46 protein-coding genes are annotated in these 42,444 nt (G+C 68.7%); 22 read left to right on the top strand and 24 right to left on the bottom strand.

The window, feature by feature from the left end; translation table 11 throughout:
- Positions 1-512 precede the first annotated feature (512 nt).
- Entirely contained in the window at positions 513-1,094 is a 582-nt protein-coding gene (locus ACWDNU_RS31545; RefSeq protein WP_449671558.1) for a TetR/AcrR family transcriptional regulator, read from the bottom strand.
- Between the two features lie 78 nt (positions 1,095-1,172).
- Between ACWDNU_RS31545 and ACWDNU_RS31540 the strand changes: the two genes are divergently transcribed.
- The 5 genes from ACWDNU_RS31540 (at position 1,173) to ACWDNU_RS31520 (ending at position 5,552) form a co-directional block, all read left to right on the top strand.
- Positions 1,173-2,567 carry a cytochrome P450 gene (locus tag ACWDNU_RS31540; protein WP_449671557.1) on the top strand — a complete coding sequence of 465 codons (1,395 nt, stop codon included), beginning with the start codon at positions 1,173-1,175 and terminating at the stop codon, positions 2,565-2,567.
- Between the two features lie 260 nt (positions 2,568-2,827).
- Positions 2,828-3,394, top strand: a complete 567-nt coding sequence (locus ACWDNU_RS31535; RefSeq protein ID WP_449671556.1) for a TetR/AcrR family transcriptional regulator — start codon at positions 2,828-2,830, stop codon at positions 3,392-3,394.
- A gap of 9 nt (positions 3,395-3,403) precedes the next feature.
- Complete coding sequence (locus tag ACWDNU_RS31530) at positions 3,404-4,603, top strand: FAD-dependent monooxygenase (protein WP_449671555.1); 1,200 nt, start codon at positions 3,404-3,406, stop codon at positions 4,601-4,603.
- Entirely contained in the window at positions 4,600-5,097 is a 498-nt protein-coding gene (locus tag ACWDNU_RS31525) for a nitroreductase family deazaflavin-dependent oxidoreductase (RefSeq protein WP_449671554.1), read from the top strand. The genes ACWDNU_RS31530 and ACWDNU_RS31525 overlap by 4 nt, the downstream gene beginning before the upstream one ends.
- Positions 5,097-5,552: an NUDIX hydrolase gene (locus ACWDNU_RS31520; RefSeq protein ID WP_449671553.1), complete on the top strand. Its 456-nt coding sequence runs from the start codon at positions 5,097-5,099 to the stop codon at positions 5,550-5,552. The genes ACWDNU_RS31525 and ACWDNU_RS31520 overlap by 1 nt, the downstream gene beginning before the upstream one ends.
- A gap of 479 nt (positions 5,553-6,031) precedes the next feature.
- Here ACWDNU_RS31520 and ACWDNU_RS31515 read toward each other — a convergent pair whose 3' ends face one another.
- Genes ACWDNU_RS31515 through ACWDNU_RS31505 form a run of 3 tightly spaced genes read right to left on the bottom strand, consistent with a single transcriptional unit; the run spans position 6,032 to position 7,932 of the window.
- Complete coding sequence (locus tag ACWDNU_RS31515) at positions 6,032-6,781, bottom strand: class I SAM-dependent methyltransferase (protein WP_449671552.1); 750 nt, start codon at positions 6,779-6,781, stop codon at positions 6,032-6,034.
- 20 nt (positions 6,782-6,801) lie between these two features.
- Positions 6,802-7,134, bottom strand: coding sequence for a VOC family protein (locus ACWDNU_RS31510; RefSeq protein WP_449671551.1), 333 nt, complete (start codon positions 7,132-7,134; stop codon positions 6,802-6,804).
- 24 nt (positions 7,135-7,158) lie between these two features.
- On the bottom strand, positions 7,159-7,932 hold the full coding sequence (locus ACWDNU_RS31505; protein ID WP_449671550.1) for an oxidoreductase: 774 nt from the start codon (positions 7,930-7,932) through the stop codon (positions 7,159-7,161).
- Positions 7,933-8,013: 81 nt separating this feature from the next.
- Between ACWDNU_RS31505 and ACWDNU_RS31500 the strand changes: the two genes are divergently transcribed.
- Positions 8,014-8,592, top strand: coding sequence for a TetR/AcrR family transcriptional regulator (locus tag ACWDNU_RS31500; protein ID WP_449671549.1), 579 nt, complete (start codon positions 8,014-8,016; stop codon positions 8,590-8,592).
- Positions 8,593-8,714: 122 nt separating this feature from the next.
- Here ACWDNU_RS31500 and ACWDNU_RS31495 read toward each other — a convergent pair whose 3' ends face one another.
- Positions 8,715-9,275: a GlcG/HbpS family heme-binding protein gene (locus ACWDNU_RS31495; RefSeq protein ID WP_370935056.1), complete on the bottom strand. Its 561-nt coding sequence runs from the start codon at positions 9,273-9,275 to the stop codon at positions 8,715-8,717.
- Positions 9,276-9,456: 181 nt separating this feature from the next.
- On the opposite strand from ACWDNU_RS31495, the gene ACWDNU_RS31490 reads away from it, so the two are divergent.
- Positions 9,457-10,575, top strand: a complete 1,119-nt coding sequence (locus ACWDNU_RS31490; protein WP_370935057.1) for a sensor histidine kinase — start codon at positions 9,457-9,459, stop codon at positions 10,573-10,575.
- Positions 10,568-11,203 (top strand): response regulator, encoded by a 636-nt coding sequence (locus tag ACWDNU_RS31485; RefSeq protein ID WP_370935058.1) that lies wholly within the window; start codon positions 10,568-10,570, stop codon positions 11,201-11,203. The genes ACWDNU_RS31490 and ACWDNU_RS31485 overlap by 8 nt, the downstream gene beginning before the upstream one ends.
- Here ACWDNU_RS31485 and ACWDNU_RS31480 read toward each other — a convergent pair.
- From ACWDNU_RS31480 to ACWDNU_RS31460, 5 genes are all read right to left on the bottom strand, one after another.
- The gene (locus ACWDNU_RS31480; RefSeq protein WP_449671548.1) at positions 11,198-12,556 is read right to left on the bottom strand and encodes a serine hydrolase domain-containing protein; all 1,359 of its coding nucleotides are present in this window, start codon (positions 12,554-12,556) and stop codon (positions 11,198-11,200) included. The genes ACWDNU_RS31485 and ACWDNU_RS31480 overlap by 6 nt on opposite strands.
- Before the next feature lie 76 nt (positions 12,557-12,632).
- The gene (locus tag ACWDNU_RS31475; RefSeq protein WP_370935060.1) at positions 12,633-13,106 is read right to left on the bottom strand and encodes a GbsR/MarR family transcriptional regulator; all 474 of its coding nucleotides are present in this window, start codon (positions 13,104-13,106) and stop codon (positions 12,633-12,635) included.
- A 48-nt stretch (positions 13,107-13,154) separates the two neighbouring features.
- Positions 13,155-14,042, bottom strand: coding sequence for an SAM-dependent methyltransferase (locus ACWDNU_RS31470; protein ID WP_370935061.1), 888 nt, complete (start codon positions 14,040-14,042; stop codon positions 13,155-13,157).
- 30 nt (positions 14,043-14,072) lie between these two features.
- The gene (locus tag ACWDNU_RS31465) at positions 14,073-14,975 is read right to left on the bottom strand and encodes a Scr1 family TA system antitoxin-like transcriptional regulator (protein WP_370935062.1); all 903 of its coding nucleotides are present in this window, start codon (positions 14,973-14,975) and stop codon (positions 14,073-14,075) included.
- A gap of 150 nt (positions 14,976-15,125) precedes the next feature.
- A complete protein-coding gene (locus ACWDNU_RS31460; protein WP_354750633.1) occupies positions 15,126-15,356 on the bottom strand; it encodes a DUF397 domain-containing protein in 231 nt (76 codons plus the stop codon).
- A gap of 946 nt (positions 15,357-16,302) precedes the next feature.
- Here ACWDNU_RS31460 and ACWDNU_RS31455 point away from each other — a divergent pair.
- Positions 16,303-16,701 (top strand): hypothetical protein, encoded by a 399-nt coding sequence (locus ACWDNU_RS31455; RefSeq protein ID WP_449671547.1) that lies wholly within the window; start codon positions 16,303-16,305, stop codon positions 16,699-16,701.
- Positions 16,702-17,382: 681 nt separating this feature from the next.
- Positions 17,383-18,957 carry a hypothetical protein gene (locus ACWDNU_RS31450; RefSeq protein ID WP_449671546.1) on the top strand — a complete coding sequence of 525 codons (1,575 nt, stop codon included), beginning with the start codon at positions 17,383-17,385 and terminating at the stop codon, positions 18,955-18,957.
- Here the strand turns inward: ACWDNU_RS31450 and ACWDNU_RS31445 are convergent.
- The gene (locus ACWDNU_RS31445; protein WP_449671545.1) at positions 18,884-19,795 is read right to left on the bottom strand and encodes a helix-turn-helix domain-containing protein; all 912 of its coding nucleotides are present in this window, start codon (positions 19,793-19,795) and stop codon (positions 18,884-18,886) included. The genes ACWDNU_RS31450 and ACWDNU_RS31445 overlap by 74 nt on opposite strands.
- Positions 19,796-19,897: 102 nt before the next feature.
- Between ACWDNU_RS31445 and ACWDNU_RS31440 the strand changes: the two genes are divergently transcribed.
- Both ACWDNU_RS31440 and ACWDNU_RS31435 read left to right on the top strand, forming a co-directional pair.
- Positions 19,898-20,803, top strand: a complete 906-nt coding sequence (locus ACWDNU_RS31440) for an MBL fold metallo-hydrolase (protein ID WP_449671544.1) — start codon at positions 19,898-19,900, stop codon at positions 20,801-20,803.
- A 14-nt stretch (positions 20,804-20,817) separates the two neighbouring features.
- Positions 20,818-22,137, top strand: a complete 1,320-nt coding sequence (locus tag ACWDNU_RS31435; RefSeq protein WP_449671559.1) for a carboxylesterase/lipase family protein — start codon at positions 20,818-20,820, stop codon at positions 22,135-22,137.
- Between the two features lie 3 nt (positions 22,138-22,140).
- On the opposite strand, the gene ACWDNU_RS31430 is transcribed toward ACWDNU_RS31435, so the two are convergent.
- Complete coding sequence (locus tag ACWDNU_RS31430; protein ID WP_449671543.1) at positions 22,141-22,911, bottom strand: AraC family transcriptional regulator; 771 nt, start codon at positions 22,909-22,911, stop codon at positions 22,141-22,143.
- Between the two features lie 137 nt (positions 22,912-23,048).
- Between ACWDNU_RS31430 and ACWDNU_RS31425 the strand changes: the two genes are divergently transcribed.
- Positions 23,049-23,639: a nuclear transport factor 2 family protein gene (locus ACWDNU_RS31425; RefSeq protein ID WP_449671542.1), complete on the top strand. Its 591-nt coding sequence runs from the start codon at positions 23,049-23,051 to the stop codon at positions 23,637-23,639.
- Positions 23,636-24,265 carry an O-methyltransferase gene (locus ACWDNU_RS31420; RefSeq protein ID WP_449671541.1) on the top strand — a complete coding sequence of 210 codons (630 nt, stop codon included), beginning with the start codon at positions 23,636-23,638 and terminating at the stop codon, positions 24,263-24,265. The genes ACWDNU_RS31425 and ACWDNU_RS31420 overlap by 4 nt, the downstream gene beginning before the upstream one ends.
- Here the strand turns inward: ACWDNU_RS31420 and ACWDNU_RS31415 are convergent.
- Entirely contained in the window at positions 24,262-24,843 is a 582-nt protein-coding gene (locus ACWDNU_RS31415; protein WP_449671540.1) for a hypothetical protein, read from the bottom strand. The genes ACWDNU_RS31420 and ACWDNU_RS31415 overlap by 4 nt on opposite strands.
- A 167-nt stretch (positions 24,844-25,010) precedes the next feature.
- Between ACWDNU_RS31415 and ACWDNU_RS31410 the strand changes: the two genes are divergently transcribed.
- Both ACWDNU_RS31410 and ACWDNU_RS31405 read left to right on the top strand, forming a co-directional pair.
- A complete protein-coding gene (locus ACWDNU_RS31410; RefSeq protein ID WP_449671539.1) occupies positions 25,011-26,255 on the top strand; it encodes an MFS transporter in 1,245 nt (414 codons plus the stop codon).
- Positions 26,252-26,944: a hypothetical protein gene (locus ACWDNU_RS31405; protein ID WP_449671538.1), complete on the top strand. Its 693-nt coding sequence runs from the start codon at positions 26,252-26,254 to the stop codon at positions 26,942-26,944. Before ACWDNU_RS31410 ends, ACWDNU_RS31405 begins: the two co-directional genes overlap by 4 nt.
- 10 nt (positions 26,945-26,954) lie before the next feature.
- Here the strand turns inward: ACWDNU_RS31405 and ACWDNU_RS31400 are convergent, their stop codons facing one another.
- Positions 26,955-27,347: a PaaI family thioesterase gene (locus tag ACWDNU_RS31400; RefSeq protein WP_449671537.1), complete on the bottom strand. Its 393-nt coding sequence runs from the start codon at positions 27,345-27,347 to the stop codon at positions 26,955-26,957.
- Between the two features lie 31 nt (positions 27,348-27,378).
- On the opposite strand from ACWDNU_RS31400, the gene ACWDNU_RS31395 reads away from it, so the two are divergent.
- Complete coding sequence (locus tag ACWDNU_RS31395; protein ID WP_449671536.1) at positions 27,379-27,960, top strand: TetR/AcrR family transcriptional regulator; 582 nt, start codon at positions 27,379-27,381, stop codon at positions 27,958-27,960.
- 4 nt (positions 27,961-27,964) lie between these two features.
- On the opposite strand, the gene ACWDNU_RS31390 is transcribed toward ACWDNU_RS31395, so the two are convergent.
- The 10 genes from ACWDNU_RS31390 to ACWDNU_RS31345 form a co-directional block, all read right to left on the bottom strand.
- On the bottom strand, positions 27,965-28,561 hold the full coding sequence (locus ACWDNU_RS31390; RefSeq protein ID WP_449671535.1) for a TetR/AcrR family transcriptional regulator: 597 nt from the start codon (positions 28,559-28,561) through the stop codon (positions 27,965-27,967).
- A gap of 620 nt (positions 28,562-29,181) precedes the next feature.
- On the bottom strand, positions 29,182-30,207 hold the full coding sequence (locus ACWDNU_RS31385; protein ID WP_449671534.1) for a LysR family transcriptional regulator: 1,026 nt from the start codon (positions 30,205-30,207) through the stop codon (positions 29,182-29,184).
- 54 nt (positions 30,208-30,261) lie between these two features.
- Entirely contained in the window at positions 30,262-31,332 is a 1,071-nt protein-coding gene (locus tag ACWDNU_RS31380; protein WP_370935080.1) for a zinc-binding metallopeptidase family protein, read from the bottom strand.
- A 36-nt stretch (positions 31,333-31,368) separates the two neighbouring features.
- A complete protein-coding gene (locus ACWDNU_RS31375) occupies positions 31,369-33,069 on the bottom strand; it encodes an ABC transporter substrate-binding protein (protein WP_449671533.1) in 1,701 nt (566 codons plus the stop codon).
- Entirely contained in the window at positions 33,066-34,010 is a 945-nt protein-coding gene (locus tag ACWDNU_RS31370) for a LysR family transcriptional regulator (protein ID WP_370935082.1), read from the bottom strand. The genes ACWDNU_RS31375 and ACWDNU_RS31370 overlap by 4 nt, the downstream gene beginning before the upstream one ends.
- Complete coding sequence (locus ACWDNU_RS31365) at positions 34,003-35,013, bottom strand: ABC transporter ATP-binding protein (protein ID WP_449671532.1); 1,011 nt, start codon at positions 35,011-35,013, stop codon at positions 34,003-34,005. The genes ACWDNU_RS31370 and ACWDNU_RS31365 overlap by 8 nt, the downstream gene beginning before the upstream one ends.
- Positions 35,013-36,020: an ABC transporter ATP-binding protein gene (locus ACWDNU_RS31360; protein WP_449671531.1), complete on the bottom strand. Its 1,008-nt coding sequence runs from the start codon at positions 36,018-36,020 to the stop codon at positions 35,013-35,015. The genes ACWDNU_RS31365 and ACWDNU_RS31360 overlap by 1 nt, the downstream gene beginning before the upstream one ends.
- On the bottom strand, positions 36,017-36,982 hold the full coding sequence (locus ACWDNU_RS31355) for an ABC transporter permease (protein ID WP_370935085.1): 966 nt from the start codon (positions 36,980-36,982) through the stop codon (positions 36,017-36,019). Before ACWDNU_RS31355 ends, ACWDNU_RS31360 begins: the two co-directional genes overlap by 4 nt.
- Entirely contained in the window at positions 36,979-38,019 is a 1,041-nt protein-coding gene (locus tag ACWDNU_RS31350) for an ABC transporter permease (RefSeq protein WP_449671530.1), read from the bottom strand. The genes ACWDNU_RS31355 and ACWDNU_RS31350 overlap by 4 nt, the downstream gene beginning before the upstream one ends.
- A 95-nt stretch (positions 38,020-38,114) precedes the next feature.
- Positions 38,115-39,074 carry a GlxA family transcriptional regulator gene (locus ACWDNU_RS31345; protein WP_449671529.1) on the bottom strand — a complete coding sequence of 320 codons (960 nt, stop codon included), beginning with the start codon at positions 39,072-39,074 and terminating at the stop codon, positions 38,115-38,117.
- 89 nt (positions 39,075-39,163) lie between these two features.
- On the opposite strand from ACWDNU_RS31345, the gene ACWDNU_RS31340 reads away from it, so the two are divergent.
- The 5 genes from ACWDNU_RS31340 to ACWDNU_RS31320 all read left to right on the top strand — a co-directional run.
- Positions 39,164-39,850, top strand: a complete 687-nt coding sequence (locus ACWDNU_RS31340) for a DJ-1/PfpI family protein (RefSeq protein WP_449671528.1) — start codon at positions 39,164-39,166, stop codon at positions 39,848-39,850.
- On the top strand, positions 39,847-40,296 hold the full coding sequence (locus ACWDNU_RS31335) for a hypothetical protein (protein WP_449671527.1): 450 nt from the start codon (positions 39,847-39,849) through the stop codon (positions 40,294-40,296). The genes ACWDNU_RS31340 and ACWDNU_RS31335 overlap by 4 nt, the downstream gene beginning before the upstream one ends.
- Entirely contained in the window at positions 40,293-40,544 is a 252-nt protein-coding gene (locus tag ACWDNU_RS31330) for a hypothetical protein (protein WP_449671526.1), read from the top strand. The genes ACWDNU_RS31335 and ACWDNU_RS31330 overlap by 4 nt, the downstream gene beginning before the upstream one ends.
- 104 nt (positions 40,545-40,648) lie before the next feature.
- Positions 40,649-41,893 (top strand): sensor histidine kinase, encoded by a 1,245-nt coding sequence (locus ACWDNU_RS31325; RefSeq protein WP_449671525.1) that lies wholly within the window; start codon positions 40,649-40,651, stop codon positions 41,891-41,893.
- A partial coding sequence (locus tag ACWDNU_RS31320; protein ID WP_449671524.1) for a response regulator occupies positions 41,881-42,444 on the top strand: 564 nt, incomplete at its 3' end. The genes ACWDNU_RS31325 and ACWDNU_RS31320, both read left to right, overlap by 13 nt.

Below are 42,444 nucleotides of genomic sequence, written 5' to 3'. Positions count from 1 at the left end.
GCTTGTCAAGGCGGGAAAGATGCCTTGACAAGCACCTCCGCGCCGTGTTTTTGGCTTCGTATCGGGGTGCGGGGGGTGTGGCTGCCTTGGGTGGGTGCATCGGCTGCAGTTGGTGAGTGGCGGGCGTTGGCGCCCCAATGTGGCATTGGGTGCGTCAGATGCACCGAATGCCGCGTTGGGTGCGTGGGATGTACCGAATGCCGCGTTGGGTGCGTGGGATGTACCGAATGCCGCGTTGGGGGCCTGGGATGTACCGAATGCCGCGTTGGGTGCGTGGGATGCACCCACCGCAGCGTTGGGCGCATCGCGACGGCGACGGCGACGAGCTCTTGCGCGCGGCGCGGGCGAAAGCACGCTCCACGTGCGAGACGGGTGGGGCCGTCCGTGAAGGGCTTCTTGAGGGAATCTAAGTACGTGAAGGGGCCTCTCAACGGACATCGGCGGGTCGTGAGGGGAACCCTGAGGGAATCAGAGTCAATGAGGGTTCCCCTCACGAACTCGGGCCCACCGCGTCAGATCGTCTCGGGATCCACGTCAACCGCAGCGAAAAGAGTTCGCGCGCAAAGATCCCGCAGCTCCTCCGTGCTGATCTTGGGCTCGTCCAGCCAGTCCAAAATCAACGTCGCCACAAACGAAAGCCACCCCCGAACCGCCAGCTGCGTAGTAGCGGTCACCGGCCGCAGCAACCTCACCGCTGCCAAAATCCGCTCGGCGTTCGCTGTCATCCCGGCCTCGCAGATCTCCCGGATTTCCCGATCTGCGTCGCCCGCGCTGCGGTGCACGATGCGGTAGCCGTCCGGATGGGTGCGGGCGAATTCCAGGTACACCTCCAGCCCGGCGCGCAGCTGCTCGGCCACCGGCAGGGCGGGGTCGGGTTCGCTCATCGCCAGCAGCTGGTCGCGCTGCCCGCGGACGATAGCGGCGAAGAAGTCCTTCTTCGTGGGGAAGTAGTGGTACAGCAAGCCGCGCGAGACGCCGGCGATTTCGGCTACTTCTTCGATCCACACCTCGTCGTACGGGCGGCCCGCGAACAGGCCTGCGCCGATGGTCAGCAGCTGTTCGCGCCGCTGTTCGGTGGTCAGGCGCGTCCGCATCGTCCCAGCTTACTTGACACCGGTTCAGTAGCGGGGGATGGTGACCCTATTGGATGTGGGTTCAGTAGGGAGCGAACTGTGGACACCACCGCGATTCCGCACCGGCCCGGCCGGTTGCCGGTGCTTGGGGACCTGGTCGGGACCAATGTGCGCACGCCGTTGCAGAGCACCATGCGCGCCGGCGCGGGGCTCGGGCCGATTTTCACCCGTAAGTTCTTCGGGCTCGAGATCGTGTTCGCCTGCGGGATCGACCTGGTCACCGAACTGAACGACGAGTCGAGGTTCGGCAAGCACGTGGGCCTCGGCGTCGAGCGGTTGCGCGGGGTCGTCGGCGACGGGTTGTTCACCGCGCACACGCGCGAGCCGAACTGGCGGCTCGCGCACGACATTCTGCAGCCGGCGTTTTCCGCCGAGGCCATGCGCCGGTACCACTCGATGATGCTCGAGGTCGCCCGCGAGCTGACCGCGTCTTGGGACCGCGCGACCGGGCCGGTCGACGTCGCGGCCGACATGACTCGGCTGACCCTCGAGACGATCGGTCTCGCCGGGTTCGGGTACCGGTTCGGGTCGTTCGAGCGGGCCGAACCGCATCCGTTCGTCACCGCGATGATCCGTGCGTTGCGGTTCGCGCAGCTGGACAACGTCAAGCTTCCGTTCGTGCGGCGCGCGCTGGCCGGGTCGGTCGCGCAGAATCAGGCTGACATCGCGACCATGACGAACCTGGTCGACGAGGTCATCGAGAGCCGTCGCCGGGAAGGCGGCGAAGCGCGTGACCTGCTCGGGTTGATGCTCACCGACGGGCACCCGATGACTGGGGAGAAGCTCGACCCGGTGAACATTCGCAACCAGGCCATCACTTTCGTGGTCGCGGGTCACGAGACGACGTCTGGCGCGCTGTCGTTCGCGCTGTATTACCTGACGCGGCATCCCGAGCTGCTGGCGAAGGCCCGCGCCGAGGTCGACGCGGTGTGGGGCGATCGCGAACCGGCCTTCGGCGACGTCGCGAAGCTGCGGTACGTCCGGCGCGTCCTCGACGAGGCGATGCGGCTGTGGCCGACCGCGCCCGGCTACTCCCGGGAAGCCCGCGAAGACCTTGTGCTGGGCGGAAAATACCGGATGCGCAAGGGCGATTCGATCATCGTTCCGCTGCCGATGCTCCACCGCGACCCGACGGTCTGGGGACCGGATCCGGAGAAATTCGACCCGGATCGCTTCGAACCGGCGGAGGTGCGGAAGCGTCCGGCCCAGGCGTACAAACCGTTCGGCACCGGGGAACGGGCGTGCATCGGACGCCAGTTCGCGTTGCACGAAGCGGTGCTGGCGTTGGGAATTATGCTGCAGCGCTACGACTTCGAGGCGGATCCGGCGTACGAGCTGAAGATCGTGGAATCGCTGACGCTGAAGCCGAGCGGGTTCACTGTCCGGCCGCGGATCCGGGAGCGGGCGGCGGAGCTGACCTCAGCTGGCCGCTAGCTCCCCGGAAAAGCGCTCCGGTCACGGCGTAACGCACGCTGCGCTGGCTCACGCACCGCGGTCACCTCGACTAGGTGAGCGCCAGACGCTAGAGGACGGACCGGACATCGCCGCCGCCTCCCGCCTTCAGGTGAGTCTTCGATCACCCGCTTTACCTGGGTCGACGGGCCGCGCTACGATCAGGGCAGTCGTACAGGACGATCGCCCTGTACGACCGACCTGGGCAGTTGGCCAGGGCGATCGACCTGGATGGGAGCGGGATGAGTTCTCCGGCGGCGGCACGCGGCCAAGAGGCACGGCAGCGGTTGCTGACAGCGGCGGCGGAGCTGGTGCCGGAACGCGGGTGGACCGCGGTGAGCACCCGCGTGCTGGCGGAGCGGGCCGGGGTGACGTCGAGCGTGGTGCACTACCACTTCCCGTCGCTGCAGGCGTTGCTGCGCGAGGCGGTCCTCGGCGCGATGCGCGAGGTGCTGGAGAGCGTCGGCCCGGCGCTGGCCGCGACGCAGAATCCGGCTGACCTGGTGACCGCGCTGTTCGGGTCGGTCGAGCCGTACACCGGGGTGGATCCGTTGTCGGTGCTGTTCGTCGAGGCGTACCTGGCGGCGCGGCGCGACGACGAGCTGCGGGACCAGATCGGGGGACTGCTCCTGGCGTTCCGCGCGCAGGTCAGCCGCTGGCTCGCCGAACGCGGCGTTCCCGAACCGGACGCGACCACGGAGGTGCTGGTGGCGGCCATCGACGGCTTGCTGCTGCACCGGGGCCTCGCCCCCGGCGGCGATCCGGCGGCGGTCACTGCCGTGCTGCGCGGGTTGGTCACCCAACCTTAATGGGATGCGATGAGAATCCTGGTCTGCGGCGCTGGCATCGCCGGGCTGGCCGCGGCGAACCGGCTGTCCGTGCTGGGCAACGAGGTGACGCTGGTCGAGCGGTCGCCCGGCCCGCGCCCGCAGGGATACATGATCGACTTCTTCGGCACCGGCTACGACGCGGCCGAGGCGATGGGAGTGCTGCCCGCGATCAAGGACGTCGCGTACCCGATTTCCGAAGCGGTTCTCGTTGACGCACAAGGGAAGCGTCGATCCGAGATTCAGTTCGCCCAGTTCGCGCGTACCGTCGGCAGCCGGTTGCTGAGCGTCCTGCGGCCGGATCTGGAACAGGCATTGCGCGCGACGCTGCCCGCTGAGGTCGAGTTTCGGTACGGCAGCGGGGTAGTCGCCGTAGCGGACGACGGCGACCGAGTCGCGGCCACTCTCGCGGATGGTTCGGTTCTGGAAGCCGATCTGCTGGTCGGTGCCGACGGAATCCATTCGACGGTCCGGCGGCTGGTGTTCGGCGCGGAATCGCAGTTCCTCCGCTACCTCGGCTTCCACACCGCGGCGTTCCTGTTCAAGTCGCCCGAGATCCAGGCGGCGGCCGCCGGACGGTTCTGCCTCACCGACACCGTCGGCAAGCAGATGGGTTTCTACGGTCTGCGCGCCGGAGCGGTCGCCGCTTTCGCCGTCCATCGCACGCCCGACCCCGCCATGCCCGCCGACATCCGGGCGTCGCTGCTGGACACCTACGGTTCGCTGAGCTGGCTGGTGCCGGAAGCGTTGACGCACTGTCCGCCGTCCGAGGAGATCTACTACGACCAGGTCGCCCAGATCGAGATGCCAACGTGGAGCAAAGGACGGGTCACGCTGGTCGGGGACGCGGCGTACGCGGTGTCGCTGCTGGCCGGACAGGGCGCGTCATTGGGCATCGGAGGCGCGTACGTGCTGGCAGATCAACTGAACCGAGCGTCGTCGATCACCGAAGGACTGGCGGAGTACGAACGGCTCTGGCGTCCCGTCGCGGCAGACAAACAGCAAGTCGCCCGCAACGGCGCACGATGGTTCCTCCCCGACAGCAAACCGCAGCTCCAGGTGCGGCGGCTCGCGCTGAAACTGGCCCGGTTGCCCGGAATTGACCGATTCGTGGCCGGGAGTTTGACCGGGAAATCCACCGCGCTCATCACGAACCTGCACCATTCGGCGAGGGAAGGAGTCCGACCGTGAACCCGATAGCGCGCACGGTCTTCAAGGCGCCGGCGAAGCTGTACGGCCGCGACCTGGGATGGTTGCTGGGCAAGCGTTTCCTGTGCCTGACCCACGTCGGCCGCAAATCCGGCCGGCAGTACCGGACTGTGCTGGAAGTGATCGGCCTCCGTCCTCAGGCCGGCGAAGTACTCGCCATCGCGGGGTTGGGCCCGTCGTCGGATTGGTACCGCAACATCCAAGCCGCCCCCGCTGCGGAGGTCGCGATCGGCCGCCGGAAGTTCGTCCCTGAGCACCGAATCCTCGACGAACCCGAAGCGGCCGACGCCATCGCCGACTACGAACGGCGAAACCTGCTGCTGCGCCCAGTCCTGCATCCGGTGCTGAGCAAACTGCTCGGCTGGCACTATGACGGCTCCGACGCGGCGCGGCACCGGATGGTCCAGCAACTGCCGATCGTCGCCTTCCGCCCGCGCGGCGGGACCGAAACCGACCAAGAAGGTACCGACCGCTGATGAACTACATCGCCGAGCTGCGCGAACTAGTCGGCACGCGCCCGCTGATCCTGCCCGGAACGTCGGTGCTGATCGCCGACGAGCGCGGCAGGCTGCTGCTGGTGTTCCGAGGGGAAAGCCAGGACTGGGGCCTGCCCGGCGGATTCCTCGACCCCGGAGAGTCCTATGAGGACGCTGGCCGCCGCGAGGTGCGCGAAGAAATCGGCCTGGTGGTAAGGGATCTCGAACTGCTGGGCGTCTACTCCGGACCGGAGTATTACTACCGGTACCCGCACGGCGACGAGGTCCACAACGTGACCGCCGCTTTCACCGCGACTGTCGAGAACACCGAGGTCGCGGTGGACGGCACGGAGATCACCGGGTACGAGTTCTTCGAGCTGGACCGATTGCCGGACACCATCATCGCCCCGGAACGGCCGATCGTCGAGGACTACGTGAAGCGATTCGGCGGCTAGGTCTTCGGCGTCAGACGGTTTTCGTCATCCCGCCGTCGACGACGAGATCCGCGCCGCTCATGTTCGCCACCTTCCCGGAGTCCAGGAACACCGCCAGCGCAGCGATCTCGTCCAGTTCGGCGCCCGCGCGCCGGGCGAGCTGATCCCCGGGTCTACCGGTCAGTCCACACCGGACCGGGCGAGACGGTGTTCACTCGCAGGCCCCGGCCGCTGAACTCCTCCGCCAACGCCTTGCCCAGATGCGTACCGCCGCCTGAGCGATCAGTCGTGGCTGTGGCACCTTCGCGTTCACCGAACTGATGTTGACCACGGTGCCTCGCCGTTCGAGCAGGCTGGGCAGCGCTGCTCGCGTGGCACCAAGTCCTTCAGCAAACCGGTGATGGTACGGATCGCGGCGACCACCGTGCACCCGTCGTTGACCAGTGCCGGACGATCACCAGCCCGATTCCCCGTCCGGCGCCCCTGCTGCGATGGCTGTTTCAGAGCCGCTGAGCGCGCAGTACACAAGTCGACATCGGCAGCGTGAACGTCCCGGACACGGTCTCCGGCCGCTCCGCGAGGAAAGCCCGGATCCGGTCAAGCGCCGCGGACCGCTCCGGTTCCGGCAGCATCAGCATCCCGGCCCGAGTGGACAGAGTCGCGACCAACGTCTCCGCGGTGCGGACCTGGCCGTGCGGGAACTCGGCGCGCTCCGGCGATGCGAATCTGGCCGGCGAACCGGCTTCCGGAAGATGCGCGGTCGCGGCACGCCAGCCCGACGGGGTGTCGCGCGGCCCGATCGCCGCGCTGCCGCTGACCCGCGCCAGTTCGGCCACCCAGTCCACCTGGTCGTCCACGACGTTCCACAACCCGGCCAAAATCCCGCCGCGCGAAAGGACTCGCGCGATCTCCGGTCCGGCGACGGCCATGTCGAACCAATGCATCGCGTTGCCGGACAGCACGGCGTCGACGGACCCGTCCGGCAGCGGGATCGCTTCGGCACTGCCTCGCTCGGCGCGGACGTCCGGCAGCGCGCGACGGAGTTCGCCGAGCATCGCCGGGTCCGGCTCGACCGCGATCACGTCGGCGCCCAGCGCGGCGGTGAGTTTCCCGGTGCCCGCGCCGAGGTCGAGCACCCGAGGCCCGGGTGCCGCGTCGAGTGCCCATCGCACCGCGGCCTCCGCGTAGTCCGGGCGATGCTCGGCATACGCCGACGCCGCCGCGCCGAACGACAAGGCGGGTTGACTCATCCGCCGAGCCTATCGGAGCTTCAAGCCTGCCGAAGGCAGAACGGATGCCCCGCGGGACTCGCATACACGTGGCCGGAAAGCCGACGCGCGCCTGCCTCCAGCGCCAGCTTTTCCGCGGCGGCAAGATCATCCGCGGTGACGTCCAGGTGCATCTGCTGCGACGTCCCGTCCGGCCATTCCGGCGGCACCTGTCCGGCGGCGTGCTGAATCACCAGCACCGGAAACCCTTCAGCCCGCAGGAAGTGGTGAGTGTCTGTCGTAGCAACCGAACCGCCGAGCAGGCGATGCCAGAACGCGCTCTCCTCCTCAAGCGACGCCGCATCGATGATCACCGCGCCAAGCTTCAAGTCCATCGGAAACTCCCTCCGCCGCTGCGGTCAGACTGCCGGGATGATCCCGCCGTCGACCCGGAATTCCGCTCCGGTCAACCATTTCGCCCGGCTGGACGCGAGAAACGCGATCATCTCCGCCACGTCCGACGGGTCGCCGGGCCGCCCCATCGGCACGTCCAGCCGGTCCACGATCTGCTGCTGAATCTCGTCCACCCCAACGCCTTCTCGCGACGCGATCTGCTGAAGATGCGCGGTCGCACCCTCGGTGACCACAAACCCCGGCAGCACGCACACGACCCGCACGCCCTGCGCGCTGACCTCCGTCGCCAGCGAACGGCTGTACACATTGAGCGCGGCCTTCGCCGCCGCGTAAGGGGCTTCGCCGCGCTGCGGCAGGTGACTCGCGATCGACGACACGTGCACGACGACGCCGGACCCGCGTTCGACCATCCCCGGCACCAGCGCGCGATCGAGGCGAACGGCGCTGAGCAGGTTCATCTCCAGATCGGCGAGCCAGGATTCGTCGGTCCGCTCGAGCGCCGGCGAGGGATCGGTCGCCGCTCCCGCGTTGTTGACCAGCACATCGACCCCGCCGACGCTCTCGGTCACCCGGCGGCCGAGTTCCGCCGCGCCAGCTTCGGTCGAGAGGTCTGCGGGGAGGAAGGTCGCGGGCAGATCGTCCGGCGGTGCGCTGCGCGAAGCCGTCAACACGGTCGCGCCCCCAGCGGCGAAGCGGCGGACCGTTGCGGCGCCTAGCCCACGGCTGCCGCCGGTGACCAGCACGCGGAAGCCCGCGAGACCCTCGTCCGGAACTGTCATGGCATCGCTCCCGCACTAAGGTGAGTCTGACTCCGGAAACGATACACTAAGCTGAACCGGACTCATCTTATGGAGGTGCTGGTGCCGTCCACCCGTCCGTTGCGCGCCGACGCGCGACGCAACCGCGATGCGCTCCTCGCTGCCGCGCGGGAAGCGTTCCTCGCCGGAGAGGCCGACGCGCATGTCGACGAAATCGCCAAGCGGGCCGGGGTAGCTGTCGGCACGCTCTACCGGCATTTCGAGACGCGCGAAGCCCTCGTCGAGGAGGTCTACCGGCAGGAAGTCGACCAGTTGTGCGCTCTGCCATCTCAACTGCTTGAGCAGTACGCGCCAGACGAGGCGTTGAGGTATTTCCTGCTGGGGTTGGTGGATCACGCGGCGGTCGGCAAGGGGATGGCGGTCGCGCTGGAGAGCATCATGGCGACGGATTCGCCGGTGTTCGAGGACGCCCGAGCGCAGATGGCTGGTGCGCTCGACGAGTTGCTCGACGCCGGTGCCGCGGCCGGCGCGCTCCGCGCTGACATCGGCGGACGCACTGTGCTGCGCGCGCTCGGCGGGATTTGCGGGATGCGCGTCGCGGAGGGCTGGAAGGACGAGGCGGTCCGGATCACCGAGGTCCTGCTGGACGGACTGCGATACGGCGCTGCACGGACCTCGTGAACGGCTCGGGAATCCAGCCAGGCCCGAACCGCCGGGCCCAAGCAAAGACCGGCCAGCGGGTCTCGCCGTCGCCGACGAGACCCGCCGAGCCAGAACCGGACCACCGGTCGTCCCCGCAGGTGTTACTTGCCGAGTGCGTCCACCCCGGCCTGCGCGAAGCTCTCGTCCTGCGCACCGGACGGCGCACCGGCCACGCCGACCGCCGCGATCGGGGCGTTGTTCGCGTCCACCGGGACCGCTCCGGCGAGGAACAGGGTGCCCTTGATGTCCTTCAGGGTCGGGGCCTGCTGCAGCCGGCCGGTCAGCTCGGAGGTCTTGGCGTTCCACGAAACCGCGGTGAACGCCTTCTCCTCGGCCGACGAGTACGACTGCGGACCGGCGCCGTCGCCGCGCAGCGTGACGATGGTGTTGCCGTCGCGGTCGACCACCGCGACCGACACGTGCTGGCCCGCCTTCTCGGCGGCGGTGAGCGCGGCCTGCGCGGCCTTCTGCGCGGCGGCGATCGACAGGTGAGTGGTCTGGACCAGACCCTTCGGCGCGGCCTGAGCCGGAGCGGCGGCGGGGGCGGCCGACGCGGCCGGGGTGGCGGCGTTGGCGGCCAGCGCGCCGGTGGTGGCGGCTCCGATCACGGCGAGGCCGCCGACGACGGTGGCGATGCGGGTCTTGGCGGTGAAGTTCTTCATCGGGTGCTCCTTGGCTTGTCCGGCTTGCTGCATTCATCGTGCGGCCAGGACCCCCTTCACCGGATCGGAGTCTCGGCTCGCCTCGCGGCGCGGAACGGCCGACACTCAGGTCATCCGATCGGCTGATGCCGGCCGGGTTCGCACAGGTCAGGCTCCACAGCGGACCGAAACGGAGGTGGCGATGACTGATCGGGACGCGCGGTGGCTGGCCGCGACCATGCACACGGCGTTCTTCCTGCTGCTGGTCGCGTCGATCGTGCGCTTCCTCGACCACCATCACGGAGAACCGGCCGCGCCCTGGGTCATCGCGCTGACCGGCTGCCTCGCCGCGGTCTACGCGGTCGGCCTGGTGCTGCGGGTGACCGGTCCGGAGCAGGTGACCGTGCCGTATCTGGCCTGGCTGACCGTCGTGACCGTGCTGTGGGTGGTGCTCGTGCTGCTCGCGCCGAGTTTCGCGTGGTGCGCGGTCCCGCTGTTCGTCACCGGCCTCCGCACCCTGCCCACCGGACCCGCGTTGGTGCTGGTGACGCTGGTGACCGCGCTGGTGGTGCTCTCCCAGAACCGGCTCGCGAGCGGCTTCGACCCGAACCTGACCATCGTGCCGGTCGCCGTCGCCGCCGTGACCGCCGCGGTGATCACGTACCTGCGGCGGCAGGCGGTGCGGCTGCGGGAAACCGAGCGCCGCGCGGGAATGCTGGACGAACGGCAACGGCTGTCCCGCGAGATCCACGACGCACTGGCGCAAGGTCTGTCCAGCCAAGCGATGCTGCTGCAAGCGGCCGACCGCGCGTGGGCCGACCCGGACCTGGCGCGCGAGCATTTGCATGCGGCACAACAGATCGGCACGCGAAACCTGGCCGAAGCCCGCGGTCTCGTGCAAGACCTGGCCCCGGCCGATCTCGACGGGCACTCGGTCGAGGAAGCGCTGCGCAACGTCGCCGAACGCGAACCGCGGCCGGTGCGGGTCCAGGTCGACGGGCCCGCGCGGCCGTTGCCGAGCCGGGTGCAGTCCACTTTGGTCCGGATCGCGCAGGGCGCGCTGGCCAACGCGCGCGAACACGCGGACGCGTCGGAAGTGGCGCTCACCCTCACCTACCTGGACGATGAGGTCGTGCTGGACATCACCGACGACGGCCGGGGTTTCGACCCGGCTGCCCCGAGCGCCGACGGCCGCGGCCACGGCCTGCCCGCCATGCGCGCGCGGGCGACGCAGCTCGGCGGCCGGTTGACCGTCGAATCCGCGCCCGGGCAGGGCACCGCCATCTCGGCCGCGATCCCGTTGGGACCCGACCATGTCTGACGATCAGCCCATCCGCGTCGTGCTCTGCGACGACCACGCCATGGTCCGGGCCGGGCTGCGCGCGTTGCTGGCCGGCGCGGGCGGGATCGAAGTCGTCGGCGAAGCGGCGACGGGGCAAGAGGCGCTCAACCTCGCCGCCGCGTTGCGGCCGGATGTGGTGCTGATGGATCTGCAACTGGGCGACGGAATGGATGGCGTCGAAGCGATCCGGCGGCTCCGCTCGACTCCGACGCCGCCGCGAGTGCTGGTGCTGACCACATATGACACCGACGCCGACATCACGCGGTCCATTGAGGCCGGTGCGACGGGATATTTGCTGAAGGCCGAGTCCGCCGACGAGCTGTACGCGGCGATCCGGTCGGCCGCGGCGGGACGCACAGCGTTGTCGCCGCCGGTGGCCGACCGGATGATGGCCCAGTTGCGTGCACCGCGGCCGACGCTCACCGACCGCGAGCGGGACATTCTCGAACAACTCGCGCAGGGATTGGGGAACCGGGAAATCGCGCGACGGCTGTTCATCAGCGAGGCGACGGTGAAGACGCATTTGGGGCGGATTTACGAGAAACTCGGCGTGGACACCCGGGCCGGTGCGGTCGCGGTGGCCAAGGAACAACGGTTGCTGTCATGAGGTTTTCGGCGTAGCGCGCATTCCAATGTAGACACACGGGCTCCCGTCGGCGAGTTTCGAGAAGACCACCGGCACCGGGTTCGCACCGAAGTTTTTCCCGCAAGCGGCGAATACCGTTTCGGTCACCGGCACCAGTTTCGCTTCCAACGGCGGCGAGAGGTCCTTCATCCCGTCCACGAACTCGTACCTGATCCGCGCTGTGCCGTCATCAGCCCGGCTGATTGTGGTGATCACGCCTTCCCGTACGTATGTCCCGACCAGCGGCGTGATGTCGACGGCGGGCGGGTTGATCGGCGGTGCGAACGGCGCTGGCATCTCAACGTCGGCCAGTTCGCGCAGCAGTTCGCTGAACAGCTCGTGGTACAGCCGGTCGAAGTCGCCGCCGTTGGTCAGCAGCACGACCGCCACTCCGGCGTGCGGCACCACTCGCAGGAACGAATGCTGCGCGACGGAACTGCCGTCATGTCCGAACCCGGCGACGCCGTTCCAGTCGTAGAGCGTCCATCCGAGGCCCCAGCCGTCGGCGGAAACGGTCCACTTGTCCGGGCTGTCGACTACCCGGCGCTGCATCAGCTCGACCGCGTCACTGGACAGCACGCGCGTGCCATCGGCCGCGACCCCGCCGTCCAGGTGCATCTTCGCGAAGCGTGCGACATCGCCAGCGGAGATGATGACGCGGCCGTACGGTCCGGCTGAACGCGGCATCAAATCCCAGGCGGGCGTGGGTTCCTCGCCGAGATGGCTCATCGCCACGCGGAAGCGCAGAGCTTCCTCGGGCAGCGTCATCGAGTGCTCCAGCCCGAGCGGGGCGAACAGCAGGTCTTTCACCGCCTGGTCCCACGTCTTGCCGGTCACGACCTCGATGACCCGGCCCAGCACGGCGTACCCGACGCTGCTGTAGGACAGCGCGGTGCCGGGCGGGCAGTCCAGCGCCACCCCGGCGGCGGCCTCGACGTAGCGGGCGAGGCAGTCGTCGCCGCGGCCGGAGTCGTAGGTGAAGTCGCAGGTCAGGCCGCCGGTGTGGCTGAGCAGCTGCCGGACGGTGATCTGCTCGGTGGCGGCCGGGTCCGGCGTCGCGAATTCCGGCAGCAGCTTGACGATCGGGGTGTCGAGGTCCAGCGCGCCCGCGTCGACCAGGTTCAGCACGACGGTCGCGGTGTAGGTCTTCGCGAGCGAGCCGGACAGGAACACCGAGTCGGTGGTGACCTCGACGCCGGTCCCTCGATGCAGGACGCCGCTCGCGAGTTCGTGCACCTCTCCGCCGGCCAGCACGGCCAGCGAGGCGCCCGGAACGCCGCGGGCGGCGCGCAGAGTGTCGAGCCGCTGCTGCCAGTGGGCATGGTTGAAGGACATCAGTTCTCCCCAGTGGGATATTTCGGGCAGGACGAAATCGCCGGACGGATTCGCCAGGCGCGTGGTGAAGCCGGATTTACTTGCGGTGCAAGGCTTCGCGCCGAGCACGCCATTCGACGGCGAGCTCGGGCATCCGCTCGGCGAGGAACTTCGTGAACTCCGCGAGTTCTTCCAGCCGGGCCCGCCGTTCCGCGGGCTGGCCGGTCATCGCGTCCAGCCCGCGTTGTGCCAGCGCGCTGAGCGAGGCGTACTCGGATTGGTTGTCGAGCAGCCGCAGCCACACGTCCGGGGCGAGCCGCACGCGGTCGACCCGTTCCCCGGCCGTTCGCGTGCGCTGGATCCAGGACCACTCTTCGAGTTCGCTGATCGCGCTGGTGACCGCGCTGCGGCTGGCCCGCAGCGCGCTCGCGAGTTCGGCGATCGTCTGCTGCTGCGGATCGCAGAGCAGCAGCCAGCCGATCACGCGCCCGGTCATCGGCGTCATGCCGTACTGCCGCGCGAAGTGGCGGCCGGCGTCGTCGGCGAACGCGAGTTCCCAGTCCTCGTCCATGCGGCTCAAGTTAGCGGAATGACTGAGATAACGCAAATCTCCGTCATTTCAGATGTGTGACGCCTTGCGCGCCACCCCGGCGAGCAGCAGCGACTCGCTGGCCGCGCCGAGGAGGAGCGGCTGGTCGTTCGGGCCCGCCTCCTCCGGATGCCACAGCGGGGTCCAGGTGACGCCGGGTTCGAGCAGGGCGAAGTCCCCGAACAGGCCGGTGATCTCGGCCCGGCTGCGGTAGACGAGATCGGTGCCCGCCTCGGCGTAGCGCTCCTTGGCGTCGGCGAGCAGCTGCTCGCAGTGCGGCGGGACGCCCTCGGCGGTGACGTGGGACAGCGCCAGGTACGAGCCGGGAACGAGGAGATCGCGGTAGGCGGCGACGACGCTGGGTCCGAGGTCTTCGGTGCGGCCGCTGCCCGGAGCGGGCGGCAGCCCGAAATGCAGGACGGAGATGAGCAGCAGCGCGATCGGCCGGTCGAGGTCGATGACGCCCGAGCCGGCGAGCAGGGACCACAGCCGCGGCGGGTCGCGCAGGTCGGCGTGCAGGGCGACGTGCCGGGCGGGGTCGCCCTGTTCGCGCAGCAGGCTGGTGGAATGCGCGACGGCGACCGGTTCGCAGTCGACGTACGCGACATTCACCTTTCCGGGGGCGATCTGCTCGGCGATTTCGTGCGCGTGCCCCATCGTGGGAACGCCGGAACCGAGGTCGACGATTTGGTGTATTCCCGCGCGCACCAGATGCCGGACCGCCCGGTGCAGAAACCGCCGGTTGGCCTGAGCGATCGGGCGCACCATCGGATAATCGCGCAGCATGCGTTCGGCGAACTGCCGGTCGATTTCCCAGTTGGCGGTTCCGCCGAGGTAATAGTCGTAGACGCGGGCCACGCTGGGGCGGCTGAGGTCGATCCCCGGCGGCGGAAAGGGCTCGTGTTCCAGGCCAGTCACCAGTTTCTCCTCGTGGTCGACGGCGCGGGATCAGCGTAGCCGGTCTCCGGGCCGCCGGACAGCGGGCGTACGGGTGCTGATCAGATCCGCTTCGGCTTCTTCGAGAAGAATTGCCGATTCCTCCGCCGAAAGGGCGACACTCGAAAGGGATTCCCACGATTGCAGATCGGTGTCGTAGGTTTCGGACTCGTTCATGAACGTCTGGACGCCATTCGACGTTTCGGCGAAGGAACGGTCGAGCTTGTTGTTGGCGAACTGCAAAATCGTGAAATCGGGGCCGACGTGCAACGGGCCTTTGTCGAACGGCACGAACCGGATCGTCGCACCGGGATGGTTGCGGGCCAGGCCGAGCAGATGCCGGACCTGGCCGAGCGCGACGTACGGGTTGTCCGTGCGCGCCCGTGTCAGCCGGTGGACCGCGCTTTCGCTGAGAATGAACTTGTACGTCCGCTCCGGGTAGTCGTCGAGGAGTTTGGCCCGCAGCTTGCGTTCGTGCACCGCGTCCGTCACGTCGGTGCGGCCGTAGGCCTGGAACTGCTCCATCATGTAGTCCTCGGTCTGGAGCATTCCGCTGATGCGCTCGCCGGTCCATTTCAGGACGATCGCGGCCTCCTGCTCGGCCTCGAACACCGGATGGAACCAGGCCGGGCTGGCCGCGAGGCGGCGGGCGTTCCACACCCGGTCGGCGCGGGAGGCCTGGTTGTACTGCCGCATCGTCGCCGCCTCGGCGGGCGCGACCTCGAGGATGTCGATCCATTTGTCGAGCAGGTGCGGGTGGACGCGGGTCCGGCCGCGCTCCATCTTGCTGATGTTCGGCTGCGTGTAGCCGAGGGCGTCGCCGAGTTCGCCCTGGGTCAGCCCGCGTTCGACGCGGGCGGCGACGAGAAGTTTGCCCAGTTCGACAAGCTGGGCCTCGACGGAAAGCCGGCTCACGAGGCGCGAGCCGTCCGATCGGGGAAGGGGGCGATACCGTTGCCGGGCACGAAAGCATAGTAGTCCTAGCATTCCTCCCGGCCAAGACGGGCGGAGCCCGTGCGGTCGTCCGGAACGTGTTTCGGGCGGGGGGACCGGGATGATGATCTGTCAGCGGTCGAACTGCCCCTCGCGCAGTGCGCCGGCGAAGGCCTCCCATTCCTGATTGTCGAAGACGAGCGCGGGGGAACGGCCGATCTTGGAATCCCGTACCGCGACAAGATCGGGATCGCTCAAATTCACTTCGACGCAGTCCCCGCCGTTGCCGCCGCACGCCGAAGGCCGCTGCCAGGCGGTGGCGTCGAGCGAAGAACTCACGGTGTCCGGATCGTAAGAACTCATGGTTTCTTCCTTGTCAAGCCGTTGTCTTTCGCTGGCATATTCAACTCAGGATCGAGGATGGAATATGCCGAAGCAAGGCGCGGACTTGCACAATCCCGAAATGGGCCGATAGGTTCACCTGTTTGGCGTCGGGCCGGTTTTCTCGCGGTGATCGAGGGGATGCGGGCTCCGTCCTGTTCATGGCCGGGATTTGTCCAGTGCGGCAGGGTTATTGGCTGATCGGCAGCATTCCGGCGAGCCGGATCCGGGGTCGCTGGAAGCCGTGGCGGCAAGGCAGGTAAGAATATTCTGGCTCAGCCCGGAAGGCATGCATATTCCAGTCGGCAGATGCCTTCCGGTGAGCGATGAGCGGGGGACTTCGCGTCAGGTTGGCTGAATGTCAATGTTGGCCCAGCGGTCCGGTTTCCGCGAGAAAATCACTGGTCAGGACTCTCGGTCGCGTCCGGCTGCTCCGCGGTGGCAGTTCTTCTTGATCCTTTCTCGTCAATCGATGCTACCACTCTTGTGAGTGATGAAAAGTGGTTCCCGATGCGCTACTAGTCGCCGCTGACATCGAGGTTTCCGGGCGTTTTTGTCCCGTGCCGATGCACGCGCGAGTGAAGGACGACGCGGACGTTTATCCAGGCGAGTGCAGGTCGGCGTCTGATTGGACGCGTGCGAACCGGAGTTCGGCCCGGCAGTTCGTTTTCACCGAAGTTCGCACAAGCGCTGGGCCGAACCGGTGGACTGATATTACGCACTGTAGTTCGTCGTGTCTCTTTACCGTTAATCGACCGCTGGGCGCCGCTCGGCGAGACGACCGTCAGTGGCTATCGAGGTCGGTGTGCGCTCGTGGCCAAGATGGGAACTATCGAACCGCGCGCCCGGGGAGACAGGTGTGGCCCCCTGCGGGAACAGGGGGCCACGGGATGTCTGAAACTCGCTGCTACGCAAAGGACCAGACGAAATGACTCTACCGCTGGGGAACACCGGCCCGCTAGGCGACGACCGCGCCGGGCGGGTGGAACGCGTCGACTTCGGCGCGGCCGTCGCACCGGCCCGCGGCGGGCGGCGGATCGCCACCCGCGACGAGATGCTGGCCGCCGCGACGAAAGTCTTCGCCCGCCGAGGTCCGGGACGGCACCGCAAGCCGGTCGCGCGGGGCCGGTGGGTGTGCGCGGCGTCCGGTGCGCTGGCCTGGGTGACGCCCGGGTTGTGGGCTTGCCTGCAAGTGGCCTTCGCCGCGAGCGTGATCAGCGCGGTGGTGCTGCTGATCAGCCCGGTGATCGGGTTCGCGGTGGCCGGGCTGGTGCTGATCTGCAGCACGGTGCTGTTCAACCAGACGCGGCCGAGCCATCGCCGGTAACGGCTTGTTTTCCTTGCGCCGCAGACGATCTCCGCTGCGGTGGAGGTCGTGCCGGAGTTTGAGTTGTCGCTCTGCTTAGCCAACCGGGACTGTGGCACATTCGCACGCTCGTGATCGGGCTGGCGGCGGAACTCGCGCGCCAGAACTGCTTACCGGCCTCGTCGAAGGCCGTGCCGTCGCGAAGATTGTGTACGGCGTGGAATTGGCCTGGTGCTTCGATATTCCCGGGGAGAAGGGCGTCCGGGCCGGACGGGAGACCGCGGTGTTCGCGCTGCGGGAACGTCCGGACGGACTGATCAGCTTCCGCCTCGCGGCCCGGCGCCGATCTTGTCGGCCGTCCAGGTCCCGTCGATCGCGTCCCACCCGGTGCGGCGCACGCTCGATCACGGGCTTGTCGTGACCCTGAACGCCGACGATCCACGACTCTGGACGGCGAGTACCTGGCGGTCGCGACGACGCTCGGTTTGCGGACGGCTGCGTTGGCGAGGAATGCCGTGGAGGCTTCGTTCCTGGGGGAGGCGGAGTTGCTGGCGGAGATCGACTTGGCGGCGCTGGAAGCTCACGCGGAGACGAGTCGCCCGGAGAATTCGGCCGGTCTCCGCGACCAGCGCAGCGTGCACGAAGCGCGAGAAAGTTCACCCGGTAAGGTGGCGATCGTTGTCCACAGCCAGGGAGCAGGGTATGACGGCTGTCCACGCCGACATCGATTCGACAGTGCCGGAAGAGGACCGCCGGAAGCGGGCTCTGCCGGTAGTGCTCGCGTCGCTCGGGCTCCTCGTCGTGTTCCTGATCGGCGCGTGGGCGGCCTGGTTCTTCACCATCGACGACGCGTTCATCAGCTTCCGCTACTCCGCGAATCTCGCGGACGGGCACGGTCCGGTGTGGAACCTGCGGGGGCAGCCGGTCGAGGGCTTCACGAACTTCGCCTGGGTCGTGTGGGGTGCGCTGGGCTCGGTGCTCGGCGTCGCGCTGCCGCTGTTCACGAAGCTGACCTCGCTGGTGATCGGGCTCGCCACGCTGGCGATGCTCCTGCGCGAGGGACACCGCCGCGCCGGGATGCTGGGCCTGCTCGTCGGGGCCGGCGCGTACGTCGTGTTCCTCCCGACCTACTTCCACATCACCGGCGGCCTCGAAACCGCCGCGTTCGCCGCGGTGCTGCTGCGGGTCGTCGTGCTCGGGCTCCGGGTGCTCGACGGGACGCGGGTGCGCGCGTGGGAACCGCCTGCCCTGCTGGTGCTGCTCGGCATGATCCGCCCGGAGGGCGCGCTGGCCGCGCTGCCGGTCGTCCTGTGGTGGCTGGTGCGGCAGCGCGGCCGGGCGCAGTGGCTGTGGACGGCGGCCGCGGCGCTGGTCGGCGCGGGCTATTTCGGCTGGCGTTGGCAGTTCTACGGACAGCTGCTGCCCAACACCTTCTACGTGAAGTTCGGAAACCTCTCGCTCGGCTGGATCTGGACGAAGCACACGACGCTGGTCCTCCTGCCGTTGCTGCTGCTGACCCTCTCGCTGCTGTTCCGTCGGGCAACGCGCGCGGTTGGCGTACTGCTGGTCGTCACTGTTGGTGTCACGTACGTGACGTATGCGGTCTCCGGTCCGACGATGGACTACCTAGACCGCTTCGCTGACCACGCGGTGCCGGTGCTGTGCCTCGGCGCCGCGCTGGCCGTCGGGACGCTGGGCAGCCGCGTGGCCGGCTCGGTGCTGGGCGCGGTCGCCGTCGGATGGTCCGCGTGGGCGGGCGCGACGGCACCGGACCTCGGCGCGATCACCAACTACGGGCCGGACCTGCAGCGCGCGCACATCGCGATCGGCAAGGGCCTCGCGAAGGCGGAAGTCCCGGCCGCGAACCGCACCCTCGCCGTGACGGACGCGGGTGCCATCCCGTACTTCAGCGGCTGGGAATCGATCGACTACATCGGCCTCAACGACCGCGCGATCGCCCACGGAGCCAACCCGACCGACGTGGTCGCGAACGCTCGCCCGACGGTCGTCGTGGTGACCTCGGCGGTCCCGGAGCCGACCGAGGGCCGGTACGGCTTCGACCTGGCGCGCGGCACTGCCGGGTATGTGCGGGTCAATTCCGTGCAGCTGCGCGAGGGTTACTGGCAGGTGGTTTACGCGCTGCCGCAGTACGCGGGGACGGTCGGCTCGCACGTCCAGGAGGCGGTCACGGAGGCCGCGCCGGCTAATGATCCTGGGCAGCCGCAGGATACGGTCGAACGCTGGCTGAACCGGTTGCGGCGGCAGTTGCCGTTCTGATCGGCTCCGGAGCGCTGACCTGCTTCAGCAAAGTCAGCGCCTCCTCCGAAGCCGACCCAGCCGGAGTCGTGCACACGATCAGCACCTGCTCCGGCGACCGGGCCACCGACAGCGTCTGCTGTGTCACGCTCACCCGCCCGACCACCGGATGCCGCAGTTCGTACGAGTCGGCGTCACAGGGTCCGACCCGGTGGTCTCGCCACAGTGAGACGAACTCCGGGCTCTTCATGGTCAGCTCGCCGATCAGTTCGGCCAGCAGCGGGTCGTCCGGGTGCTTTCCGACGGTGATGCGCAGGTTGCCGACCACTGCGCGGGCCTTGCGTTTCCAATCCACGTACAGCTCGCGGCAGTGCGGGTCCAGGAACAGCATCCGGCTCAGGTTGGGGCGTTGGGCCAGGTCCAGGTGCCCGGCCAGCAGGGCATGGCCGAGGGTGTTCCAGGCCAGGACATCGGTGCGGCGGCCGAGCACCAGCGCGGGAACGCTGTCGACTGCGCGCAGGAGGTCGCGCGTTTCGTCGGCCAGCTTTTCCGGGCGTGGGCGGCGCGGTTGGGGAGTGCGGCGCGCCGCGTCGGCGAGGCGGTCGAGGTGAGCGCGTTCGTGGGTGTCCAGTTGCAGGGCCCGCGCGATCGCGTCGAGTACTTCGGGTGACGCGCCTCGGGAGAGTCCCTGCTCCAGCCGCGTGTAGTACGAGACGCTGACGCCGGCCAGGTGCGCCAGCTCTTCCCTGCGCAGGCCAGCGACTCGGCGGCGCGGTCCGACGTCCGCCAGGCCGACGTCGGAGGGTCGCAGCCGGGCGCGTCGTGCGTGCAGGAAGTCGCCTAGCGGGCCAGCGGTCATGGATTCCACTATCCGCCGCGGGAGATATCACTGCCACACCCTGCGCGGGGTAGGAAAACGCGGGAGTGGTCCGGGGTCGCTCACAAGCCCAGGCTCGGTCTCATGGACGAGATCATTCTGGGCGACGTCACGGTCACCCGCGTCAAGGAGTTCTCCGGGTCGGTCGAGATGCGCCCGGACCAGTTCTTCCCGGACAGCCCGGCGGGCTCGTGGGACGAGCACCGCGGCTGGCTGGCCCCCGATTTCTGGGATCCGGAGACCGGCGAATGCCAGTCGGCGATCCAGTCCTGGCTGCTGCGCAGCGAGGGCCGCACGATCCTCGTCGACACCGGCGTCGGCAACCACAAGGACCGGCCGTACGCGCCGGTGTGGAGCCGCCTCGACACCGGCTACCTCGACCGCCTCGCCGCCGCTGGTATCTCACCCGAGGACGTTGATGTCGTCGTCAACACCCACTTGCATATCGATCACGTCGGCTGGAATACCCGCCTCGACGGCCGCGCCTGGGTGCCGACCTTCCCGAACGCCACCTACCTGATGCCGTTGCGGGACTTCGAGTTCTGGGACCCGGCCAACGAAAACGAGACTGTGCTCGGACGCGGGAACCAGAACGTTTTCGAGGACAGCGTCGCTCCGGTGCACCAGGCCGGTCAGGCTCGGCTGTGGGACGGGACGTACCGGATCGACAAGAATCTGCGGCTCGACCTCGCGCCGGGGCACACTCCCGGTTCGTCCGTCCTGACGCTGGACTCCGGCGGCGACCGGGCGCTGTTCGTCGGCGACCTCGTGCATACCCCGTTGCAGATCGCCGAGCCGGAGACCAACTCCTGTTTCTGCGAGGACCCGGCCGAGGCGCGGGCGACCCGGCGCGCGCTGCTCGGCCGGGCCGTCGAGGACAACGCGCTCCTGTTCCCGGCGCACTTCCCCGGTTCGGGCGCGGCGGAGGTCGAACGGGACGGGACGAAATTCGCGATCAAGAAGTGGGCCGGGTTCTCCCGGATCTCCTGAAGGAAGTGATTCTTGTGTCTCAGCAGGACAATCCGGTCGTCGAGACCGGGGAGGGCGCGGTCCGCGGCCAACGCGGCGCGGCGGGCGAGCTCTACCGGGCCATCCCTTACGCGGCCGCTCCGATCGGTCCCGGCCGGTTCGCTCCGCCTGCCCCGCATCCGGGCTGGTCCGGACTCCGCGACGGGACCCAGCCGTCGCCGACCGCTCCGCAGCCCGTCCGCGACTTCGGCCGTCTCGACCTGACCCCCTACTTCGGGCCGGGATGGGTTCCTGGCGAGGAGTATCTGACGGTCGACGTTCGTACGCCAGCCGCGGACTCTGGTCACCGTCCAGTGATGGTTTTCGTGCACGGCGGCGGGTTCGTCACCGGGTCGACCCGCGCCGCGCTCTACGACGGCAGCGCCTTCGCCCGCGAGGGCATCGTCCTCGTGACGGTAAACTACCGGCTCGGCATCCCGGGTTTCCTTGCCCTGGAAGGAGCACCGGACAACCGTGGGCTGCTCGACGTTGTCGCCGCGCTCCGCTGGGTGCGCGATTCGATCACCGCGTTCGGCGGGGATCCGGGGAATGTCACGGTGTTCGGGCAGTCTGCGGGGGCGACGCTCACCGGTGCGCTGCTCGCGACCCCGGAAGCCAACGGGTTGTTCCGGCGCGCGATTGTCCAAAGTGGAAGCGGCACTGGTGCGTTCACTCCGGAGCAGGCGCGACGGGTTACGGCGGCTGCTGCCGCGGCGTTGGGTGTCGAACCGACCGCAGCGGCGTTCGCTGAGATCCCAGACGAGCGGTTCTTGGATATCTTGCCCGCGCTGGCCGGGCTGGATCTGCGGACCGCCACGGCGGCAGACCCGCTCGCTGGGCTCAGCCCGTTCAGCTTGGTCCTGCCGGTGCAGCCTGCCGACAGCCTGGTCGGCGACGTCGATCTGCTGATCGGCACGAATACCGAGGAGGGACGGCTTTACCTGGTACCGCAGGGAAAATCGGACGACGCCGCCGATCAGTTGGGTGAGCTGTTGTTCGGAGCTGGCACCACTCGCATGGCACGAGCGCACGCTGAGATCTCACCTGGCCGCACTTACGTCTATTCGTTCGGGTATCGCTCCACTGCTCTGGACGGTCGGCTCGGCGCCGCGCATACCGTCGAGCTGCCGTTCGTCTTCGACCTCGCCGATAAACCCTGGCTGCACGGCGACACCGGCCTGCTCGGTCCGGACGCCGCTCCGGCTGGTCTCGCGGCGGAGGTGCATGCCGCCTGGGTGGCGTTCGCGCGGGAAGGCAAGCCGGGCTGGGCGGCGTATGACCCGCAACAACCTGAGACGCACCGCTTCGGAGGCTGAAACTCACCGCGCCGCGCGAAGCTCGGCCTGATAACTCCCCGGAGTCTGGCCGAGGATCGCGGCGAAGGTCTCGATGAAGCTGGTCGGGTTGGCCCCCCCGCATCGCAGCGCCGTGTCGGTGACCGAGCGGCCCTGCCCGAGATGGACCAGCGCGTGCTGGACGCGCAGTTGCGACCGCCACTGCGAGAAGCTCATCCCCAGCTCGCCGCGGAACAACCGGCTCAGCGTCCGCTCGCTGGCCCCCACGGTCCGGCCGAGTTCGCCGAGGGTGGCGGACTCGGCCGGGTTCCCGCGCAGGAGATCGGTGACCGCGCGGAGCCGGTCGTCGGCTGGTTCTGGCAGGTACATCGACTGCTCGGGGAGTTCGGTCAGCTCGTCGACCAGCACCCGGAGCAGCCGGTCGCCGACGTCCGGGCGCAGCGTCGCGCCGCCGGTCAGTTTCAAGACCGCGGCCCGCAGCAGCCCGGACACGGTGAACACCGTCGGTGTGGAGGGGAGCGCGGAGCACAGCTCGGCGGGCACTTCGAGGATGCTGAGCTCGGTCTCGCCGTAGGCGCGGTGGCCGTGCTCGAAGCGGGGCGGCGTCCACGAGATGCGGTCCGCTGGTGCGACCCAGGTGCCCCGCTCGGTGGTTGTGGCCAGCAGCCCGCTCGCCGCGTACAGCAGCTGTCCCCGCGCGTGCTGATGCGCGGCGACCCCTTCCCCGTGGGCCAGCGACCAGCGGCCCTGGATGGGATCGTCGCCCGACCAGCAGAGGTGGCGGCGGTTCGGCATCGGTTCCCAGGATACCGGAAAACGGCCCGCTGGTGATCTTGGCGGGATACCGGTATCCGCTGTCCGGTGGGCGGTGGCGGCGCGCCCTGCCGCCGGGAGATGCTGGCTGGACGAGCCTAGTGCCTGGGAGATTCCTTGTGACGGAAGAAATCCGCGCCGCCGACCGGCAGGCGATCACCGACTTGATGACCGGCTGGATCCATCGCGACCGGGAGCACTGGGACGCCTTGGCGAACCTGTTCCACGAGGACGCGACCCTGACGATCCTGTGGTTTTCCGGTCCGGCCAAGGACTTCGTCGACGGATCGCGCCGGATGAGCGGCGGACCGTTGCGCAGCAAGCACTTCATCGGTTCGCCGGTCATCGAGGCGGTCGGCGATCGCGCCTTCGTGGAGACCAACGCGATGCTCGTCGCCGACCACCTCGAATGGGGGCTGGGCGTGACTGTCCACAATAGATTCCTTGACCGGGTCGAGCGTCGCGACGGAGTCTGGCGCATCACGCGCCGCGATTCCGTCTACGACATGGGAGGCTTCACTTATCCGTACGGATTTCGACCGGCCGACGACCTCGACCCGCGACGCCATCCACGCGAGTACGCCGCGTTGGCATATCTGCTGGAGCACAGCGGACATCAGGTGCCCGACACCTGCCCCACCCGCTTCAGCAAGCGCGAACAAGAGATCCTCGAAGAAGGCCAGGCCTGGTTGACGGGAGTTTCCGCATGACGCACAGCCCGCTCCGCGATCCGATCGTCAATGCCGTCATCGACAAGCTCGTTGCCGCACAGCAATATCCGGCGGACGACCCGCGTTCCGGCCTCGAACGTGATCCGCACGAATACGGTGAATACGGCTTCTCGGTCTCTCCGGAACAAGGCGATCTGATCTATCTGCTGTGCCGGGGAATCCGCGCCACCCGGACCGTCGAATTCGCCACCTCGGTCGGCATGTCGACGCTCTACGCCGCGGCCGCGGTGCGGGACAACGGGGGCGGCACGGTGATCGGCGCGGAGCTGGTCCCGGCCAAAATCGCTGCCGCGCGGCACAATCTCGCCGAGGCCGGGCTCGCCGACTACGCCGAAATCCGCGAAGGCGACGCACGGGTCACATTGCGCGATCTCGGCGGTGAGGTCGACTTCGCCTTGATCGACGGGTGGCTGGGCGCTGAACCGTCGCTCGCCCGCGAGGTCATCGAGTTCGTGGCGCCGCAAATCCGGATCGGCGGCTACGTCATGAACGACAATGCCGAACCCGATTTCCTGGACTACGTCCGCGATCCGGCCAACGGCTTCGTGTCGGTCTCGCTGCCTCTGCACGGCGGAACCGAACTGTGCGTCAAGGTCGGACGTTAATCGCCCTGCTCTACCGGACTGATCTCCAACGGCGCGGCGCTTCCGCCGGCGAGCTGCTGCCGCCGCAGGGTGACGGCGTGGTCGAGCTGCCGCGCCAGATGCGGGACGTTCGCCGAGGTCAGGTACGTCTCCGCGCCGGCGTCGAGCAGCCGCCGGACCGGCCCGTGACAGCTGACGCCGAGCTCCGCGTCCTCGACCTCGGCGAGGACGACCCGGGCCTTCGGGAACTTCGCCCGGAGCCCCCCGATCAGCTGCGGGCTGACCGGCGGCACGAGCAGGACGTCCGCGGTGGCCGGCGCCGAGTGCAGGTCCAGCACGACGTAGTCCGGGCCGAGTTCGGCGGACAGCGACATCCGGGCCGAGGCGGACAGCTTCATCGCGGTGGCGACCACCGTCACGTCGTCGTAGTCCGTACGCGGAGGTTCGGGCCGGGCGCCAGCGCTGGAGATCGTCGCGACCGCTTCGCCGTCCCTGGCGAGGACCAGGTTTTCGCCGGGTCTCAGTGCGTCGATGAGGGCCACGAGGTCTTCGGGCAGAAGGCTGACGTCGATCTGCCGCATGGCTCGCTCGCCGGTCATGACTCGCCCAAATCCGGCCGGAAGTCAACAGCGGGCACAGGCTGTGGCGTCGTCATGGAACTCGATCATCCCACAAACGCGGCACCGCTGTCGGGTCCTTCGCGAAGCCACGGGTGATGGCGGTTTCTCGCCAGCGTTACCCGCCCTGCTCTTCCTACGCTCGGCCAGTGCATTCAGATATCACTCCGCGCCTTCACGGCTCGGTCGTCGGATTCATCTCGCTCGCCGCCGCACTGGGCACCGCGGCCATCTACCCCTTGCAGCCCGCGATCGCCGAGGTCGCCGGCGGACTCAGCACGTCGCTCGGCGCGGTCGGTGTCGCGCTAGCCTGCGGGCCGGTCGGGTACCTGTGCGGACTCGCGTTGCTGGTGCCGCTCGTCGACCAGTTCCCGCCGCGCTACGTCCTGTCCGCGCAGTTCGGCGCACTCGCCGTCGCGCTGGGGCTGAACGCGATCGTCGGCCAGGTGTGGCTGCTCGGGCTGGTGCTCGGCGTGCTCGGCGCGGGTTCGTCGGTCGGCGCCGGGCTGAGTTCGGTGACTGCCCGGCTGACGAGCCCGGACCGGCGCGCTACCGCGCTGGGGATCGTCACCGCTGGTATCTCAGCGGGGATTCTTGCCGGACGCATCGTCGGCGGCTGGCTGGCCGACCTGATCGGCTGGCGCGCGATGCTGGGCGTCTTCGCCGCCGGATGCGCGGTTGTCGCGTTCGCGGTGCTGCTGGTGCTTCCGTCGGTGTCCGGGGCGAGCAATCGGGGCTATCTTGCCACTTTGCGCTCGATTCCCGGGCTGTACCTGCGATACCCGGCGCTTCGGCTCGCGGCGGTCCGGGGCACGCTCTGGTTCTTCGCGTTCTGCGCGGTGTGGTCCGGAATCGCGGTCGCGCTGTCGAAGCCGCCCTTTTCGTATTCCGCCGAACGCATTGGTTTGTACGCTTTCGCTGGCATTTTGGGGATGCTCGCGACGCGAATCGCCGGTGCCTGGACCGATCGCGTGGGCGCGCGCCGGGTAATCCTTTGTGGACTGAGCCTCGCTGGCGTTGCAAGCGCGGCACTAGCCATAGCGTTGCCGAGCACGGTGTCGACGTTGGTCTGCCTGGCTCTGTTCGACGCGGGCCTTTTCGCCGCGCAGGTTGCGAACCAGAGCACGGTGCTGGCGATCGAGCCCAGCGCACCGGCGCGGTTCAACAGTGCGTACATGGTCGTCTATTTCGCCGGCGGAAGCCTCGGCACGGCCTTTGGCGCGACGGCGGCCGAGCGGATCGGCTGGCCGCTGACCGCGCTCGTCACCGCGGTGGTGATCGCGGCCGCGGCTGTCGTCACGCTGCTTGCCCGCGCCCAGAACGCGGAACTGGGAACGCGCGCGACGCGTCGGAGGACCGTATCCGCGGTGCGCGTCGAAAGGACCCATCGGTGAACGACGACTGGCCCGAGCAGGTCGACGGCTGGGAACTCGCCCGGCACGCCCGGGCCAAGGCTTGCCGCAAACGCTTGGCCAACAACGTCACGGTCACCGCGACCTGGGACGACGGTCTCGGCACCGGCCGGGTGGAGGCCTACGTCGAACCGGCGGGGATCGGGCGGACGTTGACCCAGAGCCGCAAGGACTTCCGCGACAAGGAAGCTTTCTGGACCGCGGCGCACTCCGTGGTCGAGATGGCCGCGAACCTGCCTTCGGTGAGCCAAGGACAGGAGAGTCCGGCCGAACTGGTGTTGTCCGGCGACGTCGCGGGGACCGTCGAGGCCGAACCGGGCAGCGCCGGAGTCCCGGAAGCGGAGCTGACGTTCACGCTGGTCGACGGACGCAGCGTGTGCCTGCGCATGTCCGACGAGCAGGCGTTCGACCTGTGCCGCCGCATCGATCGGCTCGAGGATCATGTGTGGTCGGAAGAACGGGAGGAGGGCGCCTCGGAGCCCCTTCCGGAAACCGGTGCCGAGGTGCCGGATACGACAGGGATCCAGTCGAGCCCGGACACCGGTCACGACGTGGTCGCTCTCCTGGACACGCGGTTCGGCGTCGGCGAGGACCACCTGATGGCCCACGTCGACTGGTCGGCCGTGATCGTGGTCGGCGAACCCGCGGTGCGCGGCTCGCTGACGGTCTAGTGGGCCGGGCTTAGGGGCGCAGGTAGGTCAGGGTGTGGTGGGAGACCTGCCGTCCGGTGTCGTCGGTGACCGTCGCGGTGCCGTAGATCGTCCGGCGTCCCGTCCGGGTCAAGGAGGATTCGCAGGTCAGGTCGGACCGCGCGGCGCCGAGGAACGCGGTGGTCATGTTGACCGTGACGGCTGGTTCGTCGGATCCGATGACGGAGAGGATCGCGATCCAGCAGGTGACGTCGGCGAGCGTCATGGCGCAACCGCCCTGCAAAACGTTGCCCGGGCGGAAGAACTCCGGCCGGGCCGGCAGCGAGAGGGTCGCGACGCCTGAGTCGACTGCCTGCACCGTGAATCCCCACCACGGCCCGAACGGACTGCCGTCGATGATTTCCTGAGCCCGTACCGTGTCCACGCACAGAAACATAACATGATTAGGTAAGTGGATGCGGCGAACGAACGAGGAACGCTCCCGAACCACCCGCCACGACCTGGTCGAGGCCGCGCGGCGGCTGTTCGCCGAGCAGGGGTACGCGGGCACTTCGCTGGCCCAGATCGCCGCCGCGGCCGGGATCACCACGGGCGCGGTCTATCACCACTGGGCGAACAAACAGGAGCTGTTCTACGCAGTGGTGGAGCAGGTGCACGCCGATCTGCACCGGGTACTGCAGTCCCGATCCGGCGGCTCAGGAACCCCGCTCGACCGGCTGAAGGCGTCCGGCTCGCTCTTCCTCCGCCGCTGCGCCGACCCGGCCGTGGGACGAATCCTCCTGGTCGACGGCCCGTCCGTGCTGGGCCAGGAAAGGTGGCGAAACCTGGACGAACAGTGGTGGCGCGAGCCGACCGTCGCGTTGCTGCGCGAGGCGGGCGGTTTCGGCGGCGGTGTCGAGGAGTTGGCGGTCGCTTTGCTGGGGTCGCTGACCGCGTTGGGACAGGAGATCGCGGGTGATCCTGGCCCGGCGCGGATTCGGCGGTGCCAGCAGGTGTATCGGACGTTGGTGGATGCGGTATCCGGTCGGGGGAACTGAGATATTACGAAGCTGCGAGAAGAAGCGCAGTCTGCACCGCTTCCTCAATGTGCGCGCTCACCGTCCCGCCGTGCTGCAACGCGTCCTCGGCCAGCTTTTCCAAGCCTCCGAACAGAATCAGCGCACGGACTCGCGACAGCGGAACCCCGCCGGATTTCCGGAATTCGTCGCCGGCCGAGATGGCGCGGGCGACGTTGACGTAGGCGTCGTGGTTCAGGTCGGCGGTGATCGGGGCGTCGATCAGCGGCACGTCGCGGATGTAGCTCAGCATGACCGCGGGCCGGGCGTCGACGACGCCGGTCCAGGCCGTGACGAGCTGGCGGATTTGGGTCTGCCAGGGCGCGGTACGGTCGACCGCGGCGGCGACCTGCGCGGATCCGGTTTCAGCCGCTTCCTTGAGCAGGGCGAGCAGGCAGGCTTCCTTGGAGTCGAAATGCTCGTAGAAGCCGCGGCGGGACGTGTGCGCCCGGCCGACGAGGTCGCCGATCGTGATCTTCGGGAAGCGTTTTTCCGCCAGCAGCGATTCCAACGCGCCGGTGAAGCGGCTCCGGTAGGCGCCGGGGCGCTCGACGGGCGTTTCCGGCTCAGCAGCGCGTGACACCGCGCGGGTCCTTCCTGTCCGCGGTTATTCCGCGATTCTACCAGTCCGCACGCCGGGATATTGCGAAAACGGGGGTGCGCTATCCGGGAAATGTCCGGGCTAATAGGGGGCGGCATTCGGCGGCGCTGGTTGGTCCGGGCGGCAGTGACGGGCGCGACGCTCTGCCAGCGGCTGCGCCATCTCAGTGACATCACCGAAAGACGTTTGGCGGATTGCGGGTACGTTCGGTAGTGTTTTGTTTCAAGCGTCAGATTGGGGAGTCGAGCGCTAGGGGGATCATCAGGTGTTTTCACCGCTTTTCTTCGTGCCGTGCACGAGACGCGGCATGTCTGTGCCGAAGTAGTCATCACCGCAGGTCACCGAGGTCCACGGCGACTGTCGCGGAGCAGGCTGTTCGGGGAAATCAGAAAAAGAATGGCGAAATCAGGACAATGACGTCTGATTCTCTGAAGATCGCCAGGGTGGCTACCCGTATTGCAACCCCAACGCGTGATCATGGCCTGACGTACCGGACATGATCACCACGACGCGGCGCCGGGCCAATGGCGTCCCGGCACCGCGTCTCCACCACGGAAAGCGTGCGTCAGCGAGCCGTAGGACTGATCCAACGACGGAGTAAGTCACTGAAGCCGAAGCACCGCCTGCTCCACCGAAGCGCACCCCGGCTCGTCGATCGGCGGCAGGATATCCGCAGGATCCGCGCACACCCCGCGGATCACGTCCGCCACCCGCAGCAGCAACCCGAGCCGCGGATGGTGCGGCGGCCAAGCGATCCCGATTTCCCGGGGCGACACGATCTCGCTCAACGAGAACCGGGTAACCCCAGGATGACGTTGCCCGAGCGCCAGTTGCGGCACGATCGAATACCCGACATCTGCCGCGACCAGTGGTTCGACCACGTGGATCTTGTCGGTGTCGAAGACCCAGTTCGGCTCGATGCCCTGGCGGCGTAGCTCCGCCGCGACCTCCATTTGTTCGCTCGTCAGGCACACCATCGGCAGGCCGCGCAGGTCCGCCGGCCGGATTCGGGGCACCGACGCCAGCGGGGCGTTTCGGGGGGACAGCAGGATGAACGGGTCGCTGAACAGTTCCAGGCCGTGTGCTTCCCCGCTTTGCAGGGGAAAGATGACGAACGCGATGTCGATTTCGCCGAAGCGCAGCAATTCCTGCAGGCGGACGTCGTCGTCGACCTCGATGGGTTTGACGCGGCACGGGATGTGCTGCGTGCGCATCGCGGCCAGTACCAGCGGCATCACCCGCACCGCGACGCTCGAGAACACGCCGATCCGGACGGTCGGTTCGCGGCCGTCTCGCATGTCCTGGATGTGCCTCGTCGCGGTGCGGAGGATGACCTGCACTTGTTCGGCGGCGTTGACCAGCGCGATTCCGGCGTCGGTGAGCCGCACCTGGCGTTGTCCGGACGTCCGGCGGACCAGCACGACGCCGAGCCGTCGTTCGATCGACGCGATGCGCTGGCTCACGGCGGGCTGGCTGCAGCCGAGCGCGACCGCGGCCGCCGCGAAGGAGCCCTCGTTGGCGACCGCGTACAGCGCTCTCAGCTGCAGCAGCGTGAGACGGCCGTTGTCGGACCAGATCGCGTCCAGCACAACGCGGCCGAGCCGGTTCCGTCGTTCCGCGCCGATCATGGGCTGGCCTCCTTGCCGGGTGGTGCCGGGAAACTCAGGGTTCCCGCATCGGGCTCACCGGGTCCCTCCGGCGAGGCAGAACGCGGCGGCGAGGTCGATCGTGCTGGCCAGATCGGCCAGGTCCGCCACTTCGCCGGAGCTGTGCATGTGCCGGATGGGGATATTGATGACGCCGCACCGGATACCAGCGGCGACAGCTGCCATGGCATCGGCGTCGGAGCCGCTTTCATCGCCGTATGCCTCGATGGTGTAAGGGATTCCGAGTTCTTTGGCCAGCCTGCGCAAGCTGCGCGCCATGGGTTCGTCGGTGACGGCGCCGCGGCCGATCGCCGGGCCGGAGCCGAGCCGGTGGTCGCCGGTTTTGTGTTCGATGCCGTCTTCCGGGATGTCGCTGGCGAAAGTCGTGTCGATCGCGAGCGCGAAATTCGGTTCCGTCGCGTAAACGGCGCCCATCGCGCCGTGGTAACTCGTTTCCTCGCGCACGCTGGCGACGACGGAGATCTCGGCGGTGACCGACGCCGCGGCCGCCGCGCGAGCCGCTTCGAGGACGGCCAGCGCGCCGAGCCGGTTGTCCAGCGCCGGTGCGGCGATCCGGCCGTTGAGCAGGTCGACCGGGGACGCGCCGAACACCACCGGGTCGCCGACGGTGATCACCGATTGTGCGTCGGCTCGGCTGGTCGCGCCGATGTCGATCCACAAATCGGCCATTTTGGGCGACGAATCCTCGTCGTTCAAATGCGGCGGGGAAGTGCCGATCACGCCCGGAATCCGGCCGTCTTCGGCGAGGACCACGACGTGCTGGCCGTACAGGATCGCGGCGTCCCAGCAGCCGATGCTGACCGCCCACAGCCGTCCGGCGTCGTCGATGTGGCTGACGCTCAGCCCGATCTCGTCGATGTGCCCGATCAGCGTGATCCGCGGCGTGCTGCCCGGGTTCAGCACCGCGTGCCCGCTGCCGAGCGGATCGACGTGCACGTCCGCGAATTCCCCCGCCAATTCGACCCAGGCGCGCACCGGTTCTTCCTCGTAGCCGGACGGCCCGCGCGCGGCGAGCAGCGGCAGGAGACGCCGGCGCAACGTGGCGGCGTCGGGCGCGTAGTGCGAGGAACCGTCGGGGTTCGGCATGCTGCTCCTTTTCCGGGGCGGGGTTTTCGGGAGAGATCAGCGCAGCCAGGCGACCCCGGGCAGGAACCCGAACTGGCCGCTGAACCGGTAATTGCCGAGCCGTGCCGAGGTGAAATCAATCCACTTCGGCACGTACATCGACACCCACGGGGCCTGGTCGGTGACCGCGCGGTCCACTTCGGACCACAGCCGGTTCGCCGCGTCCGGGTCGGTGTTGGCCAGCCGCAGGGCTTCGGTCATCCGGGCGTCGACGGCCGGATCGCAGAAGCCGCCGATGTTCGGGCTCGCGTCCGAATTCGGCACGAACGCGGCGCACGAGGTGAGCACTTTCAGGAAATCGCTGGCCGCAGGATAGTCCTGGGACCAGTCGGTCAAGGCGGCTTCGACGTGATTTCCGGAATTCTGGACGAAGGGGAACTGCAATCCTTCGTCCATCGGTTTCAGTGTCGCACGGTACCCCAAATCGGTCAACAGCGTCTGCAGGTATTCGCCCATCGCGATATGCATCCGGTTGTTTCCGGGCACCACCGAAACCGCGGCTCCGGCGGTGCCGGATTCCGCGACCAGCCGCTTCGCTTTCGCGAGGTCGGGGCCGCGCCACGGGCCGCGGCCGTTCGGGGCCGGGTTGCTGGTCCACGGGCAATACTGCTGGTATCCGGGAAGATTCGGCACGAGGATCTGACAGGTCGGGACGGCCAGCCCGGGGCCGCCCGCCTGCAGTACGGCCGAATTGCGGTCGAACGCGTAATTCACTGCTTGCCTGGCCTTGAGATTGTCGAACGGCGGAATCCGCGTGTTCAGCGCCCAATACCAGATGTGCCCGAGCTGGTCGATGTGCAATTGCTTCGGATGGTCGACGCTGACCTCGGTCAACCGGTCCGGCGGAATCGAGTCGACGGCGAGATCGGCCTGGCCGTTGATCACCGCGGTGACCTGGTCGGTCGGTTCGAGGCCGAATTTCTGCACGATCCGGTCCGGGTATCCCTCGGGCGCGGCGAGCGGCGACCAGGAACGGAAGTACGGATTGCGCTTCAGCACGACGCGGTCGGTCGGATCGTAACTCGCCCAGTAGTACGGTCCAGTCGAGCGCAGTTTCGACACGTCCGAACCGACGTCGGCGGGCGGGGTGTCCGCGGGCAGGATCGACGCCAGCGGCTGCCCGAGCTGCTGCGGGAATTCGGGATCCGGCTCAGTCAGGGTGAAAACGATCTTGCCGGTCGTCTCGTCGATCGAGATGCCTTTCGACAGATCGCAGGTTTCCGGGGTGTCAAGGCATTCCTTCGCCCCGGCGAGGACGTCGAACTGCGAGGACGTCGTCGGCCCGTGCACCTTGAACATCCGCTCGAAGGACGCCTTGACGTCCGCCGGCCGGACCTCGCGCCCGTCGCTGAACCGGATCCCGGACCGCAGCGTGAACGTCCACTTGAGACCGCCGTCGGTCGGCTTCGGTATTTCGGTCACGAGATCCGGCGCCACGTGCTGGCCGGTTTCCGGGCCGGACTTGGTGAACGCGGTCAGACCGTCGTAGGTCGCGGTGAAGAGCGTCCACGACGACGTCGAGAAATTGACCATCGGATCGGCCGTGCCGACGTTGCCCGACGACAGCATGACCTCGGTCCCGCCCTGGTGCCCGTGATCGCCGGGCGCGACCGACGTCAGGTCCAGCGTGTCGTCCACCGCGCATCCGCTCGCGCCGAGGAGCACCAAAGCCGCGAGCACCGCTGACCTCCGCTTCATCGCGCCATCCCCTCGCCGTCGACCGGCGGGAGGATCTCCGCCGAGCGGGCGCACACCCGCTGGATGATGTCGATGACCCCGCGAATGAACGCCAGCCTCGGGTGATAGCGCCGCCAGGCGATGCCGACGGTTCGCGCCGGGACCGTGCCGGCGAGGGAAATCCTTCGTACGCCAGGGGTTCGGCCGCCGAGGGTGAGCCGAGGTACGGCGCCGTAGCCGAGGCCGGCGGCGACCATCGCCTCGACGGCGTGGTTGGTTTCCATCTCCAGCACCCAGTTCAGCTCCGCGCCGACGGACGCGGCCCAGGCTTCCATCGGGTCGCGCTGGCCGCGCAGGCCGATCAACGGCAGCCCGGCGAGCCGTCCGGGCGAGACCCGCTCCGCACCGGCGGGCGCGAGCAGCACGAACGGATCGGTGAGGAGTTCCGCGGTGAGCAGCGCCGGGTCGGTGATCGGCAGCTTCACGAACGCGAGATCGATGTCCCCGTTGCGCACCAGCCGTGATACTTCAGTTTGCTGATCTAGTTCTACCAATTCGATCCGGTAGTCGACCGGCTGCCGCCGCAGCGCCGCCATCATCGGCGGGATCACCCGCTCGCTCGCGCTGGTGAACAGGCCGATCCGGACAGTTGCGTTGAGGCCCTTGCGGATCGTCTCCACCTGGCTGACGGCGACCGAGAGGATCCCGCCGACCTGTTCCGCGGCGGCGACCAGGGTGTCGCCCGCTTCGGTCAGCGACACCCGGCGCTGCTGCCGGGACCGGTGCACCAGCAGGACCCCGAGCCCGCGTTCGAGGCTCGCGACCCGCTGGCTTACCGCCGACTGGGTGCAGCCGAGCGCGGTCGCGGCCCCGGCGAACGAGCCGGTCGCGGAGATGGCGATGAGCGCCGCCAGTTGCGGCAGTGTCGGGCGGGCGGATTGGTCGGTGTCGGCGCTAGTCATCGTGAGCGACCTTCGGTTCGGCAGCGGCCAGCGGCACCGCCGGGGCGAGCGGATGATGACAGGCGACCTCGTGCCCAGCGTGTTCCCTGGTCAGCACCGGTTCCGTGGTGCGGCACACGCTGGTGGCGCGCGGACAGCGCGGATGGAACCGGCAGCCGCTCGGCGGCTCCAGCGGGCTGGGCACGTCCCCGGCGAGCGTGGTGTCGCGCCAGTCCGAGCCCGCCGCGGGATCCGGGACCGGCACCGACGCCAGCAGTGCTGCGGTGTAGGGATGCTGCGGTGCCGCGAAGATCTCAGCGACCGATGCCTGTTCGACGATCCGGCCGAGATACATCACCGCGACCCGGTCGGAGGTGTGCCGGACGACGCCGAGGTCGTGCGCGATGAACACGTAGGTGAGGCCGAGCCGTTCCTTGAGGTCGTCGAACAGGTTCAGGATCTGCGCCTGCACCGAAACGTCCAATGCGGACACTGGTTCGTCGGCGACGACGACACGCGGCCGCAGCGCCAGCGCTCGCGCGATGACGGCGCGCTGCCGTTGCCCGCCGGACAGTTCGTGCGGGAACCGGTCCGCGAGTTCGGCGGAAAGGCCAGTCAGGACAAGGAGTTCGGCGATGTCCGCGCGGCTCGCCGGCTGCCGGTGCACGCGCAGCGGCTCGGCGACCGAATCGCCGATCCGGCGGCGGGGATTGAGGCTGGCGTACGGGTCCTGGAAAATCATCTGCACCGAACGGCGGACCGGACGCAGCCCGCGGCGGCCAGTCCGGCTGATCTCGGTGCCGTCGAAGGTGATCGACCCGCTGCTCGGCTGGTAGAGCCGGACGAGACAGCGGCCCAGCGTGGACTTGCCGCAGCCGGATTCGCCGACGAGACCGAGGGTTTCGCCGCGCCGCACGGACAGTGAGACCCCGTCGACGGCCCGCAGCCGTCCGGGGCGGCCGAGCCGATTTCTTCGTACCGCGAACCATTTCACCAGGTCTGTGGTGCTGAGCAGGTCAGCCATCAGGCGGTTCTCTTTTCGTCCGGGGTCGACGCGTGCCGCAGCAGGCAGGCGTCGAAATGCTCCTGAGCCGAAGGCAGCAGAACCGGCCGCTGCTGGACGCAAACGGCTTCCGCGTCCGGACATCGCGGCGCGAACGCACAACCCGGTCCGATGTCGGCCGCCAGCGGGGGCAGTCCCTCGATGGAGGGCAGCCGAGCGGGCCGCGGCATGTCCAGGCGGGGAATGGAACCGAGCAGCCCGACGGTGTAGGGATGCTGCGGCCGGGCGAACAACTGCGCGGTCGGCGCCTGCTCGACGATCCGCCCGGCGTACATCACCTGCACCCGCGACGCGATCCCGGCGAGCACGCCGAGGTCGTGCGTGATCAGGATGACGCTGGTGCCGGTGCGGGCGCTCAGATCCCGGATGATGCGCAGGATCTGGGCCTGCACCGAGACGTCCAGCGCGGTGGTCGGCTCGTCGGCGATGAGGATGTCGGGTTCGCAGGACAGCGCCATCGCGATCATCACCCGCTGCCGCATGCCGCCGGAGAACTGGTGCGGATAGTCCCGCGCGCGGGCCTCGGGGCTCGGAATGCCGACCGTCTCGAGCAGTTCGACGGCTCGGCGCAGGGCAGCTCGCCTGCCAATGCGCTGGTGCTGGCGGATCTGTTCCGCGATCTGCCAGCCCACGCGGTACACCGGGTTCAGCGACGTCATCGGGTCCTGGAAGATCATCGCGATCCGGTCGCCCCGGTAGTCGCGCATCCGTCGCGCGGGCAGGGCGAGGAGGTCCTGGCCGTCGAACAGCACCCGGCCGCTGACGACCGCGTTGCCGTCGCGGATCAAGCCGAGCAGTGCGAGCATCGAGATCGACTTGCCTGAGCCGGATTCGCCGACCACGCCGAGGGTTTCGCCCGCCCGGAGCTCGAACGACACGTCGTCCACCACCCGCACCAAGCCGTTGTGCGTGCGGAACTCCACGGTCAGGCCTTCCGCGGACAGGACTTTCGCGGGCAGGGTCGTCATCGCACTCGGATCCTCGGGTCAAGGGCGGCGTAGCCGAGGTCGACCAGGAGGTTCACCAGCACGACGGTGAACGCGCCGTACAGCGTCACCGCCATCAGCACCGGCAGGTCGAATCGGCTGAGCGAATGGAAGGTGAGGTTGCCGACGCCGGGCAGGCCGAACACCTGCTCGGTGAGCACCGCGGCGCCGCCGAGCATGGCCCCGAGGTCGAGGCCGAACAGGCTGACGAACGGGATGAGCGAATTCCGCAGCACGTGCCGGAACAGCACCCGGGATTCGGAAAGCCCCTTCGCTCGCGCGGTGAGCACGAAATCGGACCGGTCGACCTCGATCAGGTCGGCCCGCAGCACGCGCGCGTACAGCCCGGCGGTGCCGATCGCCAGCGTGATCCACGGGAACAGCAGCTGCTCGAACCACTTCAGCGGGTTGACGTTGATCGGCGTGTAGCCGAGTTCCGGCAACCAGCTGAAGAGGCTGTTGTGCCAGGTGCCCTGGGTAAGCAGGTTAACCACGCCGCCCAGCCAGTACACCGGCAGCGACATGCCGACCAGGCCGAGGCCCATCAGCAGCGGATCGACCGCGCGGCCCCGGAAAACCGCGGCGAGCGTGCCCGCGCCGAGCGCGAGCAGCAGCCAGATCACCGCGGCCCCGGCGACCAGCGACAGCGTGACCGGGATCGTCTTGGCCACCCGGGAAAGCACCGGGCCGCGATCGGTGTAGGACACCAGGTCCCGGTCGACGACCAGGCGCTTCATCATGGCGAAGTACTGCTCCGGCAACGGTTTGTCGAGGCCGAAGTCGGTCCGGATCTGCTCGATCACCTGCGGGGTCGCCTGTTTGCCCGCGATCTGCCGTGCCGGGTCGACGCCCGGGGTCTTGAAGAAGATCAGGAACACCAGGACGCTCACCGCGATCAGCACCCCGGCCGCGGAGAACACCCGGCGGACGACGTAGCCGATCACCGGGCACGCATCCGCAGTTCGGCCTTCGGGTCGAAGGCGTCCCGGATCGCGTCGCCGAGAATGTTCAGCACGCACACGGTGATCGCGAGCAGCGCGCCGGGCACGATCGCCATCAGCGGCCGGTTGCGCAGCAGTTGCGTGCCGTCCTCGATGATCGTGCCCCAGCTCGCGGCGGGCGGATGCACGCCGATGCCGAGGAACGACAGGCCGGACTCCAGCAGCATCGCCGTCGCCACCATCAGCGGGAACAGCACGATCACCCGGGACAGCACGTTCGGCAGGATTTCCCGGCGGATGATCCGGCCGTGCCCGGCGCCGTAGGACGTCGCCGCGCCGACGTAGTCCGCGGCGCGCACGGACAGCACCGCGCCGCGCACCGGCCGCGCGACATAAGGCACATAGACCACGCCGATAATCAGGACCGGCAGCGCGAGACTGCCCGAACTGACCCGGACGAAACCGAGGCTGATCCCGGACGCGAAGCTGATCGCGGAAATCGAGATCGCCAGCATCAGCACCGGAAACGCCCACACGACGTCCAGGATTCTGGACAGCACGCCGTCGACGACGCCGCCGACGTACCCGGCGATCAGCCCCACCACGAGGCCTCCGGCACAGGCGACGAGACCGGCGAGCACCCCGATCACGAGGGTGTTCCGGCCGCCGTACAGGATCCGCGCGGCGACGTCCCGGCCGTCCCCGTCCGCGCCGAGCAGGAAATGCGCCTGTCCGGTCGGACCGATCGGCAGCACGCCGACGCCTTGGGGCGCTGGTTGCAGCAGCGGCACTACGGTCCCGTCGTCGAGCACGGTGCTGCCGACCGGGTTGGCCACGAACGGATCAGTGCCGGAGATGTGGCTGGCGTAGAGCGGCGCGAGCACGCACAGCACCACGATCAGGGCGAGGACCGCCGCCGAAACCACGACCCGGGAATTGCCGAGCAGGGCCCGGAGGCCGCGCCGCCACGGCCCGCCGCCGGACTCCGGTGCCGATCGCGGGCCGCCGACCGCCGCCTGCGCGGGATGGGGCTCGGTCACCTGGCCACCCCCTCGGATTCGCCGCCTGTGGGCAAAAGCTAGAGAAGGTTCACGTTTTTCGGCAAGAAGACCGGCATCGCATTCGATAAGACGGACTAATGGGCTGACCGAGGCGTTCCCGGCCGGAAGACTTTCCGGTAAGCGCCGGGCGTTACGCCGACGACCTGGCCGAACTGGGAACGGAAGTTGCTCGTCGTCGGGAAACCGGTCTGCGCGGCGATCCGGTCGACGGTGTGATCGGTCGTTTCGAGAAGTTCCTGCGCCTGCCGCAGGCGCACTCCGGCCACCCATTGCATGGGGCTTTGCCCGGTTTCTTCCTTGAACCGCCTGGTCAGCGTCCGCACGCTCAGCCCGGCCGCGTCGGCGATGTCCGCGAGCGCGAGGTCCCGGTACGCGTTTTCCTCGATCCACGGCAGGATCTGGCCGAGCGTGGCCGGGCGGCTGGGCGCGCGGTTGCGGACAATGTATTGCGCCTGTCCGCCGGGCCGGTGCAATGGCGCGACGGCGAGGCGCGCGGCATCGGCCGCGACGGCGGTTCCGTAATCGTTCTGGACGATGTGCAGGCACAGATCAATTCCGGCTACCGCACCCGCGGAAGTGAGGATTTTCCCGTTGTCGGTGTAAAGCACGTCGGGATTCAATCGGACGGCGGGATATTTGCGCGCGAATTCGTCGGCGGCCAGCCAATGCGTTGTCGCGTCCCGGCCGTCGAGCAATCCCGCTTCGGCGAGCGTGAATGCCCCGACGCAGATCGACGCGATTCGCGTGCCGCGATCGGCGGCGGCCCGCAACGCGTCGAGGACGGCGGGCGGTGCGGGCGCCAGGGGGTTCTCCCGGCCGGGCACCACGATGAGGTCGGCGCGCTGGAGAGCGTCGAGGCCCTCGTCGACCGCCAGCCGCAGCGGGCCGGCGCTGATCGCCCGCTCCGGACCGGCGACGACGGTCCGGTACCCGGGGCGGCCGTCCGGGAGCCGGACGCGGCCGAAGGTCTCGATCGGCGTGGCCAGATCAAAGGGGATCGCGTCCGGAAGCGCGAGCACCGCTGTGGTGTACATCCCTGCAGAGTAAGGCATCTGCCGCGTGGCCAGATACAGGTGGAAGCTGTCTTGATAGCCATTGTGGAGATCATCGCGGAAGGACTTCGATGGACGAAAGCGTCCATCGAAAGGAACCGCTCGTGCTCCGTGCCCAGTTCGTGCTCTTCGACGGGTTCGACCCGCTCGACACCATCGCTCCGTTCGAGGTGCTGTCTGCCGGAAGCGACTTCCTCGGCGGCAAGCTCGCTGTGGAACTCGTGAGCGCGGACGGCCCCGGCGTCGTGCGCTCCGGCGTCCCCGGGCTCACCCTGACCGCGACCGCGGCGTTCGACCCGGACGCACCCGGCTACGTCCTCGTCCCCGGAGCCGCCGGGCCGATGGACGGTGACCCGGACGTCGAGACCATCCCGGTGCTGTTGTCGCGCTTCGCGTCGGGGGACGCGATGCCGTTGCTGCGGCGCGCGTTCGACAGTCCGGACAGTACGGTCGTGACCATCTGTGGGGGTTCGCTCGCGCTGGCGATGGCTGGTCTGCTCGAAGGCCGCACTGCGACGACGCACGTGCGCGGCGTGGACCTGCTCGACGCCGCCGGAGCGAACGCCGTCCGCGCCCGGGTCGTGGACGACGGCGACTTGATCAGCGGCGGCGGCGTGACTTCGGGCCTCGACGTGGCTCTTTACGTGCTGGAGCGCGATTTCGGTTCGCACACCGCGAGGGCCGTCGAAGAGCTTTTCGAATACGAACGCCGCGGCACCACTTGGAAAGCCTCGCACTCCGTGAAGGCAAATTCGTGAACGCTTTCCTGCTGTCAGTTCATGTCTTGGCGGCCATTCTCGCCATCGGCCCGGTCGCCGTAGCCGCGAGCATGTTCCCCAGCGCCGCCCGGCTCGCCCCCGACGACCCGAAAAAGGCGGCCACACTGCAGGTTCTCCACCGCACGACCCGGGTTTACGCGGTGCTCGGCGTGCTCGTTCCGGTCTTCGGACTCGCGACTGGTGCACGGATGGGCGTGCTGGGGGATGCCTGGCTGATCGTTTCGCTGATTCTGACTGTCGCCGCTGCCGGAATCCTGATCGCGCTTATCCTGCCCGGCCAGAAACGCGCAGTCGACGCACTCGGGTCCGATAAGCCGGTGGCCGTTCGCCTGGGAATGACGACCGGCATCTTCAACCTGCTCTGGGCGGCGGTGGTCGTGCTGATGATCTATCGTCCCGGCTCGACGACGGGAGTCGGATTGTGAGCCCGCGACGGATGCTGGAAATCATCGGCGCGGTGGAATTGGCGACGCTGGCGCTGATGCTGGGAAATGTCGTGACCGTGCATCAGCGGGAGGTCTCGCAGGTGCTCGGCCCGGTGCACGGGTTGGCTTATACGGCGACGGTGATCGCTGCTGTCCTGGTCATGGGCGGCCGCCGTCGGATCTGGCTGCTGGCGCTGATTCCCGGGATCGGCGGGCTTCTCGCGGCACGGGCCGCTTCGCCCGCGTGACCAGCCAAGGTCCCCCGAGCGCGACAAGGGTGGCACTAGGTTCACCAGGAGATCTGGTATGGGCTTCATGGCATCGACCTCCCGCGGTGCCTTAGCGTCGTGCCATGACGATTCCAGCCGGACTGAGCCGCGCGGTCCTCCGGGCGCGGCGGGACACCGGCTTTCTCGCCGCTGGTGTGCTGCCGCACCTGGCGCTGGTGCCCGTCTGGGCCTGGGCGGCGGCGACTGTCGCCAGGACCGGGAACTGGCTCCTCGCGGTTTCCGTGTCGGCCGCCCTGGTCCTGCTCGGCTCCCCGGTGCTGACGGCCGTTCAGCGGGCTCGCTACCGGATGCTCATCGGCGTGGACGTCCCCCGAGTCGCCGCCGCGCCGGAACGATGGACGTGGGCCGCGATCGCCCGGTGGCTCACGGCGACGCGGCCGTGGCGCAAGATCGGCTACCACCTCCTGCTGGGCCCGCTGCTCGCGCTGCTGGAACTGCTGGTGCTCGCGGCGGCAGCGGCGGGCCTGGCGGGCGTCACCGCCTACGCCTGGGCATGGGCGTTGCCAAACGGAATCCGCCCGGACCGGTTCGGCTACCTGACCCAGCTGCCCGCCTGCACCGCGGTCGGAATCCTCCTCCTGTGCGCCCTGCCCTGGACCGCGCGGGCAGCAGCCCGGGCCGAGGCGCGGCTGGCGTCGGGTCTGCTCGGGCCCAGCCAGGCGCAGCGGCTCCAGGAGCGGGTCGATCAGCTGGCGGTGAGCCGGACCGACCTGATCGAGGCCGTCGACACGGAGCGCCGCCGGATCGAGCGCGACCTGCACGACGGCACCCAGCAGCGGTTGGTATCTCTCGCGGTCAACCTTGGTCTGGCCATCGCCACCCGCCCGGACCTGCCGAGCGATGCCCGCGAGGTGATCGAGAAAGCGCACCTGGAGGCGAAGGAAGCGATCGCCGAACTCGACGACCTGGTGCGGGGGCTGCACCCGGCCGTGCTCGAGGACCGGGGTCTGGACGCGGCGTTGTCCGGGCTGGCCGCCCGCACGCCCCTTCCGGTGCGGCTGCGGGTCAATCTGGAGGAGCGGATGGCGCCCAAGGTGGAGTCAGTCGCGTACTTCGTGATCTCCGAGGCGCTGACCAATGCGACGAAGCACGCCAACGCGATGCGTGCGGAGGTGACGGTCCGTCAGGTCGGCGAGGTATTGCGAGTGCGCGTCACCGATGACGGGCTGGGCGGTGCCGACGCCTCCTCAGGCTCGGGGCTGACCGGGCTGGCCAAGCGGGTCGGTTCCCTCGACGGGGCCTTTCGCGTCAGCAGCCCCGTCGGCGGGCCCACCACGATCACCGCGGAGCTGCCGTGCGCGCGGTGATCGCCGAGGATTCGGTGTTGTTGCGCGTCGGCCTGATCAAGGTGCTGGAGGCGGGCGGGTTCGAGGTCGTCGCGGAAGCCGGCGACGCGGAAGGGCTGCTGGCGGCAGTGGCGGAGCACCGGCCCGAACTCGCTTTGATCGACGTCCGGATGCCGCCCGGCTTCACCGACGAGGGCGTGCGGGCGGCGATGGAGATCCGCCGGCGCTGGCCGGGGACGCCGGTGGTGCTGCTTTCGCAGTACGTGGAGGAGCGGTACGCGGCCGACCTGCTGTCCGCGAACACCAGCGGCGTGGGCTACCTGCTCAAACAGCGGGTCGCCGATGTCGCCGACTTCGTGGCGGCGGTCCGGCGGGTGGCCGACGGGGGCACGGCCTTGGACCCGCAGGTCGTCGCCCAGCTGCTGCTGCGGCGCGACAGCGACCCGCTCGCCCGGCTGACTCCCCGCGAACGGGACGCCGCGACCATGGTGGCCGCCGACGTGCGGCTGAGCGCCGAGGTCCCGATGACTACGATCACCCCGGAGGGTTATCGCGCGCAGGTGTTCCCGCTC

Source organism: Amycolatopsis sp. NPDC003676 (assembly GCF_053587275.1).
Note: the sequence above shows the minus strand (reverse complement) of the source record. Positions and strands in the feature narration are given on the sequence as shown.

Coding starts and splice junctions, on each gene's coding strand:
- ACWDNU_RS31545 (WP_449671558.1), bottom strand. CDS start 1,094: ATGCGGACGCGCCTGACCACCGAACAGCGGCGCGAACAGCTGCTGACC.
- ACWDNU_RS31535 (WP_449671556.1), top strand. CDS start 2,828: ATGAGTTCTCCGGCGGCGGCACGCGGCCAAGAGGCACGGCAGCGGTTG.
- ACWDNU_RS31530 (WP_449671555.1), top strand. CDS start 3,404: ATGAGAATCCTGGTCTGCGGCGCTGGCATCGCCGGGCTGGCCGCGGCG.
- ACWDNU_RS31520 (WP_449671553.1), top strand. CDS start 5,097: ATGAACTACATCGCCGAGCTGCGCGAACTAGTCGGCACGCGCCCGCTG.
- ACWDNU_RS31515 (WP_449671552.1), bottom strand. CDS start 6,781: ATGAGTCAACCCGCCTTGTCGTTCGGCGCGGCGGCGTCGGCGTATGCC.
- ACWDNU_RS31510 (WP_449671551.1), bottom strand. CDS start 7,134: ATGGACTTGAAGCTTGGCGCGGTGATCATCGATGCGGCGTCGCTTGAG.
- ACWDNU_RS31505 (WP_449671550.1), bottom strand. CDS start 7,932: ATGACAGTTCCGGACGAGGGTCTCGCGGGCTTCCGCGTGCTGGTCACC.
- ACWDNU_RS31495 (WP_370935056.1), bottom strand. CDS start 9,275: ATGAAGAACTTCACCGCCAAGACCCGCATCGCCACCGTCGTCGGCGGC.
- ACWDNU_RS31490 (WP_370935057.1), top strand. CDS start 9,457: ATGACTGATCGGGACGCGCGGTGGCTGGCCGCGACCATGCACACGGCG.
- ACWDNU_RS31485 (WP_370935058.1), top strand. CDS start 10,568: ATGTCTGACGATCAGCCCATCCGCGTCGTGCTCTGCGACGACCACGCC.
- ACWDNU_RS31480 (WP_449671548.1), bottom strand. CDS start 12,556: ATGTCCTTCAACCATGCCCACTGGCAGCAGCGGCTCGACACTCTGCGC.
- ACWDNU_RS31475 (WP_370935060.1), bottom strand. CDS start 13,106: ATGGACGAGGACTGGGAACTCGCGTTCGCCGACGACGCCGGCCGCCAC.
- ACWDNU_RS31460 (WP_354750633.1), bottom strand. CDS start 15,356: ATGAGTTCTTACGATCCGGACACCGTGAGTTCTTCGCTCGACGCCACC.
- ACWDNU_RS31455 (WP_449671547.1), top strand. CDS start 16,303: ATGACTCTACCGCTGGGGAACACCGGCCCGCTAGGCGACGACCGCGCC.
- ACWDNU_RS31450 (WP_449671546.1), top strand. CDS start 17,383: ATGACGGCTGTCCACGCCGACATCGATTCGACAGTGCCGGAAGAGGAC.
- ACWDNU_RS31445 (WP_449671545.1), bottom strand. CDS start 19,795: ATGACCGCTGGCCCGCTAGGCGACTTCCTGCACGCACGACGCGCCCGG.
- ACWDNU_RS31440 (WP_449671544.1), top strand. CDS start 19,898: ATGGACGAGATCATTCTGGGCGACGTCACGGTCACCCGCGTCAAGGAG.
- ACWDNU_RS31430 (WP_449671543.1), bottom strand. CDS start 22,911: ATGCCGAACCGCCGCCACCTCTGCTGGTCGGGCGACGATCCCATCCAG.
- ACWDNU_RS31420 (WP_449671541.1), top strand. CDS start 23,636: ATGACGCACAGCCCGCTCCGCGATCCGATCGTCAATGCCGTCATCGAC.
- ACWDNU_RS31415 (WP_449671540.1), bottom strand. CDS start 24,843: ATGACCGGCGAGCGAGCCATGCGGCAGATCGACGTCAGCCTTCTGCCC.
- ACWDNU_RS31395 (WP_449671536.1), top strand. CDS start 27,379: ATGCGGCGAACGAACGAGGAACGCTCCCGAACCACCCGCCACGACCTG.
- ACWDNU_RS31385 (WP_449671534.1), bottom strand. CDS start 30,207: ATGATCGGCGCGGAACGACGGAACCGGCTCGGCCGCGTTGTGCTGGAC.
- ACWDNU_RS31380 (WP_370935080.1), bottom strand. CDS start 31,332: ATGCCGAACCCCGACGGTTCCTCGCACTACGCGCCCGACGCCGCCACG.
- ACWDNU_RS31375 (WP_449671533.1), bottom strand. CDS start 33,069: ATGAAGCGGAGGTCAGCGGTGCTCGCGGCTTTGGTGCTCCTCGGCGCG.
- ACWDNU_RS31370 (WP_370935082.1), bottom strand. CDS start 34,010: ATGACTAGCGCCGACACCGACCAATCCGCCCGCCCGACACTGCCGCAA.
- ACWDNU_RS31365 (WP_449671532.1), bottom strand. CDS start 35,013: ATGGCTGACCTGCTCAGCACCACAGACCTGGTGAAATGGTTCGCGGTA.
- ACWDNU_RS31360 (WP_449671531.1), bottom strand. CDS start 36,020: ATGACGACCCTGCCCGCGAAAGTCCTGTCCGCGGAAGGCCTGACCGTG.
- ACWDNU_RS31345 (WP_449671529.1), bottom strand. CDS start 39,074: ATGTACACCACAGCGGTGCTCGCGCTTCCGGACGCGATCCCCTTTGAT.
- ACWDNU_RS31340 (WP_449671528.1), top strand. CDS start 39,164: ATGGACGAAAGCGTCCATCGAAAGGAACCGCTCGTGCTCCGTGCCCAG.
- ACWDNU_RS31325 (WP_449671525.1), top strand. CDS start 40,649: ATGACGATTCCAGCCGGACTGAGCCGCGCGGTCCTCCGGGCGCGGCGG.